Origin of the sequence: Tychonema sp. LEGE 06208 (assembly GCF_015207505.1) — a bacterium.
Lineage (GTDB): Bacteria > Cyanobacteriota > Cyanobacteriia > Cyanobacteriales > Microcoleaceae > Microcoleus.
This window is the reverse complement of sequence record NZ_JADEWT010000046.1, coordinates 1-46,097: the sequence shown is the minus strand read 5'-3', so window position 1 is coordinate 46,097 and position 46,097 is coordinate 1. Positions and strand designations below refer to the sequence as shown.

39 protein-coding genes and 3 pseudogenes are annotated in these 46,097 nt (G+C 45.6%); 16 read left to right on the top strand and 26 right to left on the bottom strand.

What is annotated here, in order from left to right:
- Window positions 1-99 (top strand): annotated as a pseudogene (locus IQ263_RS14115) (IS630 family transposase); the annotation flags it as partial.
- A 72-nt stretch (window positions 100-171) separates the two neighbouring features.
- On the opposite strand, the gene surE reads toward IQ263_RS14115, so the two are convergent.
- Window positions 172-849, bottom strand: a complete 678-nt coding sequence (gene surE / locus IQ263_RS14110) for a 5'/3'-nucleotidase SurE (protein WP_194067977.1) — start codon at window positions 847-849, stop codon at window positions 172-174.
- A 99-nt stretch (window positions 850-948) separates the two neighbouring features.
- On the opposite strand from surE, the gene IQ263_RS14105 reads away from it, so the two are divergent.
- The gene (locus IQ263_RS14105) at window positions 949-2,382 is read left to right on the top strand and encodes a DUF3370 domain-containing protein (protein WP_194067980.1); all 1,434 of its coding nucleotides are present in this window, start codon (window positions 949-951) and stop codon (window positions 2,380-2,382) included.
- Between the two features lie 201 nt (window positions 2,383-2,583).
- Here IQ263_RS14105 and IQ263_RS29830 read toward each other — a convergent pair whose 3' ends face one another.
- Window positions 2,584-2,745, bottom strand: coding sequence for a transposase (locus IQ263_RS29830; RefSeq protein WP_194067976.1), 162 nt, complete (start codon window positions 2,743-2,745; stop codon window positions 2,584-2,586).
- Between the two features lie 428 nt (window positions 2,746-3,173).
- Here IQ263_RS29830 and mscL point away from each other — a divergent pair, with 428 nt between their 5' ends.
- Window positions 3,174-3,611, top strand: coding sequence for a large conductance mechanosensitive channel protein MscL (mscL, locus tag IQ263_RS14095; RefSeq protein WP_194067975.1), 438 nt, complete (start codon window positions 3,174-3,176; stop codon window positions 3,609-3,611).
- A 607-nt stretch (window positions 3,612-4,218) separates the two neighbouring features.
- Here mscL and IQ263_RS14090 read toward each other — a convergent pair.
- The 8 genes from IQ263_RS14090 to cysC form a co-directional block, all read right to left on the bottom strand.
- On the bottom strand, window positions 4,219-5,505 hold the full coding sequence (locus IQ263_RS14090) for a dihydrolipoamide acetyltransferase family protein (protein ID WP_194067974.1): 1,287 nt from the start codon (window positions 5,503-5,505) through the stop codon (window positions 4,219-4,221).
- Window positions 5,506-5,684: 179 nt separating this feature from the next.
- Window positions 5,685-6,125 (bottom strand): YlqD family protein, encoded by a 441-nt coding sequence (locus tag IQ263_RS14085; RefSeq protein ID WP_194011841.1) that lies wholly within the window; start codon window positions 6,123-6,125, stop codon window positions 5,685-5,687.
- A 393-nt stretch (window positions 6,126-6,518) separates the two neighbouring features.
- Window positions 6,519-8,468, bottom strand: coding sequence for a long-chain fatty acid--CoA ligase (locus IQ263_RS14080; RefSeq protein ID WP_194067979.1), 1,950 nt, complete (start codon window positions 8,466-8,468; stop codon window positions 6,519-6,521).
- 428 nt (window positions 8,469-8,896) lie between these two features.
- Window positions 8,897-10,537 (bottom strand): acetolactate synthase large subunit, encoded by a 1,641-nt coding sequence (locus IQ263_RS14075; protein ID WP_194067973.1) that lies wholly within the window; start codon window positions 10,535-10,537, stop codon window positions 8,897-8,899.
- A 138-nt stretch (window positions 10,538-10,675) separates the two neighbouring features.
- Window positions 10,676-12,043, bottom strand: a complete 1,368-nt coding sequence (locus tag IQ263_RS14070; protein WP_194067972.1) for an NAD-dependent succinate-semialdehyde dehydrogenase — start codon at window positions 12,041-12,043, stop codon at window positions 10,676-10,678.
- Between the two features lie 382 nt (window positions 12,044-12,425).
- Window positions 12,426-14,753, bottom strand: coding sequence for a GumC family protein (locus IQ263_RS14065; protein ID WP_194067971.1), 2,328 nt, complete (start codon window positions 14,751-14,753; stop codon window positions 12,426-12,428).
- A 142-nt stretch (window positions 14,754-14,895) separates the two neighbouring features.
- The gene (locus tag IQ263_RS14060; protein ID WP_370589099.1) at window positions 14,896-16,620 is read right to left on the bottom strand and encodes an SLBB domain-containing protein; all 1,725 of its coding nucleotides are present in this window, start codon (window positions 16,618-16,620) and stop codon (window positions 14,896-14,898) included.
- A gap of 43 nt (window positions 16,621-16,663) precedes the next feature.
- Window positions 16,664-17,188, bottom strand: coding sequence for an adenylyl-sulfate kinase (gene cysC / locus IQ263_RS14055; RefSeq protein WP_194067969.1), 525 nt, complete (start codon window positions 17,186-17,188; stop codon window positions 16,664-16,666).
- A 290-nt stretch (window positions 17,189-17,478) separates the two neighbouring features.
- Here cysC and IQ263_RS14050 point away from each other — a divergent pair, with 290 nt between their 5' ends.
- From IQ263_RS14050 to hetR, 3 genes are all read left to right on the top strand, one after another.
- Window positions 17,479-19,362 carry an FAD-dependent oxidoreductase gene (locus IQ263_RS14050; RefSeq protein ID WP_194067968.1) on the top strand — a complete coding sequence of 628 codons (1,884 nt, stop codon included), beginning with the start codon at window positions 17,479-17,481 and terminating at the stop codon, window positions 19,360-19,362.
- A gap of 94 nt (window positions 19,363-19,456) precedes the next feature.
- Window positions 19,457-19,684, top strand: a complete 228-nt coding sequence (gene patX / locus IQ263_RS14045) for a heterocyst-inhibiting protein PatX (protein ID WP_194011834.1) — start codon at window positions 19,457-19,459, stop codon at window positions 19,682-19,684.
- Window positions 19,685-20,299: 615 nt separating this feature from the next.
- On the top strand, window positions 20,300-21,208 hold the full coding sequence (gene hetR, locus IQ263_RS14040) for a heterocyst differentiation master regulator HetR (protein WP_194067978.1): 909 nt from the start codon (window positions 20,300-20,302) through the stop codon (window positions 21,206-21,208).
- 400 nt (window positions 21,209-21,608) lie between these two features.
- Here hetR and IQ263_RS14035 read toward each other — a convergent pair whose 3' ends face one another.
- A complete protein-coding gene (locus IQ263_RS14035; protein WP_194067967.1) occupies window positions 21,609-22,421 on the bottom strand; it encodes a TIGR00297 family protein in 813 nt (270 codons plus the stop codon).
- Between the two features lie 18 nt (window positions 22,422-22,439).
- On the opposite strand from IQ263_RS14035, the gene IQ263_RS14030 reads away from it, so the two are divergent.
- Window positions 22,440-22,871 (top strand): VOC family protein, encoded by a 432-nt coding sequence (locus IQ263_RS14030; RefSeq protein WP_194067966.1) that lies wholly within the window; start codon window positions 22,440-22,442, stop codon window positions 22,869-22,871.
- 120 nt (window positions 22,872-22,991) lie between these two features.
- Here the strand turns inward: IQ263_RS14030 and IQ263_RS14025 are convergent, their stop codons facing one another.
- Window positions 22,992-23,603, bottom strand: a complete 612-nt coding sequence (locus IQ263_RS14025) for an esterase/lipase family protein (RefSeq protein ID WP_194067965.1) — start codon at window positions 23,601-23,603, stop codon at window positions 22,992-22,994.
- A 2-nt stretch (window positions 23,604-23,605) separates the two neighbouring features.
- Window positions 23,606-24,223 (bottom strand): esterase/lipase family protein, encoded by a 618-nt coding sequence (locus IQ263_RS14020; protein WP_194067964.1) that lies wholly within the window; start codon window positions 24,221-24,223, stop codon window positions 23,606-23,608.
- Between the two features lie 315 nt (window positions 24,224-24,538).
- Between IQ263_RS14020 and IQ263_RS14015 the strand changes: the two genes are divergently transcribed.
- On the top strand, window positions 24,539-25,060 hold the full coding sequence (locus IQ263_RS14015; protein ID WP_194067963.1) for a hypothetical protein: 522 nt from the start codon (window positions 24,539-24,541) through the stop codon (window positions 25,058-25,060).
- Between the two features lie 110 nt (window positions 25,061-25,170).
- On the opposite strand, the gene IQ263_RS14010 is transcribed toward IQ263_RS14015, so the two are convergent.
- From IQ263_RS14010 to IQ263_RS13995, 4 genes and pseudogenes are all read right to left on the bottom strand, one after another.
- Window positions 25,171-26,328 (bottom strand): tetratricopeptide repeat protein, encoded by a 1,158-nt coding sequence (locus IQ263_RS14010; protein WP_194067962.1) that lies wholly within the window; start codon window positions 26,326-26,328, stop codon window positions 25,171-25,173.
- A gap of 103 nt (window positions 26,329-26,431) precedes the next feature.
- A pseudogene (locus tag IQ263_RS14005) lies at window positions 26,432-27,382 on the bottom strand (ISAs1 family transposase).
- Between the two features lie 113 nt (window positions 27,383-27,495).
- Window positions 27,496-28,638, bottom strand: a complete 1,143-nt coding sequence (locus IQ263_RS14000; protein WP_228050042.1) for a dynamin family protein — start codon at window positions 28,636-28,638, stop codon at window positions 27,496-27,498.
- 191 nt (window positions 28,639-28,829) lie between these two features.
- Window positions 28,830-29,042, bottom strand: coding sequence for a hypothetical protein (locus IQ263_RS13995; protein ID WP_190738034.1), 213 nt, complete (start codon window positions 29,040-29,042; stop codon window positions 28,830-28,832).
- Window positions 29,043-29,269: 227 nt separating this feature from the next.
- Here IQ263_RS13995 and IQ263_RS13990 point away from each other — a divergent pair, with 227 nt between their 5' ends.
- Window positions 29,270-29,698, top strand: coding sequence for a helix-turn-helix transcriptional regulator (locus tag IQ263_RS13990; RefSeq protein ID WP_228050041.1), 429 nt, complete (start codon window positions 29,270-29,272; stop codon window positions 29,696-29,698).
- 211 nt (window positions 29,699-29,909) lie between these two features.
- Here IQ263_RS13990 and IQ263_RS13985 read toward each other — a convergent pair whose 3' ends face one another.
- The 4 genes from IQ263_RS13985 to msrA all read right to left on the bottom strand — a co-directional run bounded on the left by IQ263_RS13985 (window position 29,910) and on the right by msrA (window position 32,119).
- Window positions 29,910-30,488 carry a DUF948 domain-containing protein gene (locus IQ263_RS13985; protein WP_194067961.1) on the bottom strand — a complete coding sequence of 193 codons (579 nt, stop codon included), beginning with the start codon at window positions 30,486-30,488 and terminating at the stop codon, window positions 29,910-29,912.
- A 118-nt stretch (window positions 30,489-30,606) separates the two neighbouring features.
- Complete coding sequence (locus IQ263_RS13980; RefSeq protein ID WP_194009036.1) at window positions 30,607-30,948, bottom strand: YtxH domain-containing protein; 342 nt, start codon at window positions 30,946-30,948, stop codon at window positions 30,607-30,609.
- A 38-nt stretch (window positions 30,949-30,986) separates the two neighbouring features.
- The gene (locus tag IQ263_RS13975; RefSeq protein ID WP_194067960.1) at window positions 30,987-31,292 is read right to left on the bottom strand and encodes a hypothetical protein; all 306 of its coding nucleotides are present in this window, start codon (window positions 31,290-31,292) and stop codon (window positions 30,987-30,989) included.
- A gap of 173 nt (window positions 31,293-31,465) precedes the next feature.
- On the bottom strand, window positions 31,466-32,119 hold the full coding sequence (gene msrA, locus IQ263_RS13970) for a peptide-methionine (S)-S-oxide reductase MsrA (protein ID WP_194067959.1): 654 nt from the start codon (window positions 32,117-32,119) through the stop codon (window positions 31,466-31,468).
- Between the two features lie 317 nt (window positions 32,120-32,436).
- On the opposite strand from msrA, the gene IQ263_RS29345 reads away from it, so the two are divergent.
- The gene (locus IQ263_RS29345; protein ID WP_255515882.1) at window positions 32,437-32,571 is read left to right on the top strand and encodes a hypothetical protein; all 135 of its coding nucleotides are present in this window, start codon (window positions 32,437-32,439) and stop codon (window positions 32,569-32,571) included.
- A gap of 354 nt (window positions 32,572-32,925) precedes the next feature.
- Here the strand turns inward: IQ263_RS29345 and IQ263_RS13965 are convergent, their stop codons facing one another.
- Entirely contained in the window at window positions 32,926-33,852 is a 927-nt protein-coding gene (locus IQ263_RS13965; protein ID WP_194067958.1) for a DUF6999 family protein, read from the bottom strand.
- Window positions 33,852-35,720 carry a 3-oxoacyl-[acyl-carrier-protein] synthase III C-terminal domain-containing protein gene (locus IQ263_RS13960; RefSeq protein WP_194067957.1) on the bottom strand — a complete coding sequence of 623 codons (1,869 nt, stop codon included), beginning with the start codon at window positions 35,718-35,720 and terminating at the stop codon, window positions 33,852-33,854. Before IQ263_RS13960 ends, IQ263_RS13965 begins: the two co-directional genes overlap by 1 nt.
- Before the next feature lie 235 nt (window positions 35,721-35,955).
- Here IQ263_RS13960 and IQ263_RS13955 point away from each other — a divergent pair, with 235 nt between their 5' ends.
- Window positions 35,956-36,975: a hypothetical protein gene (locus IQ263_RS13955; RefSeq protein WP_194067956.1), complete on the top strand. Its 1,020-nt coding sequence runs from the start codon at window positions 35,956-35,958 to the stop codon at window positions 36,973-36,975.
- A gap of 32 nt (window positions 36,976-37,007) precedes the next feature.
- Here IQ263_RS13955 and serS read toward each other — a convergent pair whose 3' ends face one another.
- Window positions 37,008-38,288 (bottom strand): serine--tRNA ligase, encoded by a 1,281-nt coding sequence (gene serS / locus IQ263_RS13950; RefSeq protein WP_194067955.1) that lies wholly within the window; start codon window positions 38,286-38,288, stop codon window positions 37,008-37,010.
- Between the two features lie 402 nt (window positions 38,289-38,690).
- Here serS and IQ263_RS13945 point away from each other — a divergent pair, with 402 nt between their 5' ends.
- Both IQ263_RS13945 and IQ263_RS13940 read left to right on the top strand, forming a co-directional pair.
- A complete protein-coding gene (locus tag IQ263_RS13945; protein WP_194067954.1) occupies window positions 38,691-39,866 on the top strand; it encodes a glycosyltransferase family 4 protein in 1,176 nt (391 codons plus the stop codon).
- Between the two features lie 106 nt (window positions 39,867-39,972).
- Window positions 39,973-40,353: a hypothetical protein gene (locus tag IQ263_RS13940; RefSeq protein WP_194067953.1), complete on the top strand. Its 381-nt coding sequence runs from the start codon at window positions 39,973-39,975 to the stop codon at window positions 40,351-40,353.
- 392 nt (window positions 40,354-40,745) lie between these two features.
- On the opposite strand, the gene IQ263_RS13935 is transcribed toward IQ263_RS13940, so the two are convergent.
- On the bottom strand, window positions 40,746-40,994 hold the full coding sequence (locus IQ263_RS13935; RefSeq protein WP_194067952.1) for a CRR7 family NDH-1 assembly protein: 249 nt from the start codon (window positions 40,992-40,994) through the stop codon (window positions 40,746-40,748).
- 290 nt (window positions 40,995-41,284) lie between these two features.
- Between IQ263_RS13935 and sir the strand changes: the two genes are divergently transcribed.
- Together sir and IQ263_RS13925 are read left to right on the top strand one after the other, a co-directional pair.
- Window positions 41,285-43,270: a sulfite reductase, ferredoxin dependent gene (sir, locus tag IQ263_RS13930; RefSeq protein ID WP_194067951.1), complete on the top strand. Its 1,986-nt coding sequence runs from the start codon at window positions 41,285-41,287 to the stop codon at window positions 43,268-43,270.
- 296 nt (window positions 43,271-43,566) lie between these two features.
- The gene (locus IQ263_RS13925) at window positions 43,567-44,400 is read left to right on the top strand and encodes an RsmE family RNA methyltransferase (RefSeq protein WP_194067950.1); all 834 of its coding nucleotides are present in this window, start codon (window positions 43,567-43,569) and stop codon (window positions 44,398-44,400) included.
- Window positions 44,401-44,504: 104 nt separating this feature from the next.
- Here the strand turns inward: IQ263_RS13925 and IQ263_RS13920 are convergent.
- Window positions 44,505-45,345: pseudogene (locus IQ263_RS13920) on the bottom strand (transposase family protein).
- Window positions 45,346-45,783: 438 nt separating this feature from the next.
- Here IQ263_RS13920 and IQ263_RS13915 point away from each other — a divergent pair.
- The gene (locus IQ263_RS13915) at window positions 45,784-45,987 is read left to right on the top strand and encodes a DUF433 domain-containing protein (RefSeq protein WP_194067949.1); all 204 of its coding nucleotides are present in this window, start codon (window positions 45,784-45,786) and stop codon (window positions 45,985-45,987) included.
- Window positions 45,988-46,097: the final 110 nt, after the last annotated feature.

Here is a 46,097-nt window from a genome sequence, read left to right as displayed (position 1 = left end):
GATATTGAACACGATTTTAGTGCCTTAAAGCGAGCCAGAATGTATGCTCCTGCTGGCACATCTTTAGATGAACTTATCTGTGCCTACTGCGCTCAATAGTGTCTCTTTTTTATTTGAAATGACTATACTAATAAAAAAATATCTCGATCGCCCAAACAGCTCAAAATCCGCTCATAGAGATATCTCAGTCACAGAAATATTACCGCCAAAACACACGTCAACATCAGTTCCCGCCGCCCGATGGCGATTCCCATATTCTCCAACATAATAAAAGTATTCTCCCTCCATTTTGTACTCAACCGGCAGCGGCTCAGTCGAAGGCTTGCAAAACACAATTTCCGGTTCCGCACTTCCCGGCGCTAAATGCGGAAAATTCACATTCCAGAAACACCCCGACTTTGGTTCCCGTTGCAGCAAATCCGCCAATACTCGGGATGTCCAGCGAGTCGCGACATCCCAGTCAATTTCGAGCGGCCTTTTAATCCGGTGGGAAATTGCGATACCAGGAATACCGTGCATTGCAGCTTCCCGCACCGCAGCCACCGTACCCGAAATGTACACGTCAACGCCCAAATTGCCACCGGCGTTAATCCCCGAAAGCACCAAATCCGGCTTCGCACAAAGGTGATGAAGAGCGATTCGCACGCAGTCTGCGGGTGTTCCCCCCACAGCATACTCAAATTCCGATCGCCGATCGACATGAATCGGACTGTGAGCCGTCACCTGATGCCCGCAGCCCGATAACTGCCCTTGGGGAGCCACCATAATTGTTTTGCCTTCTACAGCCTGCAAAAGTGCCTGAATCCCCGGAGCGTCGATGCCGTCGTCGTTGGTTAAAATTATTGTCATTAAAAAATTGTCGCAGCTCTCAACCAACTTGTGGTAAAGTTTTGTGTCGATCGCCCGATCGAATTATCAGCACAAGTTCAGTTAAACGCGATCGCAGCTATGTTTTTACCAATTCTACCCTTAGCTCAAGCAATTGCCGCACCTCCCACCCAACAGCAACTGATTATCCAGCCAGAAGTCCCCCTACCGGAAAACGAACGAGATGTGCAGCCGCCGCCGCCAAGCAGCAGCCCGCTGAATACTGTGACAGTGCCCCAGCAAGTGCGCGTTTTGCCGGGAAAACTCGACAACATTCCCGTTTTCAACAGCAACAGCCCGGAAGTCGTGCAAACCGAAGGCATTTTGCTCTCCACATTTCCACCAGAAAGCAAACAAGTACCTTCTGCACACTTAAACTTTCCCTTCAAAGGTCGATTTGATATCTTCGCCCACCACATCGCCAAAGCTAAAAATCGCAACGAAACTCGCACCTTATTTCAAGGAATAATTGTCTACAATCCCAACTCGGAAGCTGTTACTTTAAAAGTCTTGCAAGGAGCGACCTATTTAACTCAGCCGGATGCGTTGTTTGTCGATTTGCCGTCGTATTTAGAAAATCGATTCGGCACAGTGTTTGCGGGGCCTGGAAGCCGGATTACCAGCGATGTGCTGCGGGGGTACAGACAAGCCATTTTGCCCGCTGCCATCGAGATACCGGCCATGCAGAGCCGAATGCTGATGAATTTGCCGATACCTGTGGGGAATATTAGGCCTGCTTCCAACGGGCGATCGACTTTGATGCGAATGTCGAGCAGCAATTCGGTTTATGTTGCTAGTTTAGCAATGTTTGCTCCTCCAACTAAAAATGGAGTCGAACAATCTCCGACATTAGAACAGTGGGAAAATATTTTAAATACCAAAGGTTTAGCGGGGCCGAGAGATTTGGCACCAACTCCGCAAGACGAAAATCCGCTGCAAAAAATTTACGGCCGCGTGGCGGGAGTAGCTGAAGGTTCGGAGTGGAAAGCTAAAATTACTGATAATTCTAGAACCGATTATTTAACTGTTCCCAAGCGCGGCGAGTCATTTTCCTATGCTCTGAGCACTACGGATACGGGTACTTTTGGCACAGGCCAAATTCAAAGCGCTAAAATGTTAGCTCGCTATCCCGATACTGCTTATTTTGCTCACGGCAATTACGGAATTCAATACAACTTAGCTTTTCCGCTTTACAACAAATCTCGCGAGTCTCAATCGGTGAGTATTAGAATGCAAACACCGATTAAAACAAATACAAAATCGGGTGGATTGATGTTTTACGATCCGCCGGAAAATCGGATATTTTTCCGAGGTACGGTGCGGGTGATATTTAATGACGATACGGGCAAGACTTTGACGCGCTACATTCACATTGTGCAGCGCCGGGGACAGCAGGGGGAACCTTTGGTGAATGTGAATATGAAGCCGGGGGAACGCCGTTTGGTTCAGGTGGATTTTTTGTATCCGCCGGATGCGACGCCGCCGCAAGTCTTGACAGTGCGATCGAGTAATTAGTTTATAGTCAGTAGTCAAAGGTTTGTAGTGAGGACTTTAGTCCGCATCAAGAAAAACTAAAATGTAGTCCATTGGGCTTTTTTTACCTGCTCACGCACTTGCCCATGTAGCACTCTCATCAGCTCTTCTATCACTCCCTTTCGCCACTGCAAGTAAAGCCAATATACGGCCCTTGTAAGGGGGCCAATCCTTGGGTAGGTCTTACCAATTGCAGCCATTTTTTAGTTGATAGAAGATTCCGTCTAAGATTTCTCTTTTTGTCCAGTTACATGGTTTAGTTAGCTTCTTCCTGGGCAATATCTCATGTAGTATGGGTTCAATTATTTCCCATTCTGAATCCGTCAGACTGCTACAATAAGGCATGGCTGCTGCTGCTGGATAATGCTTTTGCGGTCACGTATAACAGCATAAAAGATGTCAAACGGGTTTTATAGAGGCTCAAAACGTTTGCACCTTGGTTGTTCGTCTCTGGCTAAATTTGGGAATTCACCAATAAACCTACTATTTTTCAAGCTGTGTAGCCTCGTTTTTCCACTGCGTACACTTTTTCAGCAAGCCCTAAGTAGAAATCATTGACAAACGTCTTCAGATGAAACCCTTGCCTGACAGGGCTTTCAGAGATAGCGTGAAAAGTAAGGACAACATCCGTTGCACCAAAAAGTCGCGCCACTCCGTTCTTCGATTGAACCCGATCGCCTTTGACCAGTTTGTTTGGTTTAAAATATAATAAAGTTTTTCCTGAATCATGAGAAAATAAATTTTACTGGCATATCTATAGGGGAACATCCATCATGGCAAGAAGTAGTAGCGGATTTTGGAGCGATTTCTGGAAGTTTTTAGTTCAGGGAAATGTCCTTGAACTGGCAGTTGCCGTCATCATTGGTGGAGCCTTTGGAAAAATCATTGATTCTTTAGTCAAAGATATTATTACTCCCATTCTTCTTAATCCTGCTTTAACGGCTGCGGGAGCTAAAGACCTGGAAAGTTGGGCACCAGGAGGTATAAAATGGGGTGTTTTCCTGGCATCTGTAATTAGTTTTGTGATTATCGCCTTTGTTATTTTTCTATTACTCCGAAGCGTAGAATCTGCAAAAAAAAGATTAATTCGTCGGCAAGCAGCAGAAGCAGAAGCAGAAGTTGCACTTGTTGATGCTGCTACTCTCAACCAGGAAAAGATGACAGAAGTTTTAGAACGCTTAGCAAAAGCATTGGAATCGCGTGGTATTTAGAGCCTACGTAAGTAACCAAACGAAATTAATTAGATAAAGATTATTTAGGCTGTAAGGCTTTCAGGGGATATTTTGTGTAGTTAATTTTGTACAACTACTTAATACTTGATTTTTAGGGGATGCAGGCAAAAGTTTAGGCTGTTATCTCCTTTTTTGCACACTAAGACTAAAGATATTTCAAAAGCCTTCTTTGCGATTTCGTAACCGGCATCCTGAATCCAAAGTTTGGTGGTGATAAACAGTATTTTTCATAATTTTCCTTTTACGTATTTCCGAATTGCGTGCTTTTTTAACGCTGAGAAATTACACGTTATTAACGTTCAATTTGGAGATGCTTTCTTTATTATCGAGGGTATGGCTGTAGGCATAGTTCAGGCCTATAGAACCCATTTGACATCTATTCCAGACTTATTACCACAACTAGGTTTGGGGCGAATCAGTAGAATCCTAAATTTAGGCTAGAATAGTTGCCCTGTAAGGATTTTACAAAAGATGTTAAATGGGTTCTATAATCATAAAAATCCTTTTTGCAATACTGAGATGTTCCCGACTGAAGTCCTGACTACGAACCTCAGAGTAAGGTTTGTAGTCAGGACTTTAGTCCTAATTAAAGTGTCAAAGATTGAGGATTTGTCTCAATCAATTTGGCTAAATCTTTCAAGAAAGATGCAGCGTCAGCACCGTAAATTACTCGGTGATCGCAAGTAATATTCACCTGCATTTGTCGCTTCACTCCCATCAAACCTTCCTCGTTTGCTACTACTTGCGGCCGCGAAGAACCGATCGCCAAAATCGAGCCTTGATTCGGCGGCAAAATCGCGTCAAACTTATCTACTCCAAACATTCCCAAATTGGAAAGAGTAAAAGTTCCCGTGCTGTATTCATCGGGTTTTAGCTGTTTGGCGCGGGCGCGATCGACTAAATCCTTCCAAGTGCGGGAGAGAGAATATATGTCGAGGCGATCGGCATTTTGCAACACCGGCGTAATCAAACCGCCGCCCTCCATCGCCACCGCTACCGCCACATTAATATCAGCGCGGTGTTGAATTCCCGACTCTACATAACAAGCATTCAGCAGAGGATGTTTTTGTAAAGTTACTGCTACAGCCTTCGCCAGCATAGCCGTCATCGTGACGCCCTTCGACTTAATTTGTTTGTAGAGTTTGTCCAGATTATCAGTAGTAATTGTGTAACCCACGCGGAAACAGGGCACGCTCAAACTTGCTTCCATGTTGCGTACCACCGCATTTTGCAGCGCGTTCATCGGTACTCTGTTACCGGAAAGCGCCACTGCTGGGGCTGGTGCGGGTGCAGGTTTGGCTGCTGCGGGTGCGGCTGCTGCGGGTGCGGGAGTTGCGGGGACTGTTACCTGTTGCTGAACCGGGGCTGGTTGGGCTTTACCGGCTGCTGCTTCCACGTCTTCTGCAACAATGCGACCGTTGGGGCCGCTGCCTTTGATCGAATTCAAATCTACTTTAAATTCTTTGGCTAATTTGCGAGCGCGGGGAGAAACGACGCTGCGGCCGTTTTGGCGGCTGACGTTTTGCTGCAAACCTGCTGATGCGGTAGCTGCGACTGGGGCGGAGGCTGCTGGGGCTGGGGCGGAGGCTGCGGTTGCACCTGCTCCTTGTTTCTGAGCTTCTGCAATTTCGGCTTCTGTTTCTGCTACTAGGGCGATCGCGGCTCCCACCGTCGCAACTTCGCCAGCTTGTACAATAATTATTGCTAGATAGCCTTCGTAGAAAGATTCGACATCCATGTCGGCTTTGTCGGATTCAACTACGACTACGGTTTCGCCCTTTTCTACTTTGTCTCCGGCGGATTTGACCCAGGAAACAATTTTGCCCTCTGTCATGGTAGAACTCAGGGCTGGCATGAAAACTTCGCGAATCATCTGTAAAAAGTCCTTTTGATTTGGTAATTGGCGATCGGTATTTGGCGATTGATAATTGGCGATCGGCAATCGGCAATAATTATTATGATGCCAGCCTCTAGTCCGAAGATGTGCGACTATCAACTCAAAATTACATACCAATTACCAATTACCAATTACCAATTACCAATTTCTAACTTCTAAATATCACCTCGAATTTCTTCGACTATGCCGTCGCGGAGTAGAATTTCTACTTGCATTTTTTGAATCAAGTTTTCTCCCATCCCGACGGTGAACGTGCCGTCAATTTGACCTTGACTAACTTCTTGTTCGAGGTCTAAAACCTGTACTTGTTGGAGTTGTTGCAGGTTTTGGTTTTTTTGTTCTAGCAGTTCGCTCTTTCTTTGATTCACTTGCACTTGAATGTTTTCTATTTGCTGCGTTACTTGCGGGCCTGGGGGTTGCAGGTTTTGCTTTTGGATTTCAGAAATCATCCGGCTCCCTTGCATTTCTAGCTGTTGTAGCTGAGAATCTATTTGGTTGATTTGGCCTTGGAGCTGTTGTTGAGCTTCTTCTTTCCAGCGGGGAGTAACGATGACTTTCACGCTAATCGATCGCTTCAAGAGTAATTGTGGTTCCATGTTGTTGCTTGTCAATTATCAAGGGGAATTAGTCATTAGTCATTGGTCCTAAGTCATCCGTCATTAGTCATTAGTTCGCAAACATTTCCTAAGGACTGAGGACTCGGATTCGAGACTAGGGCGTTGGTGTCAACTTAACCTCAAACCTACGATCGGTCTTCTGTCTGGCGATTTAGGCCAGATCCCGCCTAGCCCAGGGCCCGCACGCCCCTAGGTCGGGGGGGATAAGAATCTTCTCAAAGTCAACCCCTCTTCTTAAGGGGGATGCGAGGGGGATCTGGCCTCTGCTATCAACCAGAGATACAAAGGTTTTCAGGCGATTGTTGACACCAATTGGGACTCGGGTGTTGGGATCATTTTTGCTTTTCCATTCCCCAAGTCCTGCGAATATTTTCAAAACATCCCGTCAATCATATCGCGGTAGTGTTCAGTCACAACCGGGCGCTTAATTTTCAGGGTCTGGGTCAACATTCCATTTTCCATTGAAAATGGCTCCTGAATCAACCGGAACGGGCCGATGCGATCGTCCGCGCGGTATCCAGGGCGATTTTTCACCTCCCGGTTCAACTCTTGGCGGAATAAGTCTTGAATTATCTTGCTATTCCAGTCAATTTCCTGTATGGGCGGACTCTGAGTTTCGCCCCATTTCAGTACGGCTTCTGAATTGGGGACAATTAAGGCGCCGATCGATTTCTGGTCTTGACCTACTACGATAATTTGGTCGATGTAGGGGCTGCGGATGCAGGCATCTTCGATCGGCTGCGGTTCGATATTTTCGCCGTTGCTGAGGACGATCGTATCTTTGGCCCGCCCGGTCAAAACTAAGTCGTTTCCCGGTGTCAGCCAGCCTAAATCGCCGGTGTCAAACCAGCCCATCGAGTCCATCACCTTTGAGGTAGCTTGGGGATTGAGATAATAGCCCGCCATGATTTGCGGCCCTTTTGCCAATACCAAGCCGCGCTGGCCCGGAAGCAGTTGCTGCCGAGTCTCCGAGTCTACTATTTTAATTTCCGTACCTGGAATAGGCTGTCCGGCAGAACCTTTAAGATTGTGCCAAGGGCGGCGGACTGTCAAAACCGGGGATGTTTCGGTTAAACCGTATCCCACCAACAAACCGATATTCGCAATTTCAAAGAAATTGTCTAAATGCGCGGCCAAAGAACCGCCACCGCTGATTGCCCACTTAAAACGTCCTCCCGTAGCTTCCCGGACTTTTTGGTAAACGAGTTTTTCGGCAAGGGCGTAAACGGGCGACAACAGAATAATTTTGATCCGGGCGATCAAGTTTTCAGCAACTGAGGCAGGTTGTAAATTGAGAGTTAATCCTTCGACAATCCGGCGGGATTCTATGTATTTTTGGCTGGCAGATAACAGGAAATTCACCAATTTTTGTTTGTTGGGAGGCTGTTCCCGAAATTGCTTTTGTACTGCCTCGTAAATCGATTCCCAGATGCGCGGAACGCTGACCATGTACTGGGGTTTGTAAGTTTTAAAGTCTTGTTTGAAATAGCGAATGCTGGTGTAAATTTGGGTGCATCCTTGGGAAAACATGAAATATTCAACCGTGCGTTCGTAGGCGTGCCAACTGGGGAGGATGCTGAGAACGCCATCGCCGGCTTCGGGCTGGAGAATTGTCCCGAAGGTGGTGATTTGGTGCAGCAAATTGCCGTGGGTCAGCATAACGCCTTTGGGTTTGCCGGTGGTACCGCTGGTGTAGAGGAGAGTGGCGAGGGTTTGCGGGTTGTGGTTGGTGGGTTTGAGGGTGCTACTTGCCCCTGTGGCCATGACTTCGGAAAATTTGACTGTGTTGAGGGTTTGGTTGGTTTCCGATTCTTCGTCGGAGAGGAGGACGACGAGTTGAATGGGTAAGTCGGGGAGGCGGTGTTGGAGTTTTTTGAGTAATGCCTGGTTTTCGACTACTAAGGCGGTACTGCCGCTGTCTTGGATGATGTGGAGGAGTTCTTCGGGGTCGGCGGTCGCGCCTCGAACGACGTTGGCGGCCCCGGCGGTCATGATGCCTTGGTCGGCTATCAGCCAGCGGGGGCTGTTGTCGGCGAAGAGGGCGACGCGGGGAGGGATTGCTTCTTCGGGATTGGATTGGATGCCGAGGGCTTGCAAGCCGCTGGCGAATTGCTGGATTTGGTGGTAGAGGTCGGTGTAGGTGAGTTTGATTTCGGGCTGGCTGTGGGGGTCGTGGAGGGCGACGGTTTGGGGAAATCGCTGTTTGACGATCGCCCAAATTTCGGGTACGGATTTAATGGAACTGTAATCGATCAGGCGGCTGAGGTTCGCGCGATCGCGATCGGTCATTTGAGACAATGTGTAAGACGCTGGGTCGTTCATAGTTATTTTTTGTGAGTTTTGGGCGATCGAAGTATTTGGTAAATTTAGCATCTCTACTTTTGTGCATAATACCTTTCTGCATAATACCTTTCTGCCGAAAAAATATAAGTTGACGGTTTGGTAGCGGTATTTCGTAAATAAACATCGCTATAGCACTTCTCACAAATATGAGGGATTGATAGATCCCCCCAATCTCTCAATCCCCAATCTAAAATCTAAAACCTAAACCTCACCTTTTTGAGAAAGTCAACCTAGGGTGCATCGCCAATCACAACTCTGGCCCCACAACGCCGGATTAAACCAGCGACGCACCCTACAACTTATCACTTCAGTAAACCCTATTGAACCTGTATCTCAGCTTTTTGAGAGGGGTTGACGAATACTCACCTATCTAAAGTATGAATAATCGCGAACCCGCCCGATCTAATTTATGTTATATTGCAACTCATATCCCCAGATAATTGACTGAAACGGGCATTTTCTCGGTAGTCTACCGGACAGTCAATCACGCAGGGAACATCTTGAGCAAGCGCTTCCTTCAGGATAGGAATCAAATCGCTAGCAGCTTCCACGCGATAACCTTTTAAACCCATACTTTCGGCAAATTTTACAAAGTCGGGATTGCCAAATTTGATGAAATCTGAATGGCCAAACTGATCTTCTTGCTTCCATTCAATTAACCCGTAGCCGCCGTCATTAAAGATGAGAGTCACAAAATTAGTACCGACGCGCAACGCAGTTTCTAACTCTTGACAGTTCATCATAAAACCGCCGTCGCCGGTGGCTGCTACTACTTTGCGATCGGGATAAACGAGTTTTGCAGCCACCGCGCCGGGAATCGCAATTCCCATTGCCGCAAATCCGTTGGAAATTAAACAGGTATTAGGGCGATCGCAATGATAGTGCCGCGCGATCCACATTTTGTGAGCTCCCACATCAGATATGACAATATCTTCCGGGCCCATGACTTGCCGCAAATCGTAAATGATTTTTTGCGGCTTGATCGGGAAACCGTCGTCTGCTGCATATTGTTCGTACCCAGCGCGAATATCCGCCCGCAATTGCTTCGCAAAAGGGTCTACTTTTTCCATGCGATCCGCGCGCTGCAAAATTTCATTGAGGGAATCAGAAATATCCCCCACAACTTCTACAATAGGAATATAACTGCTATCAACTTCTGCAGGCAAAGCTCCAATGTGAATAATCGGAATTTTCCCGTCAGGATTCCACTTTTTCGGGGAATATTCAATTAAATCGTAGCCAACAGCAATCACTAAATCCGTTTCTTCAAAAGCACAGCTAATGTAATCTCGCTTTTGCAATCCCGTCGTCCAAAGTGCCAAAGGATGAGTGTAAGGAATTACGCCTTTGCCCATAAAAGTATTAGCTACTGGAATATTTAATCGAGTAGCAAATTCTGTCAAAGTATCGCTGGCGTTAGCGCGGACTGCGCCGTTTCCTACTAACAGCAAAGGACTTTTTGCCTTAGAAATTGCTATGGCTGCTTTATTCAGGCTTTTGTAAGCGCCAAAAGTTTTTTCGCGGTTGTCTTTGGTGAGCGGCTTTCCTTCCACAGGCATTGCGGCGATGTTTTCTGGCAAGTCAATATGAACGGCTCCGGGCTTTTCGCTTTGAGCAACTTTAAAAGCTTTGCGGACGATTTCTGAGGTAGTGCTGGGACGGACAATCTGAGCGTTCCACTTAGTAACAGGCGCAAACATAGCCACCAAATCTAAGTATTGGTGCGATTCTATGTGCATTCTGTCTGTACCGACTTGTCCGGTAATTGCTATTAGAGGAGCGCCGTCTAAGTTGGCATCAGCAACTCCTGTCATTAAGTTAGTTGCGCCGGGGCCCAAGGTGGACAAGCAAACGCCGGCTTTGCCTGTGAGGCGGCCGTAAACGTCGGCCATGAAGGCTGCGCCTTGTTCGTGGCGAGTAGTAATAAATTTAATTGAAGAGGTTCTTAGGGCTTCTAAAACTTCTAAATTTTCTTCTCCGGGAAGTCCGAATACGTATTCTACGCCTTCGTTCTCTAAACATTTGACAAGTAGTTGAGCTGTGTTCATTTCGGCTTTTTCCTATTTAAATGGAGGCGGTATTTTTGACAAATCTTTCGTCAAAATACTAGATTAATTTTAACCGCTAATGAATGCGGATTGACGCAGATTAATTGATGTTTTGACGAAAAATTTGTCAAATTTTGTTTATTTTACCCACACTGTTTTGATGTTGACAAATTCGTGAATTCCTTGGATGCTCAATTCGCGTCCGTAACCGGAGCGTTTGATGCCGCCAAAGGGCAGTCTGGGGTCGGATTTGACTAAGCCGTTAATGAATACTGCGCCGGCTTCTAGTTCCGAAATAAACCGATCGCTCTCTGTTCTTACTGTAGTCCAAGCTGCGGCACCCAAGCCAAAGGATGTGCTGTTAGCTAGGGCGATCGCCTCATCGATGCCTGCAACCCGGAATACTAAGGCTACCGGGCCGAAAAACTCTTCTTGACGCGCCGCAGCATCCGCAGGAATATCTGACAGGATAGTTGGTAAGTAAAAATTGCCCGCCTTCTCTGACAGCGGGCGGCCGCCAGTGAGAAGTTTGGCCCCCGATTTGATACAGGTTTGCACTTGACTGTCCAATTCTTTGAGGATTGCTGGGGTAGCTAAAGGGCCGATATCGGTTTCGGGCAACATCGGATCGCCTACTTTTAATTGCTCGAATTTTTCGATAAATCCTTTGATGAATTCGTCGGCGATTTCTTCTGCTAAAATAAAGCGTTTGGCGGCGATGCAAGATTGGCCGTTATTCAGCATCCGCGATGTGACTGCTGTTGATAAAGCTAATTCTAAATCGGCGCTGGACATTACAATAAATGGGTCGCTTCCTCCCAATTCCAACACTACTTTTTTGAGATTTTTGCCGGCATTTGCTGCCAAACTTTCCCCAGCGGGTTCGCTACCGGTGAGAGTTGCTGCTTTGATGCGATCGTCCGCAACTATCTTAGCTACTTTGTCGGCTCCCACTAACAAAGTTTGAAAAACTCCTTCGGGAAAGCCAGCTTCCGCGAAAATTTCTTCGATTTTCAAGGCGCACTGCGGCACGTTGGAAGCGTGTTTGAGCAAGCCGACATTGCCCGCCATCAGCGCCGGTGCGGCAAACCGAAAAACTTGCCAAAATGGGAAATTCCAGGGCATGACGGCTAAAATAACGCCCAGCGGTTGGTAGCGGACAAAGCTACTGCTAGCGTCGGTGGTTGCCGGTACGTCTGCCATAAATTGAGCTGCATTTTTGGCGTAGTAGCGGCAAACTAAGGCGCATTTTTCTATTTCGCCGATCGCCGATTTGAACGTTTTGCCCATTTCCAGCGTCATCATTTCGGCGTAAATTTCGCGATCGCGCTCCAAGATATCCGCAGCTTTTTGCAGCCAACTTGCTCGCTGCTCAAACTGCAAGTCGCGGTAATTGTTAAAAGCTTGCTGTGCTAATTCCAGCTTAGCTTCAATTGCCTCATCCGTTATCTCCTCAAAAGTTGAGAGCGTTTCTCCCGTTGCTGGATTGATAGTAGCAATAGTCATTGTTTCATCTCCTTTTCAAAAAACACAAAACTCCCTTATAGTTTGCAAGCTAACTGGGAGTTGTTGTATAGATGTATTACAAAATTGAAATTTGCCAGCCATACTTTTAGGTCTTCCTAACTTGCAACTCCCGATATTTGTTTAAATGTCTCAATTTTCAATTATACGGCAGGGGAGCAATCGCAAATCTTAAGAAATTTTGTTATTAAAGTTTATGTTCGCCGTCAACCTGTTTGAAACCGACTGCACCTGTCAAACAGACATCTTGCACCATTGTCAAGAACGGGCCGCAGAGCCCGTTCCACAAGAAAATTCATCTCTTGTGGGATGGGCAGGAGATCCCGTCCATAAAAGGCTTGTTGAGAATGGTACAACATCTGGGTTAAACAGACTTCTCCTCAATGTAATTCTGCACGTAAGACTGATAGTAATACCTGCTGCCCTTATCGTTATTAGCCACCATTCCCAACAGCGGAATTCCTGCCATTTTCAAATCCTCAAAAGCTAACAACAGTGCCTCCCGCTCAGTTTGATGCAGCCCAACTACCAGCATCAATCCGTTAGTTTGACCGGCCAACAAATTTGCATCTGCCAAACCCAAAAGCGGCGCAGTATCGTAAATAACTAAGTCAAAATGACTTGCCAAAGCTGCCATTAAATGCTGCATTTTTCGCGAAGAAAGCACCTTGGTGGGGTCTGGAGGTACTGGCCCGGATGTTAACACAAATAGGTTTTCATCCCTGGGCGATCGCACGATCGCATCTTCCACATCCAAATCCTCAGCAATCACGTTGTGCAAGCCTTGCCAGTTCGGCAAACCGAGCATTTCGTGCACCTGCGGCCGCCGTAAATCCGCATCCACCAACAGCACTTGCTGGCCCATTGCAGCCGCCGCCCGTGCCAGATTTACTGCCACAGTAGACTTGCCATCAGCTACTTGACAAGACGAAATTACACAAGAATTGATCGGAGTATCAACGTTTAGCAACCGAATATTAGCATTGAGCGATCGAAAAGCCTCTTGAAAAGCATCCGTCGGCATCGGCGAAATTTCCACATCCACCGAAGTCTTCTCAGCAGGCGGCAGTCTCAAAATTTTATCGCTAGCAGGAATTATCCCCAACAAAGGCAGGTGAATCGAATGTTTGACATCCTCGGGAGTCTCGAACACCGTTTTATTATTAAACCGTTCCGCCAACTGCGCCATCAGCATACCGAACACCAAACCAGCCAATCCCCCCAAAGCCAAATTCAAAGGCATAATCGGAGCAACAGCCATCAACTCGCCATTTCTATAGCGCGGAATTTCCGGCTTCGCAATCACCTCCCAAGCCACCTCTTTTTGACCCACAGCTTCTAGCTGCAAAGCTTGCTGTTTCGCCAGCAAACTATTCAGCGTATTATTAGTCAACTCCGCCTCCCGCTGCAAATCCGAATAGCGGCGCAAAATCACCGGAAATCCTTGAGAATATTGATTCAACTCCTTAGCAGCTTGTTCCAAAACCACATTTCGCACCCCCAGCACCTGAATCAAATTAGCAGTACCGATAAACTGCTCGATCAACTTAATCCGCACCGGATCTTGAAAAGCCAGCACCTGCGAATTCACCTTAGCCAAATCAGTTCCCAAAACTTGTTGGGCTTCTTTCTGCAACAAAGGAATCAAATTATTGCGCTGTTCTCGCAACAATTGAATTTGTGGAGTTTGGTCTGTATATGTAGCCGAATTAATGGCAATTTGCCCTTCCAATTGCTGTAATTGAGTCAGCATTGCTTGATAGCGGGGAGCTTGACTCAAAGCCGAAGCCATCAGCGCTTGTTTCTGGTTCAATCCGAGCTGATTTTGCAGGTTAGCATAGAGCAATCTCTGCTGGTTGAACTGTGTTTGCGCGTCCAATCGTTGCGCTTGAATTTGACTAATTTGTTGCGCTAATTGTTGGCTCTGAATTTGCGGATCGATGAAATTGTACTGCTGCCGCAACTTTTGAATTTCGGTTTGCAGAAGTTGTTGGCGCTTTTTTTGGTTGGGAAGTTGCGATTTCACAAAATCCAGACTCTGGTTAATTTGTGATTTGGTATCTTGCACGCTGTAGTTGCGGAAACCAACGGCCACTTTTTCCAAAACAAAATTAATTTTTTTCGGATCGTAATCTCGATATCTAACTTCGATAATTTTGGTATTTTTGAACCGATTGACTGACAGCCTGGTTTGTCCCGAAAACGGTAAATTATCTGCTTTTTGGTTCAAAAGGTAGCTGTAATTTATTTCGGGATATTTAGCCTGCAATTGTTTAATAATTGGCGACATCACTTGCGGGCTTTGCAAAACTTGAATTTGCGATTCGTAGTCAAAACCAGGATTTTCCGCACTTCCGGGACTCGCTGGTTGCACTTTCAGTTCGCCCGCATAGATTTTTGCTAAAGTTTTTTGCGTAATAGGGGCTTCTACTAATAATTGAAACCGCCCTTCGTATTCGCTTTTTTGAGTCAACGTCCAGGCAAAAACTCCTGTTGTCACTGCCACTGCTACGCCGATGACTAAGAGGGAACGCCTGCGACAAATCTCCCAAAAACTTAACTCTTCTTCCTCTGTGTTTTCCCTATCTAAAAATTGATTGTCTTGATAAACCGCTGTTGATATGTTTTGCCGTTCCCAAATTTTTCTATTGTTATTAAACTGTGTTATTTGAGACTTTTTCCCTGGTTTCATTTGATTTTACAACTTATTAGTTTAAACGTCTGTAAGGCTGGAGTCGTTTCATTAACCCGGTTTCTGACTAGATATCTAGTTACCCAACTGAAAATGTTTCTAGAAAACTGGTTTTTGAAGCCCTAGCGCTAGTCTATTCAAATCACCGAAAAATATTGAACAACCGAAAAATTCCCAACAGCGGGCTCAAAGGAGCGAGAGTTCCGCCTACATTATCCGAGAAGGTAGCACGGCCCGATCGCCTTACCATAATTACATCATTATTTTGCAGTTTGGGATTAGTTTCCTCATTGGCTGTTGCGGAAAAATTTACCTTAACACTTAGCCGGGAAACAGTACCGTTAGGATTCAGGCGAATTAAATCTACAGAATCCATTTCGGCGCGCGATTTATTAAAACCTCCGGCTGCTACCAGCGCTTGATTTAAAGAAGTGTTGGGCACCATCGCAAACGATCCGGGTTTCACGACTTCTCCCACAATGCTCACCTTAATCGTATCCGGTGAAAAAGTAGAATTAGCCACTTGTTCGCCTTCGACTGCATCAAGATTGTCGGCTTTGGGAACAATTACCGTATCTCCCTGTTGCAGCGCTAAATCTTGAGATACATCTCCCCCTTCCAAAAGTTGCCATAAATTCACATTAATAATTTGTTCCGTACCCGCGCGAGTCAGGCGGCGAACTTGTATTTGTCTGATATCGGCTACCGGCGTAATGCCGCCAGCCATTTTAATCGCCTTAGTTACAGTTTGCTGTACGAGAGTTTCCCCACCTGCGGGAGTTTCGCTGGCGCCAGCAAACAAACCAGAATTTGCACCTATTTCATTGTCTTGTACTCTACTTTGAACCTCTTTTGCCAGAGTATAAGTACCGGGGCGAGTTACTTCGCCCACCACAGCAATATTAATTGGTTGAGTGCTTTGTCCGGTAATGTTAGCTACTGCTAAAGTCGGTGCTTCTTGACGGTTGAGGCTAGTTACAGTGGGAATAAATATCGTGTCGCCGTCGCGCAAAGTCAAATCGGCGCGCAAATCGCCGTTTTGCAATAATTCCCACAAATCCACACTAATAACTTGTTCCGGTGCGTTGCGCTGGGGGCGACGGATTTTGATTTGCCGCACGTCTGCTGATTGGGTAATTCCTCCCGCCATTCGCAGAGCCCGCGATATCGTGGGCATTTGAGTGCCAATTTGTTCTGAGGTGCCTCCGGGGCCTGCTGCTGAGGATATTGTATAGGCTCCGGGGCGGTTGATTTCACCGGCGATCGCAATTTGCAAAGGACGCGCCGCCAGCAGTTTCAGCGTAATCCAAGGACGTTTAAGATATTTGCCGTATAGCTCCTTGACAGCATTAGAAGCTTGTTCTAAGGTCATTCCGGCCACTTCCAGGCTGCCAATTAAGGGCAAACTCAGGGAACCGTCTGCCTGTACTTGGTGTTGACCGTTGGGGCCGCTGTATTCCGGGACGTTGAAAATGTCCATTTGAACGCGATCGCCCGCGCCCAAAGTGTAAACTTCCGATCGTACACTTGCAGGCACACTTGCCGGAAGTCCCGGAAATCCCGGCGCTACGGGTACGGATATCGGCTCGCCCGAAACAGGAGGAAGAGGAGGAGGAGGAGGCAAAAACTGAGCAGCCGCCGGAGACGAACCCACAGCCCCCAGCACTGAAACTGTTAAACTTTGGACAATCAAATTTTTGACGGCATTACTTGTCAAATAACCCAGCTTGCAGCTTTTGCTGGAAACATCTCTCCGGGTTCCTTTCCTCGAAACAGAAGCGAACAATCGAACCATTTCCGTCAAAGCCAAGAAAGCCCGAGGGTCAGGTTTTTTATCAAGTTGCACGCCGCGCGAAGAACTTTTCACCACCATCGCTTTTTGCCCCTATCCTCTTCCTACCCCGCCAACATCAAATGTAACCTAACTGTTCTAACTTGTTCAGAACTTTTTTAACACTCTCTTCTACACTTTCTTGCTCTGTGTAGCAAATAATCTCAGGATTGAGCGGTTCTTCATAGGGATCGTCAATTCCGGTAAAACCCTTAATTTCTCCTGCTCTCGCCTTAGCGTACAGCCCCTTGACATCGCGACCTTCGCACACTGCTAAGGGCGCTTTGACATACACCTCAACAAAATTTGGCTCCATCGCTCTAATTTCGTCGCGAATTGCTCTGTAGGGGCTAATAGCTGCGGTCATTGCGGCAACTCCATTGCGGCTCAGCAGGTGAGCGACAAATCCAATCCGCCGAATATTAGTATCCCGGTCTTCTTGGCTAAATCCCAAACCTTTTGACAAGTTGGTACGCACGACATCTCCATCCAAGATTTCCACTTTGCAGCCTCGACGCTTCAATTCTGGTTGGAGAGCTTCGCTGATAGTTGTCTTACCGGAACCGCTCAGGCCGGTGAACCACAAAATAAAACCTTTTTCCATTTTTAATTGCTTGGTTAGTAGTGAATAGTGGGGCAATTGTGCGATTTATTATTTTAATCTTTTGGTTCCCATTTTCTGATTGTTTTTGATTTGAGATGGGCTCTGATTTTCAGATTTTTATTAACCGCAGAGGACGCAGAGGACGCAGAGGAAGAGGTCAGAGGGAAGAGGAAAAATAGGTGGTCTTAAAATCCGTTGTACAATTTTTACGATCGCCTGTCGGCTGCGAGCCGTCTTTTCGCAAAAAACCCGGTTTCTGGCCCCATGCGTAACTAAAATCTAAAATCTTCATGTCTTCTCTCTTAAAAGCAGATGTTTTGGTAGTCGGTGGCGGCACCGGCGGCACTGCAGCAGCCGTGCAAGCAGCCCGCCGCGGTGCCAAAACTATTTTAGTCAGCGAATTCCCTTGGCTGGGAGGAATGCTGACTTCCGCTGGCGTTTGTGCTCCCGATGGTAACGAATTAGCAGCTTTTCAAACTGGTTTGTGGGGTGCATTTCTCCGGGAACTTCAGCAGCGACAGCCGGGAGGTTTGGATTGGGGCTGGGTCAGTTTTTTTACTTACGATCCCCGCGTCGGTGCGGAAATTTTTGCTGATTGGGTTAAGTGTTTGCCGAACTTGCACTGGATTTCTGGACAAATAGCTCGCGATGTGATTTGCGAAGGTAACAGAATTTCTGGCGTTCGGTTTGCAGATGTTACTGTGTTGGCCAAAGTCACTTTGGATGCAACGGAATTGGGAGATTTATTGGCTTTAGCGGAAGTCGGGCACCGCTGGGGTTGGGAATTTCAAGCTGAGTGGGGAGAACCCAGCGCGCCGATCGCCCCTAACGATCTCACACAACGGTATTCGGTGCAAGCTCCGACTCGGGTGGTTGTCATGCAGGATTTTGGGGAAGGCGCTGCGGCACCAGAAATTCCCGCGCCTCCGGTGGACAATCCCGATCGATTTATCGGCGCTTGGAAAGATTACACTCCCGAACAATTTCTCAACTACGGCAGGCTACCGGGGGGATTGTTGATGATTAATTGGCCGATTCGCGGTAATGATTATGGTGAAAAGGTCGATCGACTAATTGAATCAACAGCATCTCGACAAGAATTCCTCCAAGAAAGTTTTTGGCACAGTCAAAGTTTCGCGCGCTTCATTCAAACTCAACTCGGCCGCCGCTACGGTTTAGCACAGAATATTTTCCCTATTTCAACGATCGAAAATCAACAAAATTCCTCGCTTCTTGGTTCTTTCGCCTTACATCCTTACTACCGAGAAAGCCACCGTTTGCGGGGAGTACAAACAATTCGAGAACAAGATATTTTGCCGGTTGTCGGTGGAAGAGTTGCGAAATTGCCGATAAATTCTCAGGGAATTTGCGAGACAATTGCGATCGGCAACTATGCCAACGATCATCACTATCCCTGCGGCGACATTCCTTTGCAGCCAAAATCCATCCGCTGGGGCGGCCGCTGGAGTGGCACTCCGTTTACAATTCCTTACAGCGCCCTAATTCCTGCGAGTGCAGACGGATTGCTGGTTTGCGAAAAAAATATTTCTGTCTCTCACATCGCCAACGGTGCAACTCGCTTGCAGCCGGTGGTGATGAATATCGGACAGGCGGCGGGGATGGCGGCGGCTTTGTGCGTGGAAGCTGGATGTGGGCCGCGCGATTTGTCGGTGAGGGTTTTGCAGGAAGCTTTGCTGCAAGATTCCGAGGCGAGGGCGGCGGTTGTTCCTTTATTTAATTTGACACTGGAGCGATCGGATTGGCTCGATCGCCAGCGCTATTATCTCGATCGACCTGAAGCATATCCCGCCAGCGGCGAATGTCCTTCCTCAGATCCAAAATCGCGACAAACCCGGTTTCTCAACGAAACTTCTGTATTTGAACCCAGAACCTTGACATCTGAACTTAGTTTCTGCCCAAACCCCAGCAGTCAGACAGCAAATACCCACACCGAATTTTCGGGCATTTTCCGCCGCAAAGGCCCGCAAGACTGGACGCTAACCCTGACAAGTCCCGCATCCTTAGCCTGTCAAACTTGGCAACTCGTGACTTTGGATTGGGAAACTGACAGCTTTTTAGACAATTGCGAAACCGAACAGCCGATCGTAGTGTGGGGCTGGCCCAATAAAGCCGGTGGTTGGCTGCGGCTGACATCTGTAGCATTACAAGAGTAAGGTTTTTTGCAAAGTTCCGAAATTGGCAGAAATCTATCCTGATCGATCGGGCCAAGTCCGTATCAGGTAATAGACACTGACACGGATACTACCCATGCAAACCTACACTGCAATTGCTTTACTGAGCCTGTTGGGCATTACCTTGAGTGCCAGCGCCGCTCGAGCTTTTGAATCTCCAGCCCCAATGCTCGAAACTGCTACCGCCCAATATTATATGTTGTCAGCGCAAACTCAACAAAAGGGCGAGCGCGGCCCAGAGAGAGGCAGCGGACGCAGAAGCTTTATCGAGCCTAATGTGACTCATGCGCTACAAGATTTCTAATATTAAGGTATCTCAGCGAGTGCCACAACTGAGTTGGTTCGGGCCGTTGGTTCGATCGATCTGATTTTCTGAAATTCTAATTTTTCAGGTTAAACGGTAACTGCACTTTTTGTTGACACTTTTTAGGAGATTCTTTGTGTGCGATCGATGTTAGCATATAAATCTGCAACCGCCATCTAGCTAGAGATAGATTCTAGTATTTGGCGGTTTTGTTTTGAAAACGCTTTCCTCTGCCCCATCAGACCCTCGCCCGTTGTCGGAGCCACTTCAAATTCCTCCGCTCGCAATACTTATTTACGTTCTCCGCCAGCAGGTGCGGTTTAATTTTTCAACGGCTGTACTATAATTAACGTGCGATAACTAACTTAAATATAGGTAAACCCTGAGTGCAGAGGGTGGAGCAATCTACTTAAATTCGCCAATAAGAACCACTTATTCGGTGTCGGTCGCATTTAAGCCAATGCCCCAGAGAACTCAGGGAAATTAATAGGCCTGAATATTAGGATAGCTGCCAAGCTTTCCGGCGACAGTCGGCTATGCTAGATTCGGCGATCTCGCAATAATTTAGTGGAGGATCGCAAGATGCCTCCTAGTTTGGCTATTTCGGGGATTGTGATGAAAAATGACTCTTTAGATCTGGTCAAAAGCCTCAGCCCTAGTGCAATGGATCAGATCATGCTATATCTGGCGTTTAGCGCCATGAGAACCAGCGGGCACAGGCACGGGGCGTTTCTAGACGCGGCCGCAACGGCGGCTAAGTGTGCCATTTATATGACTTATATGGAGCAGCGCCAGAACCTGCGGATGACCGGACACTTGCATCACATTGAGCCTAAACGGGTAAAGGTGATTATTGAAGAAGTCCAGGAAGCTCTGACTAAGGGAAAATTGCTGAAAATGTTGGGTTCCCAAGAACCTAAATATTTGATTCAGTTTCCCTATGTCTGGCTGGAACAGTATCCTTGGTTCCCTGGTCGCCCTCGCATTCCGGGAAACAGCTTGAATGCTGATGAAAAAAAATATCTCGAAGGAAAGGTTCCGGCTAATCCGCCTGATGCTCAACTGATCAATTCTTTTCAGTTTATGGAGTTGATCGAGTTTCTGCACAGGCGATCGCAAGAAGATATGCACCCAGAAAGGCGAATGCCTTTGAGCGAAGCTCTAGCAGAACACATCAAGCGCCGCTTGATCTATTCGGGAACAGTTACTCGCATAGATTCTCCTTGGGGAATGCCGTTTTATGCTCTCACCCGCGCTACCTACTCTCCTGCAGAGCAGGAAGAGCGCACGTTTACGATGGTGGAGGATACGGCTAGATATTTCCGGCTGATGAAAGATTGGGCGGAAAAGCAACCGAAGGTGATGCGAGTTATGGAGACTTTGGATATCCCACCGGAACGGCTGGATCGAGCTGTTGAAGAATTAGATGAAATTATTCGCAATTGGGCCGATCGCTATCACAAGCGAGGCGAACCAACGATGGTTGTACAAATGGTTTTTGGGCCGCAAGACGACGACGCTTAATATCAGGAAAGCAGTTGGCAGTTGTTAGTTGGTAGTTGGCAGTTGGCAGTTGGCAGTTGGTAGTTGGCAGTTGGCAGTTGGTAGTTGGCAGTTGGCAGTTGGTAGTTGTTAGTTGTTAGTAATTAACAGTCAACAGTCAACAGTCAACAGTCAACAATCAACAGTTAGCAGTTAGCAGTTAACAGTTAACAGTTAACAGTCAACAGTTAACAGTCAACAGTCAACAGCTAACAATTCAGTCATTAGTCATTAGTTATTAGTCGATCGCTCGAAACTAATGATTAATGATTAATAACTAATAGTGCAGGCAGAAAACGGGTTGTTTTCCGCAAATACTGCGTTAATGCCTTGAATGCTTCTAAAAAACCCGGTTTCTTGAGTCGGCGACCTCCAAAATGCACTAAGCTAAAAAAGCTTTCCAGACATAGGCCAAGACGATCGCACAAATCGCTCCGATCAGCGTATTAAAAAAATTCACTACCTCATTCGTCAGCCATTCAAACTTTGATTGCACCGTCGCGCCAATCACGCTCTCGATGTTGGTAGCAATAAAAGCTGCAATAATACAAAAAACAACTCCTGTCAAGTCAATTAAACCCACAGCCCAACTCAAAAGCGCAATCAGGATCGATCCGACAATGCCCGCGATCGTTCCTTCCAGACTTACCGCCCCTTCCGTACCCCTAGGTACAGGCTGCAACGTAGTAATCAAAAACGTATGTTTGCCGTAAGCTTTGCCGATTTCGCTAGCGCAGGTATCGGAAAGTTTGGTACAAAAACTCGCGGCATAACCCAGCAACAACAGGGAAATCACCTCTTGTGGCACAGGTATATTGCCCGTATCTCCGAAAATAGATAATGCCAAAACTCCCACAGCACAAAAAGTAGCTGTTAAAGCCGAGCCCCAGACATTTTCCGGGCCTCGTGCGCCCGATCGCTTTTCAGCAATCCCTTCTGCTTCTTTCTGGGCTTTACCGATGCGGGTAACTCCCGATCCCACAAGAAAGTAAAACATCACCACCGCATAGCCCCGCCATCCCAAACTCGCCCAGATAATCACACCTAGCAGCCAGCCGTGAAATTGTCCGGCGGGTGTGAGCAATTTTTTGGGAGCAATTGTGGCGATCGCGAGTAAAAATGTATTAAGGGCGATCGCCACCAACCAAGGATTAGACCAAGATAAATAATTAAAGAACAATTCTGAATTCTGCACAGTAACCTTTAAACCTCCATGAGCCAAATCTTATTTCATCTTGCCTTCCCCGTAACGGATCTTGCCCAAACAAAAGCCTTCTACGTAGACGGGCTCGGCTGCAAATTAGGTCGCGAATCCCCCAATTCTGCGATTTTGGGTTTGTGCGGCCATCAAATTGTCGCCCACGTCAGCCGCGAACCCTTGACACCTCAGCGAGGCATCTATCCCCGGCATTTTGGGTTAATTTTCACTTCAGAAGCTGACTGGGAAGGATTGCTAGAAAAAGCACAGCAAAACAACTTAAATTTCTATCAAGAAGCCAGAAGGCGATTTGTCGGTTTGCCTACAGAGCACCGCACCTTCTTCTTAGAAGACCCTTTCCACAATATACTAGAGTTCAAGTATTACTGCGAAGCTGAAGCAATTTTTGGCCTGGGCGAATATGCTGAAGTCGGCGATGCAGTTTAGCCACCTCCTAGGGTGCGTCAGCATAGTGTTATTTTTTCTGTAATTGAGCGTATTTCTGCTGATGCACCCTACAAGTTCAGCCTCGTAAGTGACATCCGCATTTTGCGTTGAGAACAGAAGTTAATTAGGATTTTGTAAAGGTTCTGAAAGTGCTGCGGCGACCGCTTGTAAACTGCTCGAATGTCTCACCATCATAGCATGGGCGAACACTGAAACTTTTACTTCTTTGGCGGCGGATATTTGGGAACTAGAAGCTGGGACGATGATAAAATCCCAATCAGTCCAAATCGAAGTAAAATTTAGCTTTGCCAACAATTCAGCATCTCGATTTAAATCTTCCAGAAAAGCACTGCCAGGACGCATTTGAACGCAGCCTTTTCCCCAGAGAGTGTAGGCAGTCCAAGTACCGTTGTGAGGGGAAGATATCGCAATAAAGCGCTGGACTCGGTTAATTCCGCCTAACCTTTGCAAGTAATAGCGAGTTACTAAGCCGCCCATGCTCAATCCTACTATATCTAAAGGCTGTTGTGGCTCGAAGTTTTTGTCTATATAATCTGCCATTTGTTGGGCTAATTCGTCGATGCTGGCATTGCCCCAGTGGGGCGAAAGATCTAGGCTGTAGATTGACCAACCTAAATCTCTGAGGTAGGCAGACATTTTGTGAAAAATTCCCGATTTTCTGAAGATTCCGTGAATTAGCAAGACTGGGTTGCGGCTGAAATTGCTATTCATTTTTAATGGGAAATTTTATTTTTAATGGGTGCTTTTAGTTCTTCAATTAATGCGTTAATACTTTGGTCGTCTGTCACCATTTGTCGGTGCAGCATTACATTGAGTTTAACTTCTTTACCTACGGGCATTTTGGAGCTCTTCGACGGTACAATCATGATGTCAAACGGTGTCCAAATTGATGTAAAATTTATGCGTCTGAGATCCATCACATCTTGATTTAAATCGCGCAGCAAGTCGCTATTGAGCCGCATATCCAGGTATCCTGGTAAAGATAGGCAATAGGCGGTGAGGGTGCCGCTGTGAGGGGCAGATATGGTGATGAAACGCTGTACTCGGTTAATTCCTCCGAGTCGCTGCACGTAGTAGCGGCTGACGATGCCTCCCATGCTGTAGCCTACTATGTCTAAAGTCTGTTGTGGCTCGAAGTTTTGAGAGATGTAGTCTGCTAGTTGTTTGGCTAGCGAGTCGAGGCTGAGGCTACCGTCGTTGGGGGTGAGGTTGAGGCTGTGGACGCACCATCCGAGTTGGGTGAGGCGGGCGGACATTTTGCTGAAAATAGCCTTTGTGTCCCAGATTCCGTGGATCAGGATGACGGGATTGCGATCGAGCGTACTGTTCATTTTACTAAAAAATTGCTGGCATATTAAAGCATAAATCGATCGCCTAGGTAATTTTACCCATATTGGGACAGCTAGCGAATCGGCTCGATGTATCCCAGGCTAGTAGGCAATATCTCATAAATTCTGAGATAATAGTAAACAAGTGCAAAGTAAGATTAGGATTATTGAGTAAAAATTACTAGAATGTCCCTGTTTTTAATCAAATAATTGTAAATTTTGATTAAGAAATATAGACAAAGGTTGCCCAACCTCGTAGGCTAACCTTGTTGACAAGCTTGTACAAATTTCTCTAAAAGAACAAAAGGAGTAAATCTAATGTTTGGTTTTATCAAAAATTTCTTCGGCGGTATTTTCGGCTTTTTCGGCAGACTGTTGGGCTTGAAAAAGTCTGAATATTTCATGGATTTAGGCGAATCTTCCGCGAAGGAACCCGCTAAGGTTGCAGCGGCGAAGGTAGAGTCTGCTGTTGCGAAGAAGGTAGAGGCTGCACCTGCGAAGGTAGAGGATGCTGTTGCGAAGGTAGAGGATGCTGTTGCGGCCGTACCTGCAAAAGTTGAGGCTGTTATGTCAGACAAGTCTGAACCAGCTAAGAAGGCTAAGGTAGAGAAAAAGTCTAAGAAGAAAGAAAAGGAACCAGTCGCTAGCCTTCCTGCTAAGACTTCGGAACCCGCGAAGGTTCCTGCTGCTGTAACTAACGGGAAAGTGCCGAGTCAAGCTGAATCCGATCGCACTTTTGCTCCTAATAATTTAATGCCGATACCAACTACCACTCGTCGCAGCCCGGGCCCTAGCATGAACAATTTCCGCGAAATGGCCCGTCAAGTGAAAATGAAGTAGAATTTAGAAAATTGGTAATAGGGAATTGGGCATTTGACAATTGCAAATGCTGGGGTTAAAAATTTAAAAATGCTATTGCTCATTTTTAATTTTTAACTCTTTTTTTTGTTCTATTCCCTATCTCCTTTGTTTCTGAGAAAGGCTAGGGCGCTGTATAGCTGGAAAGCGGGGTCCCAAGGAGTTTCGGATTTGCGATCGACCTCTACGTGAGATTTAATTTTGCTCAACATATGCGTGTAATCGAGGACTGTCTCAGCAAAGGGCGTAAATTCTGACCACACTGTAACGTCAAGCTGGCGATCGAATATTTCCAGTAAGCGATTCCAGTTAATTCTGGTGGTACTTTGAGGAATTTGTGGGGATTTTTTGACTCTGGAAGTTGGGTTTTTCAGGTTCGGTGAAGCTGGGATAGCTGCTGAAATTTGGGTGAAGTCAACCCCTGCTTTAAATTCGTAACTTTGGTCGCAAATTCGCAGGATGCAGTTGCGGCTGGGAATGTGCAAGTCGCAGATTTGAGCGTAATCTTGGGTAATTTCTTTGTGGCGAAATTGATCGGTTCTGCGGTTGGGCGAGTAGTCCATGATTTCCATGAACATCGGTAACAAACCTTCTACTCTTTGGCTGACTTCTGACCACTTGAATTCTATAGAACCGAGTCGATTTAGATGATCTTTGCAAACAACGGCTGGGGAAGAGAGAGACTGGAAGTGTTGAACGCGGAAAATTTGGATTTTTTGAATGTCGGCTAGGGTTGTCCAAAATACGGGAATCCCGGCGTTGAGAAGTTCTTGGCCGTAAATTCGGAGTTCGGCGATGGGGCCGGTTTTGTAGAGTCTCCAGCCACGGCTTTGGATTTGCATCCGGGTGGTGTAGGCGTCGATTTTGAAGATTCTGCTGATATTTTGGACGGCTGCGGGTTTGTCTTCGGGACTCACGGGTTCGAGGATCAGGAGTCCGGGTTCGAGGCTGCTGGGGTCGTTTTTGGCGGTTTCGATGGCTTGTTGGCGGAGGTTTTGTTGTGCGGTTTCAATGCGTTGAATGCCTTGGCGGGCTTGGGTGACGATTTTGGGGTTGGTGATGTCGCGGAGTATTAGTTTGTAGGTTTTTTGGGCTTTGTCGAGGTTGTTGGTGAGTTCGTAGTAGCGACCGATGTAGTATTGCACCCAGGGGTTTTCGGGGGATTTTTTTTGCAGTTGTTTGATGAGTTGGGCGGCTTGTTTGTAGTTTTGGCTTTCTAGGGAGGCGACTATTTCCTGGATGTCTGTCATGGCGGTTGCGGGAATGGGGTTGTTTCTATCTTGGCTGATGTTTTGTTGCTTTGGCTAGTGGTTAATAGGTTTGGCTTTTATGTTCAGGGTAAGAGCATCTCAATCAGTCTTGACAAAAGGATTTGAGAAGAAGCATCATGTATTCATCATTCATTGCAGCCCGTTTCCTTTTCTGTCGCAAACTAAGCTTGAGAGTGCTTTCTTGATTGACAGCATTCAGGGACATCCGTCTGATCGCAGCCAAGTTCCGAGGGCTATTCAACGACCTAATGCGACATCGATCTTCATTGAAAGTGACATCTAAAACCCAATGTTCTTGATTTTCAATACTCCAATGTTGGCGAATAGCGCGACCATTCCGCTTTAGCATCTACGGGTAAAGAACTTAGGTAAAACTAATGTAATGGGCTTTTTTCTGACGAATCAGCCGAATAATATCGGTTTGAGTCCCCATTGCATCCATCGTAATAATCGCTCCGGTGACATCAATTAATTACAATACTGCTGGGATAGCTGTGATTTCATTGGAATAGTTTTCCACTTTAACTTTTCCGAGTACCAACCGATTTTCACTCGCCCACGCTGTCACTAAATGTAAATTATTTACGCCGTTTTTTCGGTCATAAGAACCTCGGAGGCTTTTGCCATCAATCGGGATAACTTGTTGGCACACTGGCCCAATTAATTGTTTAACCCATTGAGTCAACTTCTGTTCTAAAACTTTCGGGTCTAGCTTTTCAAAAACTCGTCGGAAGGTATCATCGCTCGGGATGCCATTGGGTAAGTCTAAAAATTTTTGCAACCATTGCTGCTTACTGATTCCATAATTTTCCATGTCTTCCCATCCATCACCTCCAGCTATTGTAGATAATATGGCAATGACGAGAATGTCTTTAAGTAGGTGGCGTTTGGTTCGGTTCACTCTTGGGTCGGGTACGTCGTCAAAATAACTTGACAAGCTCCCTTGTAACTCTTGCAGGGAAATAGGTTGGGGCGGGTTTTGTGGTTGCTTTGATTTAGGCGTTCCTACAACTGGCGCGAATCCTTGATTCATTGAGTTTTACCCACCGAGCCGGCGACTTAGCTTTTAAGACATTATAGAATCCCTAATACCTAAATCCCCCATCTTCTATAGTCGTATTTTTGTCAAGTACAATTTATACCAAATTAGATGAGCTTACCCTGCTTAGCAGCTTTATCGATTTCTGCCACCACCTCACTCAATAGATTCCAGCCTGAATTTTGAGTAATCCTTTGAATTACTGCTTCTTGAATGGTCGGGATACCGCTATCTTGCAAAGCTCTTGGTGCAATCTCTTCAGGTAAAGGAATTACTCTCCTGCCTTTTTCATCTCTCTCAGCATATTTGGCACTAAAGAAATCCTCAAAATCTTTTATCTCGTTTTGAGTTGCTTTTCTTTGCTGAATCAGTTTCGCTAAAAGTCCTTGTCGAGAACTAGCAGGGTAAATAACTGGATTGCGAAACCCAAAGCCAGTCAACTCTCGTTCTAAATCCTTGATGACATCAGCAATTTCTCTGTCTCTCTCTGTCTTCTGGTCAATTTTATTCAGGATAAAGTAAATTTTACCCGTGTTCTCGGCTATAAAGTCTTTGCGATTTTCGACAACATCTTTAAATAAATCGGCAACCGCATTATCTTTGTAGGAAGCGTAGTTTAAAATAAACAGAATGGCATTGCAGGTTCGGAGTGCTTCTAGTGCTGTTTGCTTCAGTTCATTAATGTTGAAGTTTGCAGACTCCCACTCATTAGGGCCGGGAGTATCAACTAAGGTAAAGCCTGTGAGAGAAGATAATTGGCTAATTGCTTCAATCGGATGCTCTATCTCAAAGCGTGTAGTGTTATCGGGATTGCCTTTTTCTCGGATTTCACGGGTACGCAGCAGGAATTTTTGCTGAATTTCGCCAGCGTCACCCTCAACAAGAATGACTGGTTTTCTTTCTCCTTCTCGATACTCTAAAAGTTTGGGAGTTTCGCCCGGTTTAATGTGTCGGACATCTGTACGGCAGATGGTACAGGCGGCCGTTTCACTCGCCAGCACATCAGCACCGATGATAGAATTCAAGAAGGTGCTTTTGCCAGCTTTCATTGCCGCAATGACGGCTACTTGATACTTCTGATGTTGCAAAGCATTTAAAGCTTTGTTGATCTCGTTTTCAATGCTTTGTAGCCCTTGACTTTCATCTCCCTGAATGCGGAGTCCGTCACGGAATTCTTTGAGATATTTTAAGAGGAAAGTGCCTGTACTGTAAATGCTGTTGTATGCTGTTTGAAATTCTTGAGAAGACATAAATTGAAACTTTTTAGTTGAGGGAATGGCTAAATTAGAGCTAGAAATTCGCGGTTAAAATTGATATAGATTGTGCGCTTACCAACCTATCCGCGAGGGGTTTAAACTCCTGGCGGACTCGTGGAACAAGCGCTAAATATCAACAACCTAGTTATTAGCCAGGGACTTAAGTCCCTGGCGCGATTCAAGCTTTAATCAGAAAAAGCCTTGCTAATCCCGTAAAATGCCAAACCAGCCAACGCACCTACGGCTACACCAACGGGCCCAGCAGCAGCACCAATACCAGCACCTCCGCCAACGGCACCAACTGCCGTCAAACCTGTAGCAGCTACCACACCAGCACCCACAGCACCACCCGCAGCAGCGGAACCTGCCGCTTTCGCTATTTCATCACCTTTAGCCATTGAAATACCTCAGTGTAAGGAACAAAAACTAACTGTTTGACTAACGAAAGTTAATTAAACAGGCAAAATTTGAAATATTGAGATCGCACTTTCCCGCTTATCTAAGTATTTGCATTTAGACAATGAGTCGGTAATTTAATACTAAACTACCTATTGTTAGCAAACAACTAACAAACGCTAGCAATTTCGGTTATGCTATCGTTAGTCACATCTCACCACACCCGACAATGGCATCAAAAGAAGACTTATTTGCCGAAGCTGCGAAACACTGGGACTTAGAAAGGCTTTACGAAGCTTTCGCAGAAGCTAAACGGCAAATCTCTCCCCGATCGCGCCGGGGACTCACAGACACTGAAAAGCTCTATCTCCGAGGACTGCTTTCCGGTTGCAGTCCCGCCGAAATAGCTAAAAAAATGTTTCAGACTCCCAAAAGTGCAGAGGTTTATCTGTGTAAGACTTTATACCAATATGTTAAAAAACTCGCAGATTTACCGAATGAACCTGTGGGTAATTGGAGAAATGTGTGCGATCGGCTACAGGAAGCAGGATTTAAAACTCTGTCTTCTTCTGAATTTAAAATGAATAATTCTTTACCGAGAAGCATTAGTAAAAATAGTTGGTATAGGTGCGATCGAGAAAAATACAATATCAATTGATATTAACATTAGACTAGAATTCCCCTCAACTTCAGAAACTCCGAAAAAAGAAGACTTAGATAAAAACGATTAGATGTGCGATCGCACAACCCAAACAAATCCCAATCAATTCTATATTCTCTTGCGTCGGCGTCCGGCGGACATCGTTTGTGTAGCCGCGGTTTCAACCGCCGAGGCTTCTATCGAAAACATCAAGAATCTATCCAAAACATCAAGAATCATTCGATCGCACTTGCTCAAAATCCTCAGCATCCCCCGGTAAACCAGAACCCTCGCCATTCCTCAACCGTGGCGATTCCCCATTACCCGCAGCCGCACCGTAACTCCCAGAATACCTGTCATCCAAACCCGAATCCCTCAGCGAAATCGCACTTTTTTGACTCGCCGACAACCGATCTGAACGGCGATTTGTCCCAGAAATCGACGGCCTGCGAGTTAAAGTTTTCCAAGCAGCCCTAATCCCACTCACGACGCTGCGAGTTGTCACCTGCACGTTGTGCGCCTGCTTCTTGGCGCTACCAATACTGCGATCGACCTGTTTGACAACCTCCCCCGCACTTTGCACCCCATCGCTAACATCATCCGTCAACTCGCTAATTTCCAGCCCCGTCAACCGAATCGCCTCCAAAGTCGGCGGAAACTCGCGAGAAAGCGTGTCAGCCAGCTTTTCCACGCTGCGCGCTGCCCGTGTCAATGCTTGCACCGCAGGTATTAAAGTCACTAATACAGCAGTCAGGCTAACTGCCACTAGCAAAATCGAAAGTCCTAACCAAAAGATGGGATCGCTCACTTGTATCTGGGATGGAGGGTTTGGGATTTCATCAGGAAATGTGGATCTAATTTTACCGTCAATTTTGATGAAATTCTTGTGGGACGGGTATCCTGCCCGTCCCCAACAGCTAAGTCAATTAGCGGATGGGAGGGCGCGACGCAGGACTGACTTCGGCTTCAGTTTCCGACAGTGTTTGGCGTTCCCGCTGAGTTGCTTCCAAACCGGCCGCGATCGCCTCTTTGAGTCTAACCAAAGTTTCGTCCCAATTACGCAGTGCAGTTTCCGAAAGTCGATCGGCCTGCAACTGCACGCTACTCGATAAATCCTCCGCTAACGCAGGCATTGCCTCGGCCGATTTTTTCAATATCTGCCGCGTCTCCTTACCAGGTCGCGGCGCCATCAGCAACCCAGTCACGGCCCCGATCGCAGAACCCACCAACAGACCGCCAATAAATAATCCTGAACGTTTAGATGACATTTTTATAACTACTCTCTCTCCATAGGTTTTAGGATAGCTTACCTCAAAGCTCGATCGCGCCTGGACCAGAGCATTCGCCCCAAACCCACCAATCCCAAAAGTTGCCGAACCTGTTGCAGTTGCAATTCCAGTTGTTGATAATTCCGTCGCAGTTGATGAGCACCTTGTTGCCTTTTAGCAAAAAAATTCGGTGATTTACCGAGGACATTGCTGCTGCAGCGATCGATTGCTGCAATCCGAAACTCCAAAAGTGCGATCGTCCGCCTAATTTTCCACACTCTCGCAGCTATATAAAAACACACCAGAGATATTAGTAGATTGATAATTACAACACCCGTCAGCATTTCTCACCTATTTTCAACTACTAATCTACCCGGATATTTATGGCGGGCTAGCAGCAACAGCCCGCCAAATATTTTTTAGACATACCACAATGTTGTGTCATAAAATATGTTGTAGAGACGCAACATTGTGGTGTCCCAATCTATTTGTCCCTATCCATCAGGCGCGTAAAATTTTAAGCCTGAGACATAGCAGGCAAACAAACCTTAGTACCGCCCAAACCGCAATAACCGTTCGGGTTTTTAGCAAGATATTGCTGGTGATAGCTTTCTGCGTAATAAAACTCAGGAGCCTCCAGAATTTCCGTGGTAATCTTGCCGTAACCTTCCGCCGTCAGAGCTTGCTGGTAAGCATCGCGCGAAGCTTCAGCTAGCTGTTTTTGCTTGGCTGAATAGGTGTAAATGCCCGATCGGTATTGAGTACCCGAATCATTACCCTGCTTCATTCCTTGAGTCGGATTGTGACTTTCCCAAAAAACTTTAAGCAGCGTTTCGTAACTAACTACTTTCGGATCGAACACAACCAAAACAACTTCATTGTGTCCCGTCATCCCGCTGCAAACTTCGTTATAAGTAGGATTCGGAGTAATCCCCGCCGCGTAACCCGCAGCAGTCGAAAAAACTCCATTTTGCTGCCAAAATTTCCGTTCCGCGCCCCAAAAACAGCCCAAACCAAACAGGGCAATCTCCATGCCGTTTGGAAAGGGAGGTTTGAGCGGATTGCCGTTAACAAAATGAGTTGCCGGTACCGACATCGACTCTGCCCGTCCCGGTAAGGCCTCTTGGGGAGAGGGCAGGCTCGACTTTTTGCCAAATCCAAATAGCACCATAAATTTGTGAGGGCGATCTCTGATAAACGTCTTTACCTTACTTAATAATATCAGATATTCACTGAAAATAGTGGCACTTTTGAAGGTAAAGGCTAAGGAGCATAAGGCTGAGTTGTTTTTCCGAGTGTTGGTGATACTGCTCACATCCAATGCAGCTTTCAATCACATTAAGCCGTGTTATGTATCACCCAAAATAACCTAAAATATCACTTATTCTTGAGAAATAAATCACGCAGATTTTAGGCAAAATAGCCGATTATTAAATTATGGGGTTGTAGTAGAAGTTATGGAAAACAATTTCTAAGGAGTGTGGAAAAATGGCAATTAAATCTTGCAGTGAACCTTTAAAATCTAATCCGTTTATTACTTACCGCGATCCGATTACAGGTAAGTGGATTGTGGTTCAGGAATTGTCGAAAGTAGCGGAAAATTCACAGCTAGCAGCAGCTTGATATTTCTTTGTGATTCGAGCTAAAAATCAACAATGTTTGGCAACTCCTTGGGTACATAAGCTTAGAGGTTTTCGATGATTAAGCAAATCCTATCATATCGAGCAATTGTTCCGAGTAAAATTGGGAGCATTTCATTTTTACAAAACTGAGATGCTCTCCTTTATTATTTTGGGTTTTATGCGGATTAAAGTCCTCACTACGAACCTATTTATAGCGGTTATCAAAAAAGTGAGGTATACCCAATCCCTCCGCTTCGCTCCGCCCAATCCCTCCGCTTCGCTCCGCCCAATCCCCGACATCACCTCATCTTTCTGAGAAAGGCTATAATTGTTTTTATGCGGGAGCTAATGAATTCTAATTTTCAGCATTGCTCATCTCTTTTCGCAGTTCCAAGTACCGATAGAGATATTCCGAAATTATCCCGTGCAAAAACAAGTCGCGGGCTGCATTAAACGGACTGTTTGGCGCTAGCGGATGGCGGTTCACAATTACATGATTCCAATCGCAATTTTCCGTAATTTCGCTGACGTATACTCCGAAGTTTTCATCTAACTGAAGCGACATCACTGCTCGCGCAAATTCGTCGCTAGTCAAACACAGAGAATAAAATACTTTAAACAATTCGATCGCAGATTCTAAATCCAGAATCCTCAGCCACCTCAGTCTTTCAAAATCAATTTCAACTTCCACAGGTTGAATGCTATCATAATTAATTCCCCGTTTTTTGACAACCTGCAACCAGTTGGGATTTGTCAGCATAGCCTGGTTGTAATCCCAGACAAAGTTATACAGAATTAAGTCGTGTTCGAGAAAGGCATTGTCAGCTAAATCGCTAACTGTGCGCGGATAAAGTTTTGATTTTTCAATCTGGGTGTCCGGGCCGTTATCAATCAAGAAGTTGATAATGTTTGAGCCAGCGTTTATGTGCCGCACAATTAAATAACAAGCTTCTGGCGAGACAAAGTTATTTAGGAAAAATGTGGCGGATTTGTGCATTAAAGTGTAAGCGCGAAATTGAAATGGCAACAGGCGCTTTGTTGTCATAATTACCGCCAGCAATACGTTAGCAATTACTTTGATTGGGATGAGCAAATAACTGCGAGTCCAGTTTTGCAAATCCCGCAGCATGGAGGCTTTTGCAACTAAATCGACGGGAATTGACCGATCGCAAAACAGGACATCCCAAACATTCGGATCTCGGCGGTTGTAGGGTTTCGTAACATAAGGGATTTTTCGCTCATCCTGGAGATTTTCCGTATCTTGTTTTTGCAGCTTTTGCATTAGCGGATTTCCTCCAATTGCAGCAAATATAAACGAGCAGTAACGCGGGCTGTTTTGACAATGCGGTGGGCGATATCATCCGTCATCCATTCGGCATTAATTAAATTTTCCAGTTTGGCTAAATGCGACTCATCATTAACTCCGTGATAAGCTAAAAACGATACTTGTTCGTCTTGCAAACCGAGAGTTTCCTTAATTTCTTTTGCCCACTTGAGGGCCAATCGGTTTCCCAATCCTTCGATTATAAACATACTACCAATTAAATCAACCGGATTTTCCCGCGATGCTTGGTGGAAGATAAAAGCTGACAGGGCTTCGCTGCCAATATTCTTATCATATTCGACAATTTTTGACAACTCGCCGCCGACAGAAACATAATTTTTTTCTAGCATTTGATAGTCGCGGTGTTCGTCTTGGGCGTGGCCGATAAAAGTCGATCGCAAACGAAAGTCAGTCATGTTAGAAGCAGCACGCGCAATCCAGCGAGCACCCTCGACAACTTGCGGGCGGAGATTGCACAGCAATGCTTGATAGTCTTCTATTGTAAACTCTCCCCGGTACAATTTGCGGACAATGGGAACGGAACGAATTTCGCGATCGAACTTCAGCCAAATCCAGGCTAACTCCCGCAACAAATAAGCTTGCGGAGAGTTGGGGTGTTCCGGTTTAACACTTTCGAGGGGCGAAGCTTCGGCAACATCAACGGATTTAGACATTTGAGAAATCATAGGTTTATTGGTATTTTCCACAGCAGTTAACATCATGTAAGCTGTTGTAAAGCGGCCGCTTTCCGGTACGAAACAAAAGATTTTTTGTCCTGGCTGCAATTTGCCAGAATTGAATAATTCTTCTAACATTAAATAAATTGAAGCGCAGCCTGTGTTTCCCCTAGTGTACAAGTTCGTAAACCATTTTTCTTCAGGAATCATGCAGCCTGCTTGTTCGAGAAGTTCCACAATTTGTCCTCGAAAAAAATGAGAGGAATAGTGGCACAGCAGCCAGTCGATTTCCTGCGGAAAAACTTTTCCTGCTTTAATCAATCTCAGCCAACCTTCAACGCCTAATTGCATTACATTGTCGAGCAAGCGAATATTTTGCCGCAAGTCAAAAGCTCCGGCTGCGGCTGCATCGAGGTAGGAAGAATAATCTAACCAGCTTTTGGTTGCTGTGGGGCTGGCTAATCCTGAATACATACAAACTGGATAGGCGTTGGCGTGGGAAATTAATTCAATCCATTCTATTTTTAAACTAATTCCTGTCGCATTGGGATGGTTTTGGAGCAAAAACGCTCCGGCACCGTCTGATAGCATCCAGCGCAGAAATTCTGTATCGAAAGGTAGGGGTTTTCCGGCTTGGACTGATGTTTCTGCTTCAAATTTGGTGTTTTTGAACAAACGTGAGGGAAATTCGGAAGCTACGGCGATTGCTGTTTGTTTTTTGCCGAGTTCGAGTTGAGATGTGGCATAATTTAAGGCACTAATTCCGGCACAGCAAACTCCTTGAGTGGAAACTGTTTCTAGGGGAGATAATTCGGAAAGTTCGCCGTGTACTGTGCTGGCAAATCCCGGTACTAATAAGTCTGGTAAAGTGGTGGCGCAGGCTAGCAAGTCGATCGCCCCCGGTTCCAAATTTGCAAGGGCGATCGCATCCCGGACGGCAAAAGCTGCCATTTGGCTGTTAGAATACAGTGTTTGCTGCTGTTTGTCGATCGCGTAATAGCGCTGTTTAATCCCGTTGCTGTTGAGAATGCGCTGTCTGACTCGCGAAGGGCGATCGGCAATTTTGCCCAAATACTCCTCCATCTCATCATTATTAATTGGTTTTCCGGGCAAAAATTTTCCAATCCGATTGATATAAGCACTGTACATCGCGTCAACCTCTAAAATTGCTAATTTACTTTGTTAAATCAAGCCCGAAAATATCTAAAATTAATTGTGCTTTGGGAAGCAGCGAACTTGCAAGGAGTCACCAGTTATATTGTAGAGTTGGGCGAAATCAGACAAGTTGAGCAACAGTAGCAAGAAGTAATGTGAAGCGGGGTGAAGTTTTTTGTAAAATTGAGCCAATATGTAACTAAAGTTCCTTCGCTGCTTCCCGACTCAAATGGATATTGCTTCACTAGATGCTTGGTATTCTCAATCACAGCGCCGCGCGGCTGTTTCGCTGTTGATGAAACGAGTAGGCGTAACTCGCACTAGGGCTGAATGTTTTATACGGCTTTGGATTTACTTATCAGTCAAACAGCTTCAGGAAAGCCAGCCCAGCCTCAAACCGCCGCTGGTTAAACTGGAATTGCTAGCAACAGAAGTGCAGTGCACTCACCGGGAAGCAGCAGAACTATTTTACTCCGATTCCGATCGCGGGAGCGATCGCGCCGCCGGCATGATGTTAGACAAATTAGCAGCACTAGGATTGATTGCAAAACACTTTGACGGTAACGCTACAGCAATTCAAATTCAACCAGTTTCCGAAATTTTAGATCCCGCGCCGTCGGAAAATTCAGTCAAACTCAAACTAGATCATTTTAATCCTCGGTGCGATGCAATTCCCGTTGCAAATTTACTAGCAACCAATTACAACTGGATGAATCGCAGCACTAACGCAGTTCCCTACCAAATTGCTAAAATTCTCCGAATTTTGGCAGGCAAATATTCAAAAGGAATGCGAGTTTTGCGCCGCTGCGACAATCTGAATCCTGTAGGTTTTTACTTATTGTATCCCACCGCAGCCGAATCGGAAGTTAATTTTTTTAACGCACCCAGTAAAAGCCTGCATTTAAGTTCGGTTGCTGCTGAGATAGATCCTTTTATCATGGCACTTCCGGGAGATGAAAATTGCCAGTCAGTATTTGTCCGCAGTTGGATGATCGAGCCGCAATATTTAGAAGAATACCGCGTTATTTTTCTCGAACATATCCAGAAAGTTTTAGTAGAAATGAAACAAGATTTTCCCAATCTTTGCGATTTGCACACGCTAATCATTCACCCGATGTATGAAAAAATGAGTTTTGCTTTGGGGTTTCAAAAGACTAACAGTGATGCTCAACTATCTCTTTATTGGATGTATTTAGCGTTGGATAGATTTTTAGCGCTGGATATTAAGGCAGCGCTAAAAAATTTGTAAGTCGGCGGTTTTAACCGCCCCGTCTTCGTAGTTTACAAAACCTCGCGATGGAGATAAGGTTGCAGCACTTCCGGCACTTTTACCGTCCCATCCGGCTGCTGGTAATTCTCCAAAATTGCCGCCATTGTCCGGCCCACGGCTAAACCGGAACCGTTGAGGGCGTGCACGAATTGAGTGCCTTTTTTCCCCGCTTCTTTAAAGCGAATATTAGCCCGCCGCGCCTGAAAATCTGCGACGTTGGAACAACTGGAAATCTCGCGGTATTTGCCAGCATTCGGCAGCCACACCTCTAAATCGTAGGTTTTTGCTGCTGCAAAACCTAAGTCGCCGGTACAAAGCTCGATCGTCCGATAAGGCAATTTTAGCGCCTGCAAAACTCCCTCAGCATCCTGCACGAGCTTTTCGTGTTCTGCCTCGGAGGTACTCGGATGCACCAGTTTCACCAATTCTACTTTATTAAATTGGTGCAACCGAATTAATCCCCGCGTATCTTTGCCGTAACTTCCCGCTTCTCGGCGAAAGCAAGGCGTGAAAGAACAGTGATAAATTGGCAACTGTTCCGCTGTCAATACTTCACCTCTGTACAAATTTACCACCGGAACTTCGGAAGTAGGAATTAACCACAAATCGTCTCGATCGCACTTGAAACTTTCTTCGGCAAATTTGGGCAATTGACCCGTAGCAGTCAGGGATTCTGAGTTGACTAAAAATGGGGGAATTACTTCTATATAACCAGCTTTAGTGTGGCGGTCGAGCATGAATTGAATAATCGCTCTTTCCAGGGCTGCACCAGCTCCAATTAAGGTAATAAATCGAGGGGCTGCGATTTTTACTGCCCGTTCAAAGTTAATAATTCCTAGTTTTTCGCCAATTTCCCAGTGCGGCAAAATATCGGGATTTTGGGGAATGTATTCGTCTCCCCAGCGCCGAATTTCGATGTTTTCTTCTTCGTTTTTGCCCAAGGGGGTTGATTTACCCGGCAAGTTGGGCAAGGGCAGCAATAGAACTTCTATTTGAGCTTTGAGGTCTTTTTCCTGTGCTTGCAATTCGTTCGACTGCGCGCCGACTTCGTTGCCTTCTGCTTGCAAAGTCTGAATTTCGGGGGATTCGAGGGGTAAACCCGATTTTCTTTTTTGGCCGATGAGTTTGGCTATTTCGTTGCTGCGGGCTTGCAGTTGCGATCGCTTGTTCTCCAACTCCCGCTGCTGTTTGTCTAATTGCAAAATCGGCTCGATTTCATAGTTGCCTCCTCTAGTGTTGAGGCTTTCTTGCACGGCTTGCGGGTTTTCTCGGATTAATTTGAGGTCTAGCACAGATTTTTTCTAAATTTTCAATTTTATGAGGATTTGCGACCGGAAACCCGATTTCGTGGAAAATATTAGCTTTGGCAAGCATAAATCTACGAATTCACAGGCTTTTTGAGGTTCTTGCGCCTGTCTTATCTTAGGTTAACAGGGAGTATATCCTCAGACATACAAGCTTTGGCAATCATTTAGCACCTCAAGGATAACTTATTCTCATTAAAAAATTTGCTTGGTGTCACCCATGATGGGTGACACCCCACAAAATGATGCTATAGTAAGCACATTAGTAGATGCACCCTGATAATTTTCTCCCCTAACCAGCGATGGTGAGGGGCTTTTTGTTTTGGGGATCGCAGGAAAGTTAAGATAAGACGGCGGTTGAAACCGCGCAGTCTTCTTATCGGGAGAAAAATGCGATCGACAAATCACCTATTCTGTTTCCTAGAAATATTTTCCAGCGAAGGCGGCATTCAATCCTACGCCCGAGACATCCTGAAAGCTTACCTGTCCCTAACCGCAGCAAACAACTTTCCGCCACAAGCAGAAGTTTTGCTATTGCGAGATTCTCCAGATTGCCCAAATCCCTTCGAGTCAAAAAATCTCAAATTCTCTTACCTAAAAACTGATCCCGTTTGGCTTGGTCGTCTTAAGTTTGCCGCAAAATTACTAACTTGTTTGCTGCAAAAACGACCGGAACGGGTTTTTTGCGGTCACATCAAACTCGCACCGCTAATTAAAACCTTATGCCAGCCGCTGGGAATTCCCTACACAATTTTAACTTACGGCAAGGAAGTTTGGGAACTGCTGCCACCAAAATATCAAATAGCAATGAAAGACGCTGACAGCATTTGGACGATTAGCAGGTACACGCGCGATTCCCTACGGGATAGCTTCGCCGCGCGTACTTCCGAACTTAACAATTTAAATCCTGACAAATTCCAAATAGTGCCTTGTACTGTAGATGAAAATATATTTACGACTGGGCCCAAACCTGTGCATTTATTAGAAAAATACGATCTGGTTGGTGCTAAAATATTGATAACTGTAGCTAGATTGCGATCGCACGATAGTTACAAAGGAGTCGATGTCACAATTCAAGCTTTGCCGGAAATCGCCAAAAGTTTTCCCAATGTGAAATACTTAGTTATTGGACGCGGGGACGATCGCCCGAGATTAGCTAAACTCGCCGCCGATTTGGGAGTAGCCCAAAGAGTAATATTTGCGGGTTTTGTACCGACACAAAATTTAGCAGAACATTACCAGTTGGCGGATGCCTATGTAATGCCCTCCCAGGAAGGCTTCGGTATAGCTTATTTGGAAGCTTTAGCTTGCGGAGTACCGGTGCTGGCGGGGGACGCGGACGGTTCGGCAGATCCGCTGCAAGATGGTAAACTGGGATGGCGAGTTCCTCACCGAGATTCAGCAGCAGTAGCGGTTGCTTGTGTAGAAATTTTGCGAGGACAGGATCGAAGGTGCGATCGCCCTTGGTTGAGGGAACAAACCCTGGCAAAATATAGTTTTCAATCGCTTTGTCAATCTTTACAAGGGATTTTTCAACCCTCTGACTCCGATCGACTTATGCTGTAGAGAGCGGTTTTGGCCTGTCCAATAGCCAAATTAACTCGATCGACCGCGTGAATTTCTCAGTAGGATAGAGTTATGCCTACCCGCAAAGACACCAAAGGAGACCACCGTGAACCAAGGCACCCCCAAAATATCTTTAAATCTACCCCGTATTAGCAATTGGCTGATACTGCTGGGCATCGCCTGCGTGTTGGGATCAATTGGTTTGGGTTGGATAGTTAAATCAGTGTTGATTGTAGTAGGTTTCTTGCTGCTAACACCTGTAGTCGCATTTTTCGCACTTCAGTGGTGGCTGAAACGCAATTTAATTGAAGACAATTGTCCAGTTTGTCAGTACGAATTTACAGCTTTAAATCAAACTCAGTTTCAGTGTGCCAACTGCGGCGAACCTCTGAAAATAGAGGAAGGTCATTTTAGCCGCTTGACACCGCCCGGTACGATCGATGTTACCGCCGTGGAAGTATCATCAGTACAACAATTAGAAGATTAGTCAGTAGTCATTAGTCAGTAGTCAGTAGTCAGTAGTCAGTAGTCAGTAGTCATTAGTCATTAGTCAGTAGTCATTAGTCAGTAGTCAGTAGTCAGTAGTCAGTAGTCAGTAGTCAGTAGTCAGTAGTCATTAGTCATTAGTCAGTAGTCATTAGTCATTGGGAATTGGTTATTGGTTATTGGTTATTGGTTACTTGCTACGAATTCCGAATCCCTCCGCTTCGCTCCGCCCAATTCTCAATTCCCAATAACAAATAACAACTAACAACTAACAACTAACAACTAACAACTAACAGTGAATTTACTATTCCGATGAAGAGAGGATTTGATATTAGTAGCACGGCGCACCCTACAAATTACCAACTAATTTAATTAAGGTTATTTAAGATAATATTATTTTTCTAAACGTACTGCATACCACTGCAAAAATTTTCCGGGGCCGACATCTAATTCACAATAAGTATTAATTAAATACTTAGCTTGTTCTTCCACAGAAGATAATTTGAGCAAATCCTGTGGCAAATCTTCATGTTCCGCGGCTAAGACCGCTTTCAGCTTTTCTAATAATTCTGCCGCCGTCACAAACTGCTCCGGCTGGTTTGTTTCTAACACCACAAAGGTGTCTTCGTCATACAGTGACATAGTTTCAAAGGTTGAGGTTAATTATTTCTAAAGTTTCCGGCAGTTATGCTACTGAAAGTATAAGCTCTTAATTACCATTTTTCAGCCCCGGTTCGATCGTGTTACAATTGAACAACATCAAAATTCCTACCGGATTACCGTTGTTAACTTAGTTATTAACCGAGTTGTCAACAGTTCCGACCAGGCAGCATTTCTGAGGATATTTGTCAAGTGCAAATTTGTCAAATGTCAAATTGTCCAGAAATATTCGATCGGCTGTATCTAAATTATAACTAGCACTATACATTCCCATGATCGCATCTTCGACTTCAACCCCCGTGGCGCGCAAGCCCTCAAAATCAGAAGGTCTCAAAGAACGCAGCAACTATTTGCGAGAACCCGTTGCGAGTGAACTGTTAGAAGAGACAACCCACTTCAGCGAAGAAGGGCTTCAAATTCTCAAATTTCACGGTTCGTACCAGCAAGACAACCGCGACAATCGAGTTAAAGGACAAGAAAAAGACTATCAGTTCATGCTCCGCACCCGCAATCCCGGCGGTTTCGTGCCCCCAGAACTATATCTTACCTTAGACAAGCTATCCGAAGAATACGGCAACCACACGCTCCGCGTCACAACGCGCCAAGGTTTCCAAGTGCACGGCGTGTTGAAGAAAAATCTTAAAGCAGTGTTTTCCTCAATTATACAAAATATGGGGTCAACCTTGGGAGCTTGCGGCGACTTGAACCGCAACGTCATGGCACCGCCAGCACCGTACAAAAATCGCCCAGAATACGAGTATGCGCTGCAATACGCCAACAATGTGGCCGATTTGCTAGCACCGCAAACCGGTGCTTATTACGAAATTTGGCTGGATGGCGAAAAGGCTGTTTCAGGGGAGGAAGACCCAGCAGTAAAGGCCGCCAGACAGCAAAACGGTAACGGCACAATCTTTCACGACAAGGAAGAACCGATTTACGGCACCCATTATATGCCGCGCAAGTTCAAGTGTTCTGTTACTGTACCGGGAGACAATTCGGTTGATTTGTACTCTCAAGATTTGAGCTTGGTAGTAATTACCAATGAAGCTGGCGAGTTGCAAGGTTTTGATGTGTATGCCGGCGGCGGTTTGGGACGCACTCACAATAAAGAAGAAACTTTTGCGCGGCTTGCGGATGAGATTTGCTATGTTGCCAAGGATGATGTTTACGATTTGGTCAAGGCAATTGTAGCAACGCAAAGAGATTTTGGCGATCGCACAGACAGACGACACGCGCGACTGAAATATCTGATTAACGACAAAGGTCTGCAGTGGTTCCGGGCAAAAGTAGCCGAATATTTTGGCAAGCCGCTAGAAGCATTTAAACCCCTGCCTGATTGGAAGTATTTGGATTTCTTGGGCTGGCAGGAACAAGGCGACGGCAAGCTGTTTGTCGGCATTTCCGTAGACAATGGCCGAATTAAGGACGAAGGTTCATTTCAGTTAAAAACGGCTTTGCGGGAAATCGTGCAGAAGTACAATGTGCCGATGCTGGTAACGCCCCACCAAAACGTTTTGATTTACGATATTTCGCCGGATTTCAAACAGGAAATTCAGGGAATACTCGATCGCTGCGGCATTCAGCGGGAAACGGCCATCGACCCCATAGTACGCTATGCGATGGCCTGTCCGGCAATGCCTACGTGCGGGCTGGCGATTACCGAGTCCGAGCGCGTGATGCCGAGCTTTTTAGAGCGAATTCGGGCGCTTTTGACCAAAGTTGGTTTAGAAAACGAGCATTTTGTGGTGCGGATGACCGGTTGCCCCAACGGATGCGCCCGCCCTTATTTAGCAGAATTGGCGTTTGTCGGGAGTGCGCCGGAATCCTACCAGATTTGGCTGGGAGGCTCTCCCGACCAAACGCGGCTGGCACAACCAATTGAGCAAAAGCTGCACGTAAATGATTTTGAAGCTTTTCTGGAGCCGATTTTTGTCTATTTTAAGCAAAAACGGCAATTGAGCGAGAGTTTTGGCAATTTTTGCGATCGTGTTGGGTTAGAATCTATCCGTCAATTTGTAACCAATCACCAATCTGCTGACTCGATGACAACTGAGATAAATGATTTAGATGTTACGTCTAGTAACGGCGAAGAGAATGAGACTGCTACTGCAGGCGGCAAAGTCCGCCGTCGAATTAGCGTCCGCGATGAAATCTACAACGAACTCAAGGAAGAAGCTGCCCGTCAGAGCAAGCCGATTACACAGCTAGCGACAGAGGCGATTTCCACTTATCTGAAAAAGATTAAGGAGGAAGGATAAGCCGATTTACGATTGTCAATTTTCCATCGCATCAAATAGAGTTTAGGCACAAGTAACATAAGGGCAGAGCATTTGCAGAAAAAAACCTTGAATTTGTCAAATAATTCCGGTTGTAAATGCTTTGCCTTTAATATTTATCAGGCGATTGAAATCGCTACTTGTCAAACGATGTCCGCGCAACGCGAGACTAAGAAATACATCAGGTAAACAGTCCATCTCCTCTCTTCCTCTGTGTTCTCTGCGCTCTCTGCGGTTAAATAAAAAAATCTAATAGAAAACGAGCAATCTAAAATTCAATGGCTCAATTACAAAGATTAGCAGTTACCGCCGCCCAAATTTGTGCTAACCAAATCGATTTAACTAAGGAACAACAGCATTATTTAAATCGGGTGCTGCGGCTGCAAGCGGGCGATCGATTTATTGCGATGGACGGCCGCGGACATTGGTGGTTAGCAATTCTAGCAGCCAGCGAAACCGGGTTATTTGCCTCGATAACAGAAGAAATTGCCGCGAACGGGGAGCTTCCGGTGACAGTAACTTTGATGGCGGCATTGCCCAAGGGAAACGGCTTTGATGAGGTTGTCAGGCAGGCGACGGAGTTGGGTGTGGCTAGTATTGTGCCGGTGACGAGCGATCGCACTTTGCTCAAACCTAGTTCTCAAAAGGTCGATCGTTGGAGAAGGATTGCTGCAGAGGCCGCAGAACAGTCGGAACGTCAAATTGTCCCAGAAATTTTAGAGCCTGTTTCCTTTAATTTAGCTGTGAAAAATTGCGGTCAAAAACATCGATTTATTTGTGTGGCTCGCGGTGGAAATCGCCATTTGTGGGACTGCGTGAGCGGTTTAGAACCCCCCCAGCCCCCCTTGTTAAGGGGGGAGCAAGAACCGGAGGAATCCCCCCAGCCTCGCTTGCTAAGGGGGGAGCAAGAAACGGAGGAATTATCGATCGCGATTGCGGTTGGCCCGGAGGGTGGGTGGACTGATGGTGAAGTGGAAAGGGCGATCGAATTTGGTTTTGCTCCTGTTTCTTTGGGTAGTAGAATTTTGAGGGCGGTAACAGCGCCGATGGTGGCTTTATCTTTGGTGGGAGCCGCTTTTGAAAAGTGTCAATCCCCAAAAATATTTCCCTGAGCTGCTAGACATCCTAAACAAAGCTAAAATGTCAATAAGTCGTTGGGCATAAAAAAATAGACCTCTTGCAAAAAAGATATATGTTATAATCAGAAGTTTTAAATTTAGCCCCCTAGAGCTAACTCATAATTGTAAATTGCTGACAACAAATTACAACGCTTCTGCATAACGGCGACGGCGATTCCGATAACGACTCGACAATATTTGAAAAATTTTGAGACTCCGATTAACCTGTTCAATTTCCTATTCGCTCCTGTGCTATAACTCGATTGTAGTCTTTTTCTATACGAGAAAGTTTCCCATCTTTTGGTATTTTTCTCGGGATATAACTATTAGGGTAATAATCCTTTATCCCTTGATAGCCACTGTCTTGTAAGCTATTTTTTTCGGAATGAAAATCAATTTTAATTTTTTAAAATAAGTTAAAATAGTGGCAATACCCTGGTCCCAAAGCAGTGCAAATAATTTCTCCTGTCTCTTGATTAATTACCAATTTAGTTTTTAGACTATGACATTTTTTCTGGTCACAGGAATATCTCTTCGGTTTTTTTATTAGGTCGTTCAATAGCTGTTTTTGTGACATCCATCACCACGAATTATGGATAATCAGAGTCTTTGAGTAATGCCTTTTTCCCCGGCATACGGAACTTTCTCGTTTCCATTAAAGCTGATTCGATATCAGTTACAATTCGGCAAATAGTTGATTCAGATACTCCCCAACTTGTCCCAATATGAAAATATGTTCGATATTCTCGCCAATATTAATCGGCTACTAAGACCTGTTCTTCTAGAGTTAGAATGGTGCGAGGTCCTCTTCTGTCTTTAGGATTTTCTACGGCAAAGTTTACGCTTGGCGTTAACCATTGCTTTTAGGGTTTGAATCTTGATACCAAAACGTTGAAATTGCTCGGATTTCAAATTTAGATAAGATAGATTCTTCCTGATTTACTTATTGTGTAACGACAACAGAACTTTCTCGCATTTTATCCTGTTTATAGCAAGACCAGAGTGAAAATAAGTTAGGAGTTGGGATTCAATCAACTCTCAGCAAAACTTTTCATTAAATCATAAAATTATTTTGCAAGATATCTATTGTAGTTTAACATAACCTAATATTCACTTTTCAAATGTTAAGCAGCTTTTACTATTTGTGGCGAGATACTTTTTTCCCCCAAACAACCAAAAGGGATCTCGCTCTTATACCATGTCGAATCCCTGCATTGCGTGAAGCGGAGCTATCCCGTAGGGAATCGCCCTTATTGTCCGAAAGGGCGAGATCCCTTTTTTCCCCAAACAACCAAAAGTGCGATCGCCATTCCTTAAGTTAAAATATAAGTTGTCAAATTAGATAATATAACTTATCAGATTCAACAAGGACAAGTTATGCCTGTAAACTGGAGAGAACATATCGTTAGTACCCCCGATGTACTGCGAGGTAAACCAAGAATCAAAGGAACTAGAATTCCCGTTAGTCTAATTTTAGGATATTTAGCATCAAATAACACTGTCGAACAAATCATAGATGAGTTTCCAGATATCGCCAAAGAACAGATAGCTGCTTGTCTTGATTACTGTAGTTTAGACTAACCAAAGATGAGAACGGTGGCCAAAGAAGAACTAGAGCCACCGCGCCAGGAGAGAATGAGGGTGAAAAATAAAACCTATCCACTCCTTATATGAACAGTGAACGATTAAAG

Coding starts and splice junctions, on each gene's coding strand:
- IQ263_RS14075 (WP_194067973.1), bottom strand. CDS start 10,537: ATGAACACAGCTCAACTACTTGTCAAATGTTTAGAGAACGAAGGCGTA.
- IQ263_RS14010 (WP_194067962.1), bottom strand. CDS start 26,328: ATGACAGACATCCAGGAAATAGTCGCCTCCCTAGAAAGCCAAAACTAC.
- IQ263_RS14030 (WP_194067966.1), top strand. CDS start 22,440: ATGAGCCAAATCTTATTTCATCTTGCCTTCCCCGTAACGGATCTTGCC.
- IQ263_RS14070 (WP_194067972.1), bottom strand. CDS start 12,043: ATGACTATTGCTACTATCAATCCAGCAACGGGAGAAACGCTCTCAACT.
- IQ263_RS14105 (WP_194067980.1), top strand. CDS start 949: ATGTTTTTACCAATTCTACCCTTAGCTCAAGCAATTGCCGCACCTCCC.
- IQ263_RS13990 (WP_228050041.1), top strand. CDS start 29,270: ATGGCATCAAAAGAAGACTTATTTGCCGAAGCTGCGAAACACTGGGAC.
- IQ263_RS14080 (WP_194067979.1), bottom strand. CDS start 8,468: ATGAACGACCCAGCGTCTTACACATTGTCTCAAATGACCGATCGCGAT.
- IQ263_RS29830 (WP_194067976.1), bottom strand. CDS start 2,745: ATGCCTTATTGTAGCAGTCTGACGGATTCAGAATGGGAAATAATTGAA.
- IQ263_RS13945 (WP_194067954.1), top strand. CDS start 38,691: ATGCGATCGACAAATCACCTATTCTGTTTCCTAGAAATATTTTCCAGC.
- IQ263_RS14025 (WP_194067965.1), bottom strand. CDS start 23,603: ATGAATAGCAATTTCAGCCGCAACCCAGTCTTGCTAATTCACGGAATC.
- sir (WP_194067951.1), top strand. CDS start 41,285: ATGATCGCATCTTCGACTTCAACCCCCGTGGCGCGCAAGCCCTCAAAA.
- IQ263_RS13995 (WP_190738034.1), bottom strand. CDS start 29,042: ATGGCTAAAGGTGATGAAATAGCGAAAGCGGCAGGTTCCGCTGCTGCG.
- msrA (WP_194067959.1), bottom strand. CDS start 32,119: ATGGTGCTATTTGGATTTGGCAAAAAGTCGAGCCTGCCCTCTCCCCAA.
- IQ263_RS14085 (WP_194011841.1), bottom strand. CDS start 6,125: ATGGAACCACAATTACTCTTGAAGCGATCGATTAGCGTGAAAGTCATC.
- IQ263_RS13955 (WP_194067956.1), top strand. CDS start 35,956: ATGGATATTGCTTCACTAGATGCTTGGTATTCTCAATCACAGCGCCGC.
- IQ263_RS13960 (WP_194067957.1), bottom strand. CDS start 35,720: ATGTACAGTGCTTATATCAATCGGATTGGAAAATTTTTGCCCGGAAAA.
- mscL (WP_194067975.1), top strand. CDS start 3,174: ATGGCAAGAAGTAGTAGCGGATTTTGGAGCGATTTCTGGAAGTTTTTA.
- IQ263_RS29345 (WP_255515882.1), top strand. CDS start 32,437: ATGGCAATTAAATCTTGCAGTGAACCTTTAAAATCTAATCCGTTTATT.
- IQ263_RS14090 (WP_194067974.1), bottom strand. CDS start 5,505: ATGATTCGCGAAGTTTTCATGCCAGCCCTGAGTTCTACCATGACAGAG.
- IQ263_RS14065 (WP_194067971.1), bottom strand. CDS start 14,753: ATGAAACCAGGGAAAAAGTCTCAAATAACACAGTTTAATAACAATAGA.
- cysC (WP_194067969.1), bottom strand. CDS start 17,188: ATGGAAAAAGGTTTTATTTTGTGGTTCACCGGCCTGAGCGGTTCCGGT.
- IQ263_RS14015 (WP_194067963.1), top strand. CDS start 24,539: ATGTTTGGTTTTATCAAAAATTTCTTCGGCGGTATTTTCGGCTTTTTC.
- surE (WP_194067977.1), bottom strand. CDS start 849: ATGACAATAATTTTAACCAACGACGACGGCATCGACGCTCCGGGGATT.
- IQ263_RS14000 (WP_228050042.1), bottom strand. CDS start 28,638: ATGTCTTCTCAAGAATTTCAAACAGCATACAACAGCATTTACAGTACA.
- IQ263_RS13965 (WP_194067958.1), bottom strand. CDS start 33,852: ATGCAAAAGCTGCAAAAACAAGATACGGAAAATCTCCAGGATGAGCGA.
- patX (WP_194011834.1), top strand. CDS start 19,457: ATGCAAACCTACACTGCAATTGCTTTACTGAGCCTGTTGGGCATTACC.
- IQ263_RS13935 (WP_194067952.1), bottom strand. CDS start 40,994: ATGTCACTGTATGACGAAGACACCTTTGTGGTGTTAGAAACAAACCAG.
- IQ263_RS13925 (WP_194067950.1), top strand. CDS start 43,567: ATGGCTCAATTACAAAGATTAGCAGTTACCGCCGCCCAAATTTGTGCT.
- hetR (WP_194067978.1), top strand. CDS start 20,300: ATGAAAAATGACTCTTTAGATCTGGTCAAAAGCCTCAGCCCTAGTGCA.
- IQ263_RS14020 (WP_194067964.1), bottom strand. CDS start 24,223: ATGAACAGTACGCTCGATCGCAATCCCGTCATCCTGATCCACGGAATC.
- IQ263_RS13980 (WP_194009036.1), bottom strand. CDS start 30,948: ATGTCATCTAAACGTTCAGGATTATTTATTGGCGGTCTGTTGGTGGGT.
- IQ263_RS13975 (WP_194067960.1), bottom strand. CDS start 31,292: ATGCTGACGGGTGTTGTAATTATCAATCTACTAATATCTCTGGTGTGT.
- IQ263_RS14050 (WP_194067968.1), top strand. CDS start 17,479: ATGTCTTCTCTCTTAAAAGCAGATGTTTTGGTAGTCGGTGGCGGCACC.
- IQ263_RS13915 (WP_194067949.1), top strand. CDS start 45,784: ATGCCTGTAAACTGGAGAGAACATATCGTTAGTACCCCCGATGTACTG.